General features: G+C 42.5%; 53 protein-coding genes and 1 pseudogene (1 of these 54 running past the window's edge). 46 read left to right on the top strand and 8 right to left on the bottom strand.

Annotation, left to right across the window (positions count from 1 at the left end; all coding sequences use genetic code 11):
* Positions 1-41 precede the first annotated feature (41 nt).
* The 8 genes and pseudogenes from NYR63_RS08835 to NYR63_RS08800 all read left to right on the top strand — a co-directional run bounded on the left by NYR63_RS08835 (position 42) and on the right by NYR63_RS08800 (position 10,770).
* Positions 42-1,376, top strand: a pseudogene (locus tag NYR63_RS08835) (IS3 family transposase).
* A 145-nt stretch (positions 1,377-1,521) separates the two neighbouring features.
* Complete coding sequence (locus tag NYR63_RS08830; protein ID WP_279457188.1) at positions 1,522-2,280, top strand: DeoR/GlpR family DNA-binding transcription regulator; 759 nt, start codon at positions 1,522-1,524, stop codon at positions 2,278-2,280.
* Between the two features lie 94 nt (positions 2,281-2,374).
* Positions 2,375-4,207: a glutamine--fructose-6-phosphate transaminase (isomerizing) gene (gene glmS, locus NYR63_RS08825; protein WP_279457187.1), complete on the top strand. Its 1,833-nt coding sequence runs from the start codon at positions 2,375-2,377 to the stop codon at positions 4,205-4,207.
* A gap of 305 nt (positions 4,208-4,512) precedes the next feature.
* Complete coding sequence (locus tag NYR63_RS08820) at positions 4,513-6,408, top strand: PTS mannitol transporter subunit IICBA (RefSeq protein ID WP_279457186.1); 1,896 nt, start codon at positions 4,513-4,515, stop codon at positions 6,406-6,408.
* Between the two features lie 85 nt (positions 6,409-6,493).
* Positions 6,494-7,633, top strand: a complete 1,140-nt coding sequence (locus NYR63_RS08815) for a mannitol-1-phosphate 5-dehydrogenase (RefSeq protein WP_279457185.1) — start codon at positions 6,494-6,496, stop codon at positions 7,631-7,633.
* Entirely contained in the window at positions 7,633-8,157 is a 525-nt protein-coding gene (locus tag NYR63_RS08810) for an MltR family transcriptional regulator (RefSeq protein ID WP_279457184.1), read from the top strand. Before NYR63_RS08815 ends, NYR63_RS08810 begins: the two co-directional genes overlap by 1 nt.
* Positions 8,158-8,218: 61 nt before the next feature.
* Positions 8,219-10,084, top strand: coding sequence for an SLC13 family permease (locus tag NYR63_RS08805; protein WP_279457183.1), 1,866 nt, complete (start codon positions 8,219-8,221; stop codon positions 10,082-10,084).
* Between the two features lie 227 nt (positions 10,085-10,311).
* Positions 10,312-10,770, top strand: coding sequence for a nuclear transport factor 2 family protein (locus NYR63_RS08800; protein ID WP_279457182.1), 459 nt, complete (start codon positions 10,312-10,314; stop codon positions 10,768-10,770).
* A 78-nt stretch (positions 10,771-10,848) separates the two neighbouring features.
* Here the strand turns inward: NYR63_RS08800 and NYR63_RS08795 are convergent, their stop codons facing one another.
* Entirely contained in the window at positions 10,849-11,748 is a 900-nt protein-coding gene (locus tag NYR63_RS08795; protein ID WP_279457181.1) for a LysR family transcriptional regulator, read from the bottom strand.
* 204 nt (positions 11,749-11,952) lie between these two features.
* On the opposite strand from NYR63_RS08795, the gene NYR63_RS08790 reads away from it, so the two are divergent.
* The 16 genes from NYR63_RS08790 to NYR63_RS08715 all read left to right on the top strand — a co-directional run bounded on the left by NYR63_RS08790 (position 11,953) and on the right by NYR63_RS08715 (position 23,409).
* The gene (locus tag NYR63_RS08790; protein ID WP_279457180.1) at positions 11,953-12,639 is read left to right on the top strand and encodes a DUF4198 domain-containing protein; all 687 of its coding nucleotides are present in this window, start codon (positions 11,953-11,955) and stop codon (positions 12,637-12,639) included.
* Positions 12,640-12,707: 68 nt separating this feature from the next.
* Positions 12,708-13,121: a carboxypeptidase regulatory-like domain-containing protein gene (locus tag NYR63_RS08785; protein ID WP_279458551.1), complete on the top strand. Its 414-nt coding sequence runs from the start codon at positions 12,708-12,710 to the stop codon at positions 13,119-13,121.
* Positions 13,122-13,730, top strand: a complete 609-nt coding sequence (gene cbiM, locus NYR63_RS08780; protein WP_237593368.1) for a cobalt transporter CbiM — start codon at positions 13,122-13,124, stop codon at positions 13,728-13,730.
* A gap of 9 nt (positions 13,731-13,739) precedes the next feature.
* The gene (locus NYR63_RS08775) at positions 13,740-14,357 is read left to right on the top strand and encodes an energy-coupling factor transporter transmembrane component T family protein (RefSeq protein ID WP_279457179.1); all 618 of its coding nucleotides are present in this window, start codon (positions 13,740-13,742) and stop codon (positions 14,355-14,357) included.
* A 24-nt stretch (positions 14,358-14,381) separates the two neighbouring features.
* Positions 14,382-15,011 carry an energy-coupling factor ABC transporter ATP-binding protein gene (locus NYR63_RS08770; protein WP_279457178.1) on the top strand — a complete coding sequence of 210 codons (630 nt, stop codon included), beginning with the start codon at positions 14,382-14,384 and terminating at the stop codon, positions 15,009-15,011.
* 36 nt (positions 15,012-15,047) lie between these two features.
* Positions 15,048-15,950, top strand: a complete 903-nt coding sequence (locus NYR63_RS08765) for an urea transporter (RefSeq protein WP_279457177.1) — start codon at positions 15,048-15,050, stop codon at positions 15,948-15,950.
* A gap of 72 nt (positions 15,951-16,022) precedes the next feature.
* Positions 16,023-16,325 carry an urease subunit gamma gene (ureA, locus tag NYR63_RS08760; RefSeq protein WP_005599005.1) on the top strand — a complete coding sequence of 101 codons (303 nt, stop codon included), beginning with the start codon at positions 16,023-16,025 and terminating at the stop codon, positions 16,323-16,325.
* A gap of 50 nt (positions 16,326-16,375) precedes the next feature.
* Positions 16,376-16,681 carry an urease subunit beta gene (gene ureB / locus NYR63_RS08755; protein WP_126375332.1) on the top strand — a complete coding sequence of 102 codons (306 nt, stop codon included), beginning with the start codon at positions 16,376-16,378 and terminating at the stop codon, positions 16,679-16,681.
* An 11-nt stretch (positions 16,682-16,692) separates the two neighbouring features.
* Positions 16,693-18,411 (top strand): urease subunit alpha, encoded by a 1,719-nt coding sequence (gene ureC / locus NYR63_RS08750; RefSeq protein ID WP_279457176.1) that lies wholly within the window; start codon positions 16,693-16,695, stop codon positions 18,409-18,411.
* 267 nt (positions 18,412-18,678) lie between these two features.
* A complete protein-coding gene (locus tag NYR63_RS08745) occupies positions 18,679-19,296 on the top strand; it encodes a glutathione S-transferase (protein WP_279457175.1) in 618 nt (205 codons plus the stop codon).
* Positions 19,297-19,418: 122 nt separating this feature from the next.
* Positions 19,419-19,982 (top strand): urease accessory protein UreE, encoded by a 564-nt coding sequence (ureE, locus tag NYR63_RS08740; protein WP_279457174.1) that lies wholly within the window; start codon positions 19,419-19,421, stop codon positions 19,980-19,982.
* Between the two features lie 11 nt (positions 19,983-19,993).
* Positions 19,994-20,677, top strand: coding sequence for an urease accessory protein UreF (locus NYR63_RS08735; protein ID WP_279458549.1), 684 nt, complete (start codon positions 19,994-19,996; stop codon positions 20,675-20,677).
* Positions 20,678-20,697: 20 nt separating this feature from the next.
* Positions 20,698-21,333 (top strand): urease accessory protein UreG, encoded by a 636-nt coding sequence (ureG, locus tag NYR63_RS08730; RefSeq protein WP_005613192.1) that lies wholly within the window; start codon positions 20,698-20,700, stop codon positions 21,331-21,333.
* A 184-nt stretch (positions 21,334-21,517) separates the two neighbouring features.
* On the top strand, positions 21,518-22,330 hold the full coding sequence (locus NYR63_RS08725; protein WP_279458548.1) for an urease accessory protein UreD: 813 nt from the start codon (positions 21,518-21,520) through the stop codon (positions 22,328-22,330).
* 21 nt (positions 22,331-22,351) lie between these two features.
* Entirely contained in the window at positions 22,352-22,636 is a 285-nt protein-coding gene (locus tag NYR63_RS08720) for a putative quinol monooxygenase (RefSeq protein WP_279457173.1), read from the top strand.
* Positions 22,637-22,776: 140 nt separating this feature from the next.
* Complete coding sequence (locus NYR63_RS08715) at positions 22,777-23,409, top strand: tellurite resistance TerB family protein (protein WP_279457172.1); 633 nt, start codon at positions 22,777-22,779, stop codon at positions 23,407-23,409.
* 46 nt (positions 23,410-23,455) lie between these two features.
* Here the strand turns inward: NYR63_RS08715 and NYR63_RS08710 are convergent, their stop codons facing one another.
* Genes NYR63_RS08710 through NYR63_RS08700 form a run of 3 tightly spaced genes read right to left on the bottom strand, consistent with a single transcriptional unit; the run spans position 23,456 to position 25,100 of the window.
* A complete protein-coding gene (locus NYR63_RS08710; protein WP_279457171.1) occupies positions 23,456-24,487 on the bottom strand; it encodes a type II toxin-antitoxin system HipA family toxin in 1,032 nt (343 codons plus the stop codon).
* The gene (locus NYR63_RS08705; RefSeq protein ID WP_279457170.1) at positions 24,487-24,804 is read right to left on the bottom strand and encodes a HipA N-terminal domain-containing protein; all 318 of its coding nucleotides are present in this window, start codon (positions 24,802-24,804) and stop codon (positions 24,487-24,489) included. The genes NYR63_RS08710 and NYR63_RS08705 overlap by 1 nt, the downstream gene beginning before the upstream one ends.
* Positions 24,792-25,100 (bottom strand): helix-turn-helix transcriptional regulator, encoded by a 309-nt coding sequence (locus tag NYR63_RS08700; RefSeq protein WP_279457169.1) that lies wholly within the window; start codon positions 25,098-25,100, stop codon positions 24,792-24,794. The genes NYR63_RS08705 and NYR63_RS08700 overlap by 13 nt, the downstream gene beginning before the upstream one ends.
* Positions 25,101-25,303: 203 nt before the next feature.
* Here NYR63_RS08700 and NYR63_RS08695 point away from each other — a divergent pair, with 203 nt between their 5' ends.
* From NYR63_RS08695 to NYR63_RS08665, 7 genes are all read left to right on the top strand, one after another.
* Positions 25,304-25,594: a YfcZ/YiiS family protein gene (locus NYR63_RS08695; RefSeq protein WP_279457168.1), complete on the top strand. Its 291-nt coding sequence runs from the start codon at positions 25,304-25,306 to the stop codon at positions 25,592-25,594.
* An 86-nt stretch (positions 25,595-25,680) separates the two neighbouring features.
* On the top strand, positions 25,681-26,010 hold the full coding sequence (locus tag NYR63_RS08690; RefSeq protein WP_279457167.1) for a DMT family transporter: 330 nt from the start codon (positions 25,681-25,683) through the stop codon (positions 26,008-26,010).
* Between the two features lie 272 nt (positions 26,011-26,282).
* Complete coding sequence (locus NYR63_RS08685; RefSeq protein WP_279457166.1) at positions 26,283-27,158, top strand: OmpA family protein; 876 nt, start codon at positions 26,283-26,285, stop codon at positions 27,156-27,158.
* A 178-nt stretch (positions 27,159-27,336) separates the two neighbouring features.
* Positions 27,337-35,493: a GA-like domain-containing protein gene (locus tag NYR63_RS08680; RefSeq protein ID WP_279457165.1), complete on the top strand. Its 8,157-nt coding sequence runs from the start codon at positions 27,337-27,339 to the stop codon at positions 35,491-35,493.
* 257 nt (positions 35,494-35,750) lie between these two features.
* Positions 35,751-36,998 (top strand): TolC family protein, encoded by a 1,248-nt coding sequence (locus NYR63_RS08675; RefSeq protein ID WP_279457164.1) that lies wholly within the window; start codon positions 35,751-35,753, stop codon positions 36,996-36,998.
* A gap of 9 nt (positions 36,999-37,007) precedes the next feature.
* Complete coding sequence (locus tag NYR63_RS08670; protein WP_279457163.1) at positions 37,008-39,137, top strand: type I secretion system permease/ATPase; 2,130 nt, start codon at positions 37,008-37,010, stop codon at positions 39,135-39,137.
* 31 nt (positions 39,138-39,168) lie between these two features.
* Entirely contained in the window at positions 39,169-40,398 is a 1,230-nt protein-coding gene (locus NYR63_RS08665) for an HlyD family type I secretion periplasmic adaptor subunit (RefSeq protein WP_279457162.1), read from the top strand.
* A 132-nt stretch (positions 40,399-40,530) separates the two neighbouring features.
* On the opposite strand, the gene NYR63_RS08660 is transcribed toward NYR63_RS08665, so the two are convergent.
* Positions 40,531-41,025 (bottom strand): hemerythrin domain-containing protein, encoded by a 495-nt coding sequence (locus tag NYR63_RS08660; protein ID WP_279457161.1) that lies wholly within the window; start codon positions 41,023-41,025, stop codon positions 40,531-40,533.
* Between the two features lie 282 nt (positions 41,026-41,307).
* Between NYR63_RS08660 and NYR63_RS08655 the strand changes: the two genes are divergently transcribed.
* The 15 genes from NYR63_RS08655 (at position 41,308) to lipA (ending at position 56,175) form a co-directional block, all read left to right on the top strand.
* Positions 41,308-42,606: a serine dehydratase subunit alpha family protein gene (locus tag NYR63_RS08655; RefSeq protein ID WP_279457158.1), complete on the top strand. Its 1,299-nt coding sequence runs from the start codon at positions 41,308-41,310 to the stop codon at positions 42,604-42,606.
* A 148-nt stretch (positions 42,607-42,754) separates the two neighbouring features.
* Complete coding sequence (locus NYR63_RS08650; RefSeq protein WP_005605560.1) at positions 42,755-43,471, top strand: amino acid ABC transporter permease; 717 nt, start codon at positions 42,755-42,757, stop codon at positions 43,469-43,471.
* 21 nt (positions 43,472-43,492) lie between these two features.
* Entirely contained in the window at positions 43,493-44,242 is a 750-nt protein-coding gene (locus NYR63_RS08645; RefSeq protein ID WP_279457157.1) for an amino acid ABC transporter ATP-binding protein, read from the top strand.
* A gap of 165 nt (positions 44,243-44,407) precedes the next feature.
* Positions 44,408-47,002, top strand: coding sequence for a DNA mismatch repair protein MutS (gene mutS / locus NYR63_RS08640; RefSeq protein WP_279457156.1), 2,595 nt, complete (start codon positions 44,408-44,410; stop codon positions 47,000-47,002).
* Positions 47,003-47,180: 178 nt separating this feature from the next.
* Complete coding sequence (locus NYR63_RS08635) at positions 47,181-47,543, top strand: type II toxin-antitoxin system RelE/ParE family toxin (protein WP_278226473.1); 363 nt, start codon at positions 47,181-47,183, stop codon at positions 47,541-47,543.
* On the top strand, positions 47,527-47,835 hold the full coding sequence (locus tag NYR63_RS08630) for a helix-turn-helix domain-containing protein (RefSeq protein WP_275218140.1): 309 nt from the start codon (positions 47,527-47,529) through the stop codon (positions 47,833-47,835). Before NYR63_RS08635 ends, NYR63_RS08630 begins: the two co-directional genes overlap by 17 nt.
* A 139-nt stretch (positions 47,836-47,974) precedes the next feature.
* Positions 47,975-48,289, top strand: coding sequence for a ribosome silencing factor (gene rsfS / locus NYR63_RS08625; RefSeq protein ID WP_005619625.1), 315 nt, complete (start codon positions 47,975-47,977; stop codon positions 48,287-48,289).
* A 22-nt stretch (positions 48,290-48,311) separates the two neighbouring features.
* Entirely contained in the window at positions 48,312-48,779 is a 468-nt protein-coding gene (gene rlmH, locus NYR63_RS08620; protein WP_005598965.1) for a 23S rRNA (pseudouridine(1915)-N(3))-methyltransferase RlmH, read from the top strand.
* A gap of 82 nt (positions 48,780-48,861) precedes the next feature.
* The gene (gene mrdA / locus NYR63_RS08615) at positions 48,862-50,826 is read left to right on the top strand and encodes a penicillin-binding protein 2 (protein WP_279457155.1); all 1,965 of its coding nucleotides are present in this window, start codon (positions 48,862-48,864) and stop codon (positions 50,824-50,826) included.
* The gene (rodA, locus tag NYR63_RS08610; protein ID WP_279457154.1) at positions 50,819-51,943 is read left to right on the top strand and encodes a rod shape-determining protein RodA; all 1,125 of its coding nucleotides are present in this window, start codon (positions 50,819-50,821) and stop codon (positions 51,941-51,943) included. Before mrdA ends, rodA begins: the two co-directional genes overlap by 8 nt.
* Before the next feature lie 174 nt (positions 51,944-52,117).
* A complete protein-coding gene (locus tag NYR63_RS08605) occupies positions 52,118-52,675 on the top strand; it encodes a septal ring lytic transglycosylase RlpA family protein (protein ID WP_279457153.1) in 558 nt (185 codons plus the stop codon).
* Between the two features lie 95 nt (positions 52,676-52,770).
* Positions 52,771-53,949, top strand: coding sequence for a serine hydrolase (locus NYR63_RS08600; protein ID WP_279457151.1), 1,179 nt, complete (start codon positions 52,771-52,773; stop codon positions 53,947-53,949).
* A 134-nt stretch (positions 53,950-54,083) separates the two neighbouring features.
* Positions 54,084-54,383, top strand: a complete 300-nt coding sequence (ybeD, locus tag NYR63_RS08595; protein ID WP_005598954.1) for a DUF493 family protein YbeD — start codon at positions 54,084-54,086, stop codon at positions 54,381-54,383.
* A 31-nt stretch (positions 54,384-54,414) separates the two neighbouring features.
* The gene (gene lipB, locus NYR63_RS08590) at positions 54,415-55,071 is read left to right on the top strand and encodes a lipoyl(octanoyl) transferase LipB (RefSeq protein WP_279457150.1); all 657 of its coding nucleotides are present in this window, start codon (positions 54,415-54,417) and stop codon (positions 55,069-55,071) included.
* A 111-nt stretch (positions 55,072-55,182) separates the two neighbouring features.
* A complete protein-coding gene (gene lipA / locus NYR63_RS08585) occupies positions 55,183-56,175 on the top strand; it encodes a lipoyl synthase (RefSeq protein WP_279457149.1) in 993 nt (330 codons plus the stop codon).
* Between the two features lie 131 nt (positions 56,176-56,306).
* Here the strand turns inward: lipA and mscL are convergent, their stop codons facing one another.
* From mscL to NYR63_RS08570, 3 genes are all read right to left on the bottom strand, one after another.
* Positions 56,307-56,696 (bottom strand): large-conductance mechanosensitive channel protein MscL, encoded by a 390-nt coding sequence (mscL, locus tag NYR63_RS08580; RefSeq protein ID WP_279457148.1) that lies wholly within the window; start codon positions 56,694-56,696, stop codon positions 56,307-56,309.
* Between the two features lie 104 nt (positions 56,697-56,800).
* Positions 56,801-57,328: a menaquinone-dependent protoporphyrinogen IX dehydrogenase gene (hemG, locus tag NYR63_RS08575; RefSeq protein ID WP_279457147.1), complete on the bottom strand. Its 528-nt coding sequence runs from the start codon at positions 57,326-57,328 to the stop codon at positions 56,801-56,803.
* Between the two features lie 15 nt (positions 57,329-57,343).
* A protein-coding gene (locus tag NYR63_RS08570) for a TrkH family potassium uptake protein (RefSeq protein ID WP_279457146.1) crosses the window boundary here: on the bottom strand, positions 57,344-57,671 show its 3' end. 1,151 nt of this gene lie beyond the right edge of the window; the window shows 328 of its 1,479 coding nt (coding positions 1,152-1,479); its start codon lies off the right edge, out of view — the gene reads right to left on this strand; its stop codon occupies positions 57,344-57,346.

Below are 57,671 nucleotides of genomic sequence, written 5' to 3'. Positions count from 1 at the left end.
AGTTGGACTAAACCTCCAACGGATTAAGGTGCAGATTTTTTATGACTAAATATAACCCACTATTCAAACAACAAGTCATCGAGTTTTATCTTCAAAATGACAAAAACTATTCATTCACTCAACGACATTTTCAATTATCCAAGAAAAACCTTAACTCGGTGGATTGCTCAATTTAATCATAACGGAATTAATGGGTTAGCGGTAATGGCTAAGAAGCAAAAATATTCCCCCGAATTCAAATTAACCGTCATACAAGCGGTCAAAAAAGGACAATTTTCTGCGGAAAGAGCCTCCCTTCATTTTGGCATTGCTAATTCAGGTTCGATTAGCCAATGGTTGCACACCTTTGAAGAACAAGGTATAAACGGTTTATTACCCAAACCTAAAGGTCGTCCGACAATGAAACCCAAATACCCGAAAATGCCTCCTCCACCTAAAACTGAAGAAGAACGTCTGCGTTATCGTATTTTAGAGCTGGAAGCGGAGGTAGCTTACCTAAAAAAGTTGCGGGAGTTCAACCAACAAAAAATGCGGCAAAAACAGCCATCGTGAAAACGTTGCGGGTGGATTTTCCCTTAGAAATCCTCCTCCCTTTGATAGGTTTAAAACGCAGTACTTTCTTTTATCACTTACCGCCTAAAATCGATAAAAATGCTGTGATGAGGCAGAAAGTGATTGAGATTTATCAGGATAATGATGGCAATTATGGCTATCGTCGTATTACATTAAAGTTACGTGATTTTTTGGGTGCGATTAACCATAAGCGTGTTCAAGCGATAATGCAACAGCTTGATTTAAAGGGAAAATGTAAGCAGAGGAAATATCGTTCTTACAAAGGTGAAGTGGGTAAAATTACCGAGAATGTATTGCAACAAGATTTTCACGCAACGGCGCCAAATGAAAAGCTCGTCACGGATATCACCGAGTTTAAATGTGCGGAAGGCAAGCTCTATTTATCGCCCATTAAGGACTTATTTAATGGTGAAATTATTGCCCATGATTTAGCAAGAAGCCCGAACTTTGAGCAAGTGATGCGGATGCTAAAGCAAGCGGTCGCAAAACTGCCTAAGGACGCTAAACCGATTTTACATTCCGACCAAGGTTGGCAATATCAGATGGCAGACTATCAAGACATGCTGAGAAAACATCATATTAAACAAAGTATGTCGAGAAAAGGAAATTGCTTGGATAATGGGGCAATGGAAAGTTTCTTTGGGCGATTGAAAACGGAATGTTACTTTGGTAAGCGATTTGACACTTTCGAACAACTTGAGAAAGTGATTCACGAGTACATTCATTATTATAACAATGAGCGTATTCAAGTGAAATTAAAAGGACTCAGCCCTGTACAATACAGAACTCAGTCTTTAAATTAAACAGTCTAACTTTTTGGGGTCAGATCAATATAAGTGGCTTTATTTTTTATTAAATTCATTGCATAAATAAATCAGACTAAATATAATTAAAATGTTTTGAAACGAAATTTTTTGAGTTTGATTTGAAACTTTTTCCGGGAATAGGATGTCAAAGAGAAACACACAACAACGTCGCCACCTAATTGTCAAAATGGTTCAGGAACAAGGTGAAGTTAGCGTAGATTCGTTAGCTCACTTTTTTGAAACCTCGGAAGTTACGATTCGTAAGGATTTAACCGCTTTGGAAGAAAGCGGTTTCTTATTGCGTCGTTATGGCGGTGCGGTAAGAATTCCGTCGGAAATGATTGAGGATTCGAACGAAACGCTTTCGAAACAAAAGTTAGCAATTGCCAATGAAGCGGTAAAACAAATTCGTGATCATAATCGAATCATTATCGATAGCGGTAGTACGACAGGAGCGATGGTAAAGGCTCTTTATCAAACCGGTTTAGTGGTGATGACCAATTCTCTTTCTTTGGCGACCGAACTTACTTTATTAGATAATGAACCGACCGTATTGATGACCGGCGGAACTTGGGATAGTCGTTCCGATTCGTTTCAAGGTAAGGTCGCCGAGCAAGTATTATACTCATATGATTTCGACCAATTATTTATCGGAGCGGATAGTTTGGATTTAGAGCGCGGAACGACGACATTTAATGAGTTGGTCGGCTTAAGTCAAGTGATGGCGAAAGTTTCTCGTGAAGTGATTGTGTTAATTGAATCACAAAAATTTGGAAGAAAAATGCCGAATTTGGAATTGGAGTGGTCTTCAATTCATAAGTTAATTACCGATTCGGAAATTACCGAAGAGGTAAAAGCGATCATTGAGCGACATGGTGTCGAAGTGATTATCGCTCAATGAGAAATAAGCGGTAAAAATTTTTGAAAAAATGACCGCTTGTATCAAGAATTTATAACGGTTTTTTTATTTAATCTTAATATAGGAACAAAAATATATGTGCGGAATTGTAGGTGCTGTAGCGCAACGTGATGTAGCAAAAATCTTAGTGGACGGTTTACATCGTTTAGAATATCGTGGTTATGACTCGGCCGGTGTTGCGGTATTAAATAACGAACACAATATGCAAATTGTACGCCGTGTCGGTAAAGTGAAAGAACTTGACGATGCGTTAGCGGTAAGACCTCTTTTAGGCGGTACAGGTATTGCGCATACACGTTGGGCGACTCACGGCGAGCCTTCCGAGACTAATGCTCACCCGCATCGCAGCGGTAAAATCGCAGTGGTACATAACGGTATCATTGAGAACTACGAAGAATTAAAAGTGGTTTTACAAGAGCGCGGTTATGTATTCCAATCACAAACGGATACCGAAGTTATCGCTCACTTAGTTGAATGGGAATTACGTTCGGCAAAATCTTTATTAGAAGCGGTACAAAAAACAGTGGTTCAATTACGCGGTGCATACGGCACGGTGGTAATGAATCAAGACGAACCGGAGCATTTAATTGTTGCACGTTCAGGTTCTCCGTTAGTGATCGGTTACGGTATCGGTGAGAACTTCTTAGCATCAGACCCGTTAGCATTATTAAGCGTTACTCGTCGTTTCGCTTACCTTGAAGAAGGTGATGTAGCGGAAATCACTCGTGAAACCGTGGATATTTATACGCGTGAAGGTCAAAAAGTTGAACGTGAAATTCACGAAGGTAACTTTGAAGCGGATGCGGCGGATAAAGGTCAGTATCGTCACTATATGCAGAAAGAAATTTTCGAACAACCGGTTGCGATTATGAACACCTTAGACGGTCGTATCGAAAACGGTAAAGTGAAAATCGATGCGATTGGTCCGAATGCGGCGGAAATCTTATCTAAAGTTGAACACGTGCAAATCGTTGCGTGCGGTACTTCTTATAATGCGGGTATGGTTGCTCGTTACTGGTTTGAAGCAATCGCAGGTGTGAGCTGTGACGTTGAAATTGCCTCTGAGTTCCGTTATCGTAAATTCGTAACACGTCCGAACAGCTTATTATTAACGCTTTCACAATCAGGTGAAACGGCGGATACTTTAGCGGCATTACGTTTAGCGAAAGAATCCGGTTATATGTCTGCGATGACGATTTGTAACGTAGCGAGTTCTTCACTTGTACGTGAGTCTGATTTTGCTTTTATGACCAAAGCTGGCGTAGAAATCGGTGTGGCATCGACAAAAGCATTTACAACGCAATTAACTTGTATGTTGTTATTAAATGTGGCGATCGGTCGCTTAAAAGGCACGGTATCCGAAGAGCAAGAACATCACATTATTCAATCGTTACAACGCTTACCGGCACAGATTGAAAGTGCGCTAGTATTCGATAAACAAATTGAAAAATTATCTGAAGATTTTGCGGATAAACACCATACATTGTTCTTAGGTCGTGGCGAATACTACCCGATTGCAATGGAATCGGCATTGAAATTAAAAGAAATTTCATATATCCATGCAGAAGCTTATGCAGCAGGTGAATTAAAACACGGTCCGTTAGCATTAATCGACAGCGAAATGCCGGTAGTGGTTGTTGCACCGGAAAATGATTTACTTGAGAAAGTAAAATCCAATATCGAAGAAGTGCGCGCGCGCGGCGGTCAGTTATATGTCTTCGCCGATCATGATGCCGGTTTTGCTGAAGCGGAAGGTTTCAAAACCATCTTAATGCCGAAAGTAGATGAGGTAACTGCACCGATTTTCTACACAGTGCCGTTACAATTACTTTCATATCATATCGCTTTAATTAAAGGTACCGATGTGGACCAACCTCGTAACTTAGCGAAAGCGGTTACTGTAGAATAATTGTTAATTTTGCTATTGAAAGCCTCCGAATCTTCGGAGGCTTTTTTGTTTATGGCTTTTGCTAAAAAATACAGAAATTTAACCGCTTGTAGAGAAAATGTGATCTATATCACAATTTTTAGATGGTTGTTTTTATAAATGTGATCTATATCACACTTATTAAGTGTCTATTAGAAAATTTAATGTGATCAATTTCACATTTCTTAAATAAATATTTTTGAGACTTTGCATTCCGGTGCTAATTTATGCGCCAGATTATCCAATCTTATTTATTTAACTCACACACTGTTGTTCTAGGAGCAGTTATGTCTAATTTAAAAGTGAAAGTCCAAAGTTTTGGGCGTTTCTTATCAAATATGGTGATGCCGAATATCGGGGCTTTCATCGCTTGGGGTTTTATTACCGCATTATTTATTCCGACCGGTTGGTTGCCGAATGAGAGCTTCGCAAAACTTGTCGGACCGATGATCAGTTATTTACTGCCGTTATTAATCGGTTATAGCGGCGGTCGTTTAGCAGGTGGTGACCGTGGTGCGGTGGTCGGTGCGATTACCACTATGGGTATCATTGTCGGTTCTGAAATTCCGATGTTCTTGGGTGCGATGATTGTCGGTCCTCTTGGCGGTTGGGCAATCAAAACATTCGATAAAGCAATCGAAGGTAAAGTGAAAAGCGGTTTTGAGATGTTAGTGAATAACTTCTCTGCCGGTATTATCGGTATGTTATTAGCGTTACTGTCATTCAGTGTTATCGGCGGTGTGGTAACTTCAATTTCAGATTTATTAGCGGCGGGCGTTAAAGCGTTAGTGGATGCAAATCTTTTAGCTTTAACTTCAATTATTGTTGAACCGGCGAAAATCTTATTCTTAAACAATGCGATTAACCACGGTATCTTCTCACCGCTTGGTATCCAAGAATCTTCAGAATTAGGTAAATCGATCTTCTTCTTAATTGAAGCGAATCCGGGTCCGGGTTTAGGTATCTTAATTGCCTATATGTTATTCGGTAAAGGTTCTGCGAAAACTACCGCAAGTTCTGCATCAATCATTCACTTCTTCGGTGGTATTCACGAAATCTACTTCCCGTATGTATTAATGAATCCTCGTTTAATTCTTGCGGTAATCGCAGGTGGTGCGACAGGCGTATTAACCAATACATTATTAGGCGGCGGTTTAGTTTCTCCGGCTTCTCCTGGTTCAATCATTGCGGTATTAGCAATGACACCGGCAGGTGCGCATTTAGCGGTAGTTGCTTCGGTAATTCTTTCATGTGCGGTAACCTTTGTGATTGCATCGGTATTACTCAAAATGCAAAAAGATGACGGTATTGAAGAAGATTCGTTAGAAAGTGCGCAAGCGGAAATGGCGGCGATGAAAGCACAAAGCAAAGGCGGTGCGGTAGCGGCGAATACTGCGGTTGCAGGCGATTTTAGTAATGTACGTAAAATTTATGTATCTTGCGATGCGGGCATGGGCTCAAGTGCAATGGGCGCAAGTATGTTACGTAAAAAAGTACAAGCGGCAGGCTTAAACGTTGAAGTGCAAAATATTGCTATCAACGATTTACCGCAAGATGCGCAATTAGTAGTAACTCACAAAGACTTAACCGCACGTGCGCAAAAACAAGTGCCGACCGCACAACATTTATCACTGAACAACTTCTTAGACGGCGTTTTCTATGACGGTTTAGTCGCAAAACTTACTGCAAACAGCACAGACAAAGCGATTCCGGCCGAAGTCGTGCCGCAAGTGGCAACCGAACGCGGCGGCTTAAATGTGACCGAAGATCAAATCTTCTTAAATTTAACTGCGCGTACTAAAGAAGAAGCGATTCAATTTGCTGGTGAGCAATTAGTCAAATTAGGTTTTGCGGAAGAAGATTATATTCCGGCAATGTTTGAACGTGAACAGCAAGTGTCCACTTACTTAGGTGAAGGTATTGCGGTACCGCACGGTACGATTGCGGCGAAAGATAAAGTATTAAAAACCGGTATCGTGTTCTGCCAATATCGTGAAGGCGTGCGTTTTACGGATGAAGAAGACGGCGTAGCGAAATTAGTTATCGGTATTGCGGCACGTAATAACGAACATATCCAAGTCGTAAGTGCGATCACTAATGCGTTAGATGATGAGAAAACCATGGAAATTCTTACGCTAACCGATGATCCGCAAAAAGTATTACGCTTATTAAAAGGCGAATAAGTTAGCTCCCCCACGTAAGTGGGGGATTTTCGCTTGCAAACGGTCAAATTTTTCAAATATTTTACAAATTAAAGAGGAACATAGAATGAACGCATTACATTTTGGTGCAGGTAATATCGGTCGTGGCTTTATCGGTAAATTATTGGCAGATTCCGGCGTATTCGTCACCTTTGCCGATATTAATCAAACTCAGATCGATCAGATTAACCAAAACAAACAATACGGCGTAAAAATCGTAGGTGATGCAAGCCGTGTTGAAGTGGTCAAAAATATTGCGGCGATTAACTCAAAAGATGAAGCGGCAGTGATTGAACAAGTGAAAAGCGTTGATCTGATTACTACTGCGGTCGGTCCGAATGTATTAGGCTTTATTGCGCCATTGTTTGCCAAAGCGTTAGCGGCACGTTTAGAAGCGGGTAATACCCAACCGTTAAATATTATTGCTTGTGAAAATATGGTGCGTGGAACAAGTTTCTTTAGAGCAAAAATTTTTGAAAATTTAACCGCTTCTCAACAATCGGAAATTGAAAAATTTGTCGGTTTTGTTGATTCTGCAGTCGATAGAATCGTACCTCCGGCAGAGTTAAACGAAGCGGATCCGTTAGAAGTGACAGTAGAAGAGTTTAGCGAATGGATTGTGGATAAAACCCAGTTCAAAGGTCAAATTCCGGATATTAAAGGTATGGAATTAACCGATAACTTAATGGCGTTTGTAGAGCGTAAACTATTTACGTTAAATACCGGCCATTTAATTTCTGCCTATTTAGGCAAACAAGCCGGTGTGAAATGGATTAAAGAAGCAATTGCCATCGACAGTGTGAAAGCGGCGGTAAAAGCGACCATGGAAGAGAGCGGTGCGGTATTAATTAAACGTTATAGTTTTGATCCGCAAGCGCACGCTGCTTATATCGAAAAAATCTTAAAACGTTTTGCTAATCCGTACTTAAATGATGATGTAAACCGTGTCGGTCGTGAGCCGATTCGTAAACTTAGCCCGAATGATCGTTTAATTAAACCGCTTTTAGGCACGTTAGAATATGGTTTACCGCATAAAAACCTCGTAAACGGTGTGGTAATGGCACTACAATATCGTAATGAAGAAGACCCGCAAGCGGTCGAATTAGCACAATTTATTGCAGATAACGGAGTAGCTGCAGCGGTTGAGAAATATACCGGTTTAACAAACCAAGAGGTCATTGCTCAAGTTGTTGCGTTATATAACTAATGCCGTATTCAGATAATTTTATCGAACAATTAAGTGAAGTACCCTCTTTAAGGGGGTTCTTCGCACTTTCAGTGAATCAGTTTGCACAAAATATTGAACGACTTATTCAAAGAGTATTTCGTAAAACCGACTTTGCCTTAAAGTCAGTGGTCGATTCTTTGTTTGAGCATCAAGGGCCGCTTGCTGAATTGACCGTTCGCCTAAAGTTATTATTGGGCCTCGGCGTGATTTCCGCGCCGGTGTTTGAAGATATTTCACTTTTTATTGAAGTGAAACAGCAATTAAGCGATGAAGTCGATGAATTACCTTTCTCTCATCCGGCTATCGTGCAATTTGCTCGAGATCTTCATCATATTGATCTCAGTCCGGTTTCGGAACTGCTGAAGTTTGCCTCTTCCGTAGAAAATAAAGATTCAATGCTATATCAAATGCAGCAAATTCGCTTGGAACGTGTGATGCGCTCCAGCTTGATTCTTGCCATTACTGAAATTAACGAGAAGTTAAATGTAGAAAGCCCTTTATAAAGGGCTTTTTTTATAATATAAAAGGTATAATAAGAAAGTCTATCCGGATAAGGAGAATTGTATGCAGACTCTTCTTAATTATTTACCTTCTTTTTTGCAGCACCCGTTATTTTGGGTGTTAGCCATTCTTATCATTGCCGTTGTGTTATTTATCCAAAACAAATTACGGATGGATATTATCGCATTACTGGTGATGCTCGCCTTTAGTGTTAGCGGAATCTTAACGACGCAAGAAATCTTTGCGGGCTTAAGCGATCCGAACATTGTGTTATTAGCCCTGTTATATGTGGTGGGAGAAGCACTTTCTCGAACCGGCGTAGCTTATCAAATCAGCGATTGGTTAATGAGAGCGGCAGGTTCAAGCGAAACCAAGGTCTTGGTTCTGATGATGTTGTCTATCGGACTATTGGGCGCATTTATGAGTTCGACCGGCATTGTGGCGATTTTTATTCCGGTGGCGTTGGCGATTTGTGCCGAAATGAATATTTCGCCGCGCCGTATGATGATGCCGCTCAGTATTGCCGGTTTGATTAGCGGTATGATGACCTTAATTGCTACCGCCCCTAATCTGGTCACGCATTCGGAACTGCTTAAAGCCGGTTATCAAGGATTCGGTTTCTTTAGCTTTACTCCTATCGGTATGATGGTGTTAGTGCTTGGTATTTTATATATGTTGATCGCTCGCCGTTGGTTGGATAACGGTGAAACGCCGGTACTTACCAAAGATGATAACAGTATGTCGCATCTTATTGAACAATACCAGCTGCAAGGACGAGCGAAAATGGTCATTTTGCAAGAGGGCTCGCCGTTTATCGGTAAAACCATGGATGAACTGAAATTACGTTCTTTGTATCGTATGAATGTGATTGCGATTCAGCGATATAAAAATTTCCGTTCGCAAATTATGGCGGCGTTCGGTAACGACCAATTGCAAGAAAAAGATATTTTATTGATGGATATCGGCATTGACGAAGATATTTTTTCGATGTTATGCGAAGAGTGTCACTTACAACCGATAGAGTTAAAAGGCGAATATTTCTCAACTCATGCCAAATCGGTCGGTATGGCGGAATTTGTCGTCATGCCGGAAACGGAAAGTATTGATAAAACGGTACAAGAACTGAATTTACGTTCTACTTACGGCTTAAGTGTAGTGGGGATTAAGAGAGAGAACCGAATTTTACAAGATAACTTATTAAAAGAACCGGTTAAGGCGGGTGATGTTCTGTTAGTCATGGGCGTATGGCAGAAAATTGTGACGCTTGAAAAATACAATAAAGACTTATTTCTGCTCGGTATGCCGAAAGAGGGCAAACAGATTGCACCCTCCACCAGCCAAGCGCCTTACGCACTTTTTTCGGTATTAGTGATGGTCGTGTTAATGATCTCGGGTATCGTGCCGAACGTGATCGCCGCATTGATTTGCTGTTTGTTACTCGGTAAATTTCGTTGTATTGATATGAAAGGTGCGTATGATTCGATTCATTTCCCTACGCTCTTATTAATTGTCGGTATGATGCCGTTTTCGACCGCAATGCAAAAAACGGGCGGGGTAACGCTGATGGTGGAAGAATTTATTCGGCTTACCGGCGGTGCGGAAACCTCTTATATCTTTATCTTATTAGGTTTGTTTGCTTTAACTGCGGTAGTCGGGCTGTTTATTTCCAATACGGCGACGGCGATTTTAATGGCGCCGATAGCGATTGAAGTGGCAAGACAGTTGGGTTATTCGCCGATTGCGTTGGTAATGGTGATTACTATCGCTTCTTCCGCCGCATTTATGACACCGATTTCTTCCCCGGTAAATACGATGGTGATTGCACCGGCGGGTTATCGTTTTATGGATTTCGTCAAAGTCGGGGTACCCTTTACGATTTTAGTGATGTTTGCTACGGTATTTATCGTGCCGCTGTTATTTCCGCTTTAATCCTCTTCTTTAAACTGCAAGCGGTTGTTTTTAGCGATTTTTTTGTAAAAAAGACCGCTTGCCGTTTTTTAGTTAAACAGTCTTTCGTCTTGCTTTGTACACAAAACTAACCAAAAGATTATTTCTTTTTTGTTAATAGTTAATTAATGAAATATGCTATTATCATTAATAATGATTACTTTATAATATCACTCCAGAAATGAGAAGAGAGATATTCGAGGAATCAAATGAAATTAACTTTTAAACAAATTTTTTTATCGTTATTTTTGGGCATTGCCCTTAGCTTTACGGCGAGCTTGCCGGTGATTACTAATGCGGAAGCAAAGCAGGAACAACAAGAGAAAGTGATTCATGTGTATGAAGAACTGAACAACGCATTAGTAAATCCGAATTTTGAAACATTGCAAAGTCTGTTATCCGATGATTTTCAGTTAGTGACGAAACAAGATACATTAACCAAACAAGAATGGATTAAGAACATTCAAGAAGGCGGTTTAAAATATTGTGCGATTACCGAGTCGAAAATCAAATCGAAAGGCTACAACGAATTGCTGGTTACCGCACGTATTTTAGGTGATATGTGGGATAACAAGGGAAGTTGGAATGTTAAGTTTGATATTGATACCAAACAAAACGGTACTAAATTACAAATCACTAAAATTGTGATTAAACCGGCAACAGTTTAATCAATCTCCTAATAAGAACAGTGTTCACCTTGGCGGTCAGAAATTGCAAATTTTTGCAAAATTTGACCGCTTTTCTTTTTAGCTATAACGACGTTGCATTATTTCGGTAAGCACATCGAATACTTTAAGCACTCTAGGTGAAGTGACGGCTTGATACGGACGATATAAATACAGTTGCCATAACTCGGACTGTTCTTCCGGAAAAAGTTGAATCAACTGACCGCTTTCTAGATAAGGTTTACATACCGTATTCCCGATATGAGTAATGGTTCTGCCGGCTAATGCCGCTTGCAGTTCACAGTACAAATCCGTAGTAATAAAGCCGACTTTTTGTGGGATAAGTACCTTATTTTCATTTAAGTAAATTTCCCAAGGTTGTCCGGTATTGGCATTTAATAAGCTGCTGATAGGAAAGTTTCGTTGCATATCGTCCAGATTTTTCGGCATTCCCCAACGTTGAATAAAATCGGGTGAGGCAACAAAAACTTCGTGCATTTTAGTGAGCGGACGGATAATAAAATTAGGATCAGGATCGTGTCCGGCTCGAATACCTATATCAATCCGATGCTTAACATTATCTAAACGAGCGGCATCCACCCGCCAATCAATCACGAGTTCCGGGTAAGGTTCAAGAGCCTTTAATAACTCAAATAAAATTTCTTCTTGATCCCGTAATTTAGGGAGCGTGATACGGACGATGCCTGCCATCTCATCCTGTTTTTTCTTGCCTAAGCCGAACAATTTTTCGCTGTCTCTAAGTAATTGTTCCGCCTGTAATAAAAATTCTTCGCCGAAGCTGGTGAGTGTGATGTTACGCGTTGTACGTTTAAATAATTGCTCGCCCAACTCCAATTCAAGCTCATTGATCACGCGCGTGATAACCGGCGGCGAGATGGCTAATTGATTGGCTGCTTCTCTAAAATTGAGTGTTTGAGCGGCGGTACAGAAGTATTTGAGTGCGTCCAGTTTGTTTAACATATTGTCCGAATTCCATTGATTTTTTCGTTATTATTCATGTTCTCGACCAGGATGCAACCGGCAAGTAACCGCTTAATATCCCGAAAAAATGTAACCTGAAAGCATTATGGCTATTTATTTGAACGCTCAGTAAAATTGTTATAGACTGAATAAGGCAAGAATAATGCCGATATTTTAAAAAATTTTTAAAAGGAGTATTGTGTAATGAGATTTGCAAAAATGACAATCTTATTAAGCGGTTTTTTTATTACATCATTAGTTCAAGCACATAATGTATGGTTAGAGCCGACAAAGAATAAAGATGAATATGTGGTAAAATTCGGACATGAAACCACGGAAAGTTATCCGGAACATAAATTAAAATCCATTCAGTTACTTAAAAGCGACGGTTCTCTCGAAGCTGCAACCTACCAATTCCAAAACGGCGAAGCTTATTTTAAAGCGGATGTTTATCCTATCGTTTTCCTCCAATTTGATAACGGCGTATGGTCAAAATTACCTAGCGGTAAATATGTCGAAAAAACTAAAAAAGAAGCGCCTACCGCCGTATTAAGTCTTAATCCGGTCAAACTCGGTAAGGCGATCTTAACTTGGAATGAACAAGCGGCTAAATCACATAATCTTGATTATGAATTGGTTCCGCAAGCTAAGCCGGAAGCGGGCAAACCGTTGCCTATTTTAGTATTACATAAAGGAAAACCGGTTGCCGGCATTAAGGTGGGAATGGGTGAAGATAAGCCGTTCGAGCTGACTAATGCACAAGGAATCGCTCAATTTATTCCTGTCGCAGGTACTAATAAAGTATGGGCGGAATTTGAAGAGAAAGGTGTTGAACATCCGGATTATACGGAACGTTCAATTGAATATATGCTAACGTTTGATGTGAAATAATGAAAATATCTCGATATTTATTGGCAATCGTTATCTCCTTGTTTTCACTTCAGGCGGTAGCGCATAATCTGTACTTATTTGCGCAATACGACGGTGATGAAATCACGGGAAGAGCGTATTATTCCGATCAATCTCCCGCTGCGGAAACTTACGTGGAAGCTTATCAACTTGGTATGGAGGGTAATCAAGAGCAACCTGTCGTTTCGGGTAAAACCGATGCGTCCGGGCATTTTGTGCTTCCGGTAACCAGTAACGGTCCGTTTAAGGTGGTGATTGACGGTCCGGAAGGTCATCGAGCGGAGAGAGTTGCGGATAATATCGCGAAACGTGCGATGGGGAGATCCGAATTCGAGTTATTACGTGAAGACATACATAAGCTAAAAGATAAAATCTACTTACATGATATTTTAGGCGGAATCGGTTATATCTTCGGTTTATTCGGTCTTTTTACGTTATTGAAAGTGAAAAAGGAAAAGCGTTAAGTGCATTTATCAGAAGGCGTTTTGCATTCAACCACTTTGCTTACCGGCGCAGTCATTGCGCTGGTAGGCGTTTCGATCGGGTTAAAGAAGTTGGATTACCGCCGTTTATCATTAACCGCATTATTTGCCTCCGCATTTTTTGTGGCAGGAACTATTCATGTACCTGTCGGCATCGGTAGCGTTCATCTTATTCTCAACGGTATGGCGGGATTGTTTCTCGGGTGGACGGTATTTCCTGCTTTTTTGATCGCGCTTTTATTGCAGGTTTTGTTGTTTTCATTCGGCGGCTTCTCCGTATTAGGCGTCAATCTTTGCATTATGGCGTTGCCGGCATTACTTGCTCATTATCTTTTTCGTAACTCGCTTAAACGGAACGTATCGCGTCGTTATTTGATATTCGTCGGTATTTGCGTCGGTTCTATCGGAGTCGGCGGTGCGGCATTTTTAGCTTCATTAGTATTGGCTTTGGACGGCGGTAAGGATTATACTGATCTCATCGGCTTACTTATCGTTTCTCATTTACCTATTTTTGTCGTTGATAGTATCGTAAGCGTGGGGATTGTATTAACGCTCACCAAAATGATGCCTTCCGTCTTAAATTTCGATTAATTAGTAGTCATGACGGTATTACTGCAACCTCACTGGCGTTTAATTTATATATTTATCGCCGGTTTAGCGATTAGCGCGCTTCATTCCGTAAATATTTTATTAATTTTGACCGCTTGTGTAGCGGTGTCGCTTATCGGGTTACAACTTTACTACCGACATTCGTTGAAAGTATTATTTACACGTTGGCTAAAGTTTAATGTTTTTAGCGTACTGATATTACTTACATTGAGTTGGCGCATCGGTTCGGGCGGTGTCGAATGGAATCCCAAAGGGCTCGAATTGGCTTTGATCATCAGCTTACGTATGAATTTAATTGTGTTGGTTATGTGGTTGGGACTGTTTAACGTAACCGATACCGTTTTAGTGCAAGCCATCGGCAAATTACCTTTACCGAGTAAATTTATTCATCTTTTTGTGCTGACGATTCGTTATATCGCATTATTGTCGGAATTGAATCGAAAAATGGAGATGGCGATGCGAGCCCGAGGTTATCAACCGAGGTGTAATATGAGAACGCTAATGATTACCGCTCAAAAAGTGTCTTTATTGCTGATTCATGCAATGGTCAAAGCGGAAAAAGCCGAAATCGCGTTAAAAGCTCGCGGATTTAAATTTGGTAAGAGATAGCTCGGTGCTAATAAGAAGAGATAAATGAATATACTGGCAGTTCGTAACCTTACTCTTTGTCGTAATCAACAGGTCGTTATAGATAATCTGAATTTTACTCTCGAAGAACAGCAATGTTTATTTTTACAAGGTGAAATCGGTACGGGTAAATCGACATTACTGCTTTCTTTATTGGGATTTGTGCCGATTCAATCGGGTGAAGTTTATTTATTCGGACAAGCATGTAAAACGGAAAAAGATTTTGCGCCGTTTAGAGGAACGGTCGGGTTATGTTTCCAAAATGCGGAAGATCAATTGTTCGGCCCAACGGTACTGGATGACGTGGCATTCGGTGTATTAAACCAAGGTTATACGAGAGAGAAAGCCTATAAAATAGCACTAGCGCAGTTGGAACAAATCGGTATTGCGCATCTTAAAGATCGTCCGGTCAATTTACTCTCCGGCGGAGAACAAAACTTCACTGCATTAGCCGGCGTATTGGCAATGCAGCCTAAAATATTATTACTTGATGAGCCGACAAACGGGCTTGATGCAAAAAATTGTGAAAAATTAACCGCTTTACTCAAACAATTAAAATTGCCGATGTTAATTGCCTCACATGATCAAACCTTTTGTCGAACACTCGCAACAGATACGCTTTATTTAACAAAATAAACCACAAAATAGTGGTGCAAACACACAGGAATGAAAATGAAGCTGCTTAAATCCACCCTTACCGGGGTAGGGCAAATCTTTCTGCAAGAAAACGGTTTGTCCGGTTTGGTGATCGTGATCGCCATGTTTTTTAGCGATTGGACGCTTGGTATCGGTTGTTTTCTCGGTGCGTTAATCGGGACTTATACGGCAACCTTGCTTAAATATCCGCAACAACAAATTGAGCAAGGATTATACGGTTTTAACGCCAGCCTCGCTTTTATGTGCGTCATGTTTACCTTCGGTTTAATTGATGCAAGTAACCCGCTCATTTGGCTAAATGCCGTGGTTGCTTCCATCGTGGCGACCCTTATTATGCGGGAATTTACCAAACGGAATAAAATTGCGTTTACCTTTCCGTTTGTGTTCACTTGTTGGATTTTTTGTTGGGCTATCGCAAAATATCATCTCTTTGACCTCACTCAAACTACTCCCGCATTGGCGGATCACACTAATACGCTGCAGGCAATGAGCGAACCTTTTTACGCTTGGGCGGAAGTCAATTTCGGCTCCAGTATTATTACCGGAATTCTGCTTTTTCTCGCTATTTCAATTAATTCCCCGATGGCAGCGATGTACGGTTTAGCGGCGGCAACAATCGGTACTTCATTTGCCAATCTGTTATTAACCGTTCAACCGAATCAACTGGCAAACGGTATTTACGGTTTCTCCCCTATCTTAGTCGCCTGTGCGTTTGCCAGCGATCGTTTCCGCAATTTTGTTTATATTATTTTAGGCTCGTTATTAGCGGTCTTAATCCAATTTACTATCTCAAATTTTGGCATACCAAGCTATACCATCGGTTTTATTGTCGCAAGTTGGCTGTTGTTAGTTATTAAATCTAAGCTGGATAAAGCGGCGTTCGATAAAAACAAATTAGTTAGGTTGCTTAATCCCTAAGACAACGGGAATAAGCGGTCTATTTTTAGCAAAATCTTACAAATTCCATGTAGAAAATAAAGAAGGTACAAAATGCATTTAACTTCAAGAGAACAAGAAAAACTGATGTTATTTCTTGCGGGGGAGCTTGCGGCAAAACGCAAGGCTCGTGGTGTGAAATTAAATTATCCGGAGGCAATCGCTTATATTGCCAGCCATTTGCAAGAAGCGGCACGTGACGGAATGTCGGTGGCGGAAGTGATGCAATACGGCGCAACGTTACTGACGGTGGATGATGTGATGGAAGGTATTGCGGAAATGGTACACGAAGTTCAAATTGAAGCAACGTTTCCGGACGGCACGAAATTAGTGACCGTACATAACCCGATTAGATAACGATACCCTCTCCCTCAAGAGGGAGAGAGTAAACAAACAAGGAATAAAAAATGATCCCCGGAGAATATCAATTAGCAGACGGTGATGTACAAGCGAATGTGGGTCGCAAAACCGTCAAATTAGAAGTAGTTAATACAGGTGACCGCCCGATTCAAGTCGGTTCGCATTACCATTTTTTTGAAACCAATCACGCCCTAAAATTCGACCGCTTACAGGCTCGCGGTATGCGTTTAAATGTGCCGTCCGGCAATGCGGTACGTTTTGAACCCGGTGAAGCGAAAGAAGTGGAACTGGTTGAGTTTGGTGGTAATAAAGTGATTTACGGTTTCCATAATGAAATCGACGGCAAATTATAGGGAGTAAGAAAATGGCATTAACAATCCCACGCAGTCAGTATGTAGCGACTTACGGCCCGACAGTCGGTGATAAAGTCCGTTTAGGCGACACCGATTTATGGGCGACAATTGAACAGGATTTTTTAACCAAAGGCGATGAGTGTAAATTCGGCGGAGGTAAATCGGTGCGTGACGGTATGGCACAATCCAGTACGGTTACCCGAGATAATCCGAACGTATTAGATTTTGCCCTCACTAACGTGATGATTATTGACGCAAAATTAGGCATTATCAAAGCGGATATCGGGATTCGTGACGGACGTATTGTAGGCATTGGTCAGGCGGGTAATCCGGATACGATGGATAACGTCACGCCAAATATGATTATCGGCGCAAGTACCGAAGTGCATAACGGTGCGCATTTAATTGCGACCGCAGGCGGTATCGATACTCACATTCACTGGATTTGTCCGCAACAAGCACAACATGCTATCGAAAACGGTATTACTACTATGATCGGTGGCGGTTCTGGTCCGGCGGATGGTACGCACGCTACCACATGTACACCGGGTAAATTCAACATTGAAAGAATGTTCCAAGCCTGTGAATCATTACCGGTCAATATCGGCTTTTTTGGCAAAGGTAACTGTTCAACACTTGAACCGCTTAAAGAACAAGTGGTTGCCGGTGCGTTAGGCTTAAAAATCCACGAAGACTGGGGTGCAACACCGGCGGTAATTGATGCAGCGTTAAAAGTGGCGGACGAGATGGACGTGCAAGTGGCAATTCACACCGATACGCTCAACGAAAGCGGCTTCTTAGAAGACACGATGAAAGCGATTAACGGGCGTGTGATTCATACTTTCCACACTGAAGGTGCCGGTGGCGGTCACGCACCGGATATTATTAAAGCGGCGATGTATCCGAACGTATTGCCGGCTTCAACCAACCCGACTCGTCCATTTACCGTGAACACGATTGACGAGCATTTAGATATGCTGATGGTTTGCCACCATTTAGATAAACGTGTTCCGGAAGATGTCGCATTTGCAGATAGCCGTATCCGTCCTGAAACGATTGCAGCGGAAGATATTCTGCACGATATGGGCGTGTTCTCGATTATGAGTTCAGACAGTCAGGCAATGGGACGTGTCGGCGAAGTGGTCACTCGTACGTGGCAAACAGCGGATAAAATGAAAGCACAGCGTGGTGCATTGGGCGATGAGGGTAACGACAACTTCCGTATTAAACGCTATATTGCGAAATATACGATCAACCCGGCAATCGCTCACGGTATCAGCCAACACGTTGGCTCGCTTGAAGTGGGTAAACTTGCGGATATCGTATTGTGGAAGCCGCAATTCTTCGGTGTAAAACCGGAATTTGTGATGAAAAAAGGCTTTATCAGCTTTGCGAAAATGGGCGACCCGAACGCCTCAATCCCAACGCCACAACCAGTATTCTACCGCCCAATGTTTGGCGCAAATGCGAAAGCGAATACCGAAAGTGCGGTTTACTTTGTTTCACAAGCCAGCGTAGATGCGGATATCAAAACGCAATACGGCATTCAGAAAGAAACCCTAGCGGTGAAAGGCTGTCGTGATGTAGGCAAAAAAGACCTCGTTCATAACAATGCAACACCTGAAATTACCGTTGATCCGGAACGCTATGAAGTACGTGTGGACGGCGAACATATTACTTGTGAACCAGCGACCAAAGTGCCGCTTGCACAGCGTTATTTCTTGTTCTAGTGTTCACCCTCTCCCCTTGTGGGAGAGGGACAGATTTTTCTTTGTTAAGAAGAAAAATCAGGGAGAGGGGGAACGGTTTTTTCCTCTCTGTTTGTTTCGCTAAACATTCCAACAAGCGGTTAAATTTGCATAAAATGTTGCAATACCACGCACTGACGTGCGTGGTTAAGTATAGGGTCGTCGTTCTGCGACAATTTACTAAGTTGGTTGCAGAGCAACCATACAATGTTTAACCTCATGCGTGAGTATGAGGAAAAAGGAGAATCTATGAAACTCTGGTATTCCACCACTAGCCCTTTCGTGCGTAAAGTGTTAGTCACATTAAAACACCAACAATTAGAAGCTAAAACCGAGCTGTTAAAAATTAACTCATCGTTTGACCCAAATTCACCACACAACCAAGACAATCCGCTTGGACGTGTACCGGCTTTACAACGTAATTGCGGAAATTGGTTATTCGGTAGCCAACTGATTTGTGAATATCTCGATCAAAAAGGCGACCAACCGAAATTATTCCCGGAAAGCGGTAAACCACGCTGGGCAGCGTTAGCGTTACATAACCTTGCGGACGGCATTTTAGAAAACACCGTCCCGATTATGGCGGAACGTCTACTTCGCCCCGAAAGCGAATGGTGGACAAGCCGTCAAGAACGGTTAATGGATCGTAATATCCGCTCATTCCCACAGCTTGAAAAAGCAATTGAACCGTTCGGTACAGAGCTAAATATCGGCACAATTACTGCAGTTTGTTTAATTGATTGGTGGCAATTCCGTGCCGAAAAACTCGGCTACGATCTTACAAAAAATCACCCGAATTTGACCGCTTGGGCGGAGCAGATGAATGAGAAGTATGCGGTGTTGGCGGAAACGAAACCACACGCGTAACCATGCACTGACGTACATGGTTAAGTATAGGGTTGTCGCTTTGCGACAAATTACAAAATAGGTTGCAGCGCAACCGTACAATGCGTAACCCCATACGTAGTATGGGGAATGGAAGAAAGATAATGCAAATACTTAACCCAATCCTTCCGGTAATGGAAGAAATTTTAGGTAATTTGGCGGCACTTAAAGCAAGCGGGCAAATTACTACACAACAAATTGATTATGTACCGCTTGAATGGTTTGAGAGCGAGCGCAATATTTTACGTAAAAAAAGTCGGTCGGGGCGTGAAGTGGCATTTCGTCTGTTAAAAGAAGGACAACGCTTAAAGCACGATGATGTGGTGTTTGTGAGCGAGAGTCTGGTGATTGCGATTGAAATTTTACCGTCTGAGGTCATTGTACTTTCGCCGAAAACTTTGCCGGAAATGGCGCGTGCTTGCTATGAAATCGGTAACAAACATTCGCCGTTATTTTTAGATGGTGATGAAGTCACGCTGCCGTACGACAAACCGATGTTTGAATGGCTACAAGCGGCAGGATTTGAACCGAAAAAAGCAGAACGTCGTTTAAGCCAAGCATTGCGAGCAAACTCGGCACAAGGGCACGGACATTCTCACGGTCATAGCCATTCGCACGATCATCACGGCTATCATCACCACGGAGACGGAAATTGGCACAAGCACTAGATTTCGCCCGTATGGGGCAGTTAGGGGCGTTGTTACACTTAGTCGATCCTACGTTGCCAATCGGCGGCTTTAACCATTCAAACGGCTTAGAAACCTTTGTGCAACAAGGCAAAGTGAACAGTCGAGCAAGTCTTGAAGAGTATGTCCAAACCCAGCTGATGCAGAACTGGATTTACAATGACGGTGCGTATTTATCACTGGCATTTGATGCAATGGCAAACCACGATTTAGGCCGATTGTTGCAACTAGATCAAGAACTTGCTGCCAGTAAAATCGCTCGTGAGAGTCGTGAGGGCAGTTATAAATTAGGTGTACGATTGCTGAAGATTTTTATTCGTTATGAAAATCATCCGTTATTGAGTGAGTTTCAGCAAGCGATCAGCGAAAAACGTTGTCAGGGTTATTTTCCCATCGTGTTTGCGATGGTGGCTCAAGCGATGAATCTAGATAAAGCCGAAACGCTCTATGCGTTCTACTACAATGCGGCAGTCGGAGCGATAACCAATGGCGTGAAACTGGTGCCGTTAAGCCAAATGGACGGGCAAGATATTTTATTCGCTTTGCGAAATCCTCTCGCACAAGCGGTCGAAAATAGCCTAAATCCTGATCCTGAATGGCTCGGTGCAGCAACACTAGCAAGCGATATTCGCTCAATGCAACATGAACAGCTTTATACAAGACTTTATATGTCTTAATTTGAATAATAGGAAAACCAATGCGTAAATATATCAAAATCGGGGTGGCAGGCCCTGTGGGGGCGGGGAAAACCGCATTAATCGAACGTTTAACTCGTGAAATTGCAAGCCGTTATAGCGTGGCAGTAATCACCAATGACATCTATACGCAAGAAGATGCGGAATTTTTAACTAAAAACAGTTTGCTTCCACCTGAACGCATTATGGGGGTGGAAACCGGTGGTTGCCCGCATACGGCGATTCGTGAAGACGCTTCAATGAACCTTGAAGCGGTGGACGAAATGGTCGCGCGTTTTCCGGAAGTGGAATTAATTTTCATTGAATCGGGTGGCGATAACCTTTCGGCAACCTTCAGCCCGGATTTGGCAGACGTGACGATTTTCGTGATTGACGTGGCACAAGGCGAGAAAATTCCACGTAAAGGCGGACCGGGTATCACTCGTTCGGATTTATTAGTGATTAATAAAACTGACTTAGCACCTTTTGTGGGAGCGGATTTAAGCGTGATGGAGCGAGATGCTCGCCGTATGCGTAACGGTCAGCCGTTTATTTTCACTAACTTGATGAAGAACGAAAACCTTGATGGCGTGATCGGTTGGATCGAAAAATACGCATTGTTAAAAAATATTGAAGATCCGGCGTCTTTAGTTCGTTAAATACTATAACCCTCGCCCCTTGCGGGAGAGGGACGGATTTTTCTTCGTACAGAAGAAAAATCAGGGAGAGGGTAAGCGGTGAGAATATCGTAACATTTTGCAAATTTCCCCTCTCTCTGCAAAAAATTGCCTAACGCAATTTTTCGCTGTCTCTCTCCCACGAGGAGCGAGAGTGAGCAATAAAATGCAAAGCAAACTTTTACTTTCAACAAAACTTACCTCACAAGGCAAAACGCAGCTTGATCAATACTTTGTGTCGCCACCGTTTAAGGTGATGACCTTGCCGAATTTGGATTCGCATTGGCGCAATGCTTTGAATGCGATGCAAATGTCGTCCTCGCCCGGTTTGTTGGCAGGTGATCTGCTTGATATTGAGATTTCACTGGCAGACGATACCGCACTTTCGTTGAATACGCAGGCGTTTACTCGTGTGCAATCAATGAATGAGGGCGATTATGCCACGCAAAAAACTTGCATAAAATTGGGCAAAAATAGCCGCTTGTTTTATCTTCCGCACCCATTGGTGCTACATAAAGACAGCGGATTTAAGCAAACCACCGAAATTGAGATGAGCGAGCAGTCCGAGCTGATTTACGGCGAGATTGTGGCGATTGGGCGAGTGCTAAACGGCGAACGATTCGCCTTCCGTCATTTTGCGTCCTATTTGCGAATTTCTTACCAAAATCGACCGCTTGTTACCGACCGTATTCAGTGGCTACCGGCAAAAATGGCATTGACGTCATTGAGCCAAATGGAAGATTTTTCACATCAAGGCTCGCTCACTTATGTTAATTTGACAAAAAATGCTGTCGAAATTAAGGCAATGGTAAGCGAATTACAAGCTTTAGCCGCCGAGCAAAAAAATATGCTGATTGGCGTTTCGCAGTTGAATGAAGGCGGATTGATGGTTCGAGTGCTTGCACATCGAGCGGATGTCATTCAACATTTATTTGAGCGGATTGGGCAAGTTTTAAAAGCCCAGTCCAATATTGTTTAATTTTAGTTTAGGAGAGCAATTATGATCGCAGTTTATGCAGTATGTCATGTAAAAGCGGATAAAATCGCAGAATTTGAAGCATTGGCAAAAAACTTAATTCGTGCTTCGCTTAACGACCAAGGTTGTATTGCTTACGGCTGCGGTGCGGTGCAAGGTCAGCCGAATGTTTATACTTTTGTGGAACAATGGCAATCGCAACAAGATTTGGCGTTGCATACTCAGCAAGCGTATTTTATTGATGCAGGTGCTAAATTTGCCGAGTTATTAAGTCAGCCGATAGAGATTAATATCGTGGATTTACTTTAATTTGAAACAAGCGGTCGTATTTTCACAAGAATTTACGACCGCTTGTTTTTTGATGTAGGTGGAACTTCTGAGCCATTTAATGTACAAATAGGCACTTAGTTGGCTAAGATATTTATCTTTACTCTTATTGGAGAAACTCTATGGATTTCAGCAAAATTTTAAATCAAGTGCTAAGCGTTGCACAAGAATCAGCAAAAAATGCAATGAACGGCAATACCACCACCGATAAAGTCGCCAAAATCGGTGGCGGTGCGGCGGCAATCGGCATTCTTTCGATGATCTTCGGTCGTAACGGCGGTTCTAGCTTAGCGAAATTAGGGTCATTGGCGGCAATCGGTAGCCTTGCTTATCAGGCTTATCAAAAATATCAGCAAAATCAAACGCAAGCCGCTCCAGTGAGTGAAGAAAGTTTTGCGGTGACCGAACAAAATGCCCAAGCAAGCAGCCAAGTCATTTTACAAGCGATGATTGCGGCGGCTGCTTCTGACGGCGCAATTTCCGAGCAAGAAAAACAAGCGATTTTAGGCGAAGCGGGACAAGATCCGGAACTTCATCAATGGATTGAGCAAGAGATGTATCAGCCGGCAAGCGTGCAACAAATTGCCACACAAGTCGGGAATAATCCCGCATTAGCGGCACAAGTCTATTTAGCCGCTCGCGTGGTATGTGCCGATTTAGCCCGTAAAGAAATCGTCTTCCTCGCTGATCTTGCCGAAGCTCTCGGTTTAGACGATGCGTTAGTGGAACAGTTAGAACAACAAGCCGGGTTTTAATTAAGTGAGAAAAAGCCTTTAAGTAATATGCTTAAAGGCTTTTTTGTTACAAACTCGGCTCATCAATGATTTGCAGTAACTGTAAACGTCGATGATAATTTTTTAAGACGAGTTCTTGGTGTGCCAACGACATAAAGGAATGTTGATAAACACTTTCGACTATCGTCTTTTCTTTTAGTATTTGGGGCAGTAATTTTTTTAATATTACATTTCGATTTAGGCCAATGTTTTCGCCAAATTCAATAAAATCTTGTCCAATATATTCGCCGTATTGAGTAGTAAAGCCGTGGGCGAGTTCTTTGTTTCCTTCCTCTTTAGCAAGCAAGGGTAAAGCTAAAATTGTTCCTTCAAATATCGCTTTATATGGTACAACGGAAACATAGTCGTAAATCGGAGCGAGCTTTGCTTCCCCCGTTTTGGAGTAAATCAGAGAGAAGTTACGTAGGTGTAAATCATTATTGCCTAGTAAATAGGCATAAACAATCCGTCTAAATAACTCCTGTTGTTGAGCGAGATTATTTTCGGTATGCTGCAAGATAAATTTAACCGCTTGTTCATAGCTAATATATTGCTCGTTATCGCTTCCTGTCTTACCGTATTTTTCCGTAATGCTCATTGCGCCATCTAACTGTTCTTGATGAATAGGCTTATTATCATTTGTGCGATCAAAACGTTTAATGACAAAGGCATATTCCGTTTGTTCCGAAGTTGCTTGGAACGGAATTAAACCATTCTCTGGCACAATAAATCCTAATTTAGCCATAAGTTGCATCGTCGCGTGTTCATTCTCCGCTAAAAATGGATAATCTTCGGGAGAAGGTTTTAAGATATAAGTGCCTTGTTGAGCAATACTTTGAAATTGTTTTTCGTGAATTACTAATTGAATTTTAGGTTGATAACCGGAAATACTCATTCCTTGCTGTTTACGAGGCTCTAACGTACTGAAACCTTGACGATTGAATGGTAAAACCGGAATAAAGTCAGCTTGTCCGGTTAAATAGAGCAATCCCTTTTGACTGTATCCTGATTTTTGTTCTGTATCAGTAAGTGGTGTGAGCAGCACTTTGCAATTTTGCATTATTCCTCCCGCTTAATCGTGATTGCACCAAGCATATTTTCCCCATTATTGAGTAATAACCCGAATTGATCCTGTTCATCGATTTTTTGTAAGACGTTATATTTTGCTTTGAGCCAACCCTCAGGAATTAATGAGGCAAAATAAGGAAACAATTGTTCTGAATGAAAGTGTTGTTGCGTGACCGGCAAACTAAGTGATAGCGGAATACCGACATAATCTTTGAAATAAGAAAAATGAAATCCCATATCATCTTGGTAAAGATACCCGACCGGTTCATCATATAAAAAGACTTTTGCCGAACGTTTTATACGGCGCATAGTGAAACTCCTAATGTTTTGGCAACAAGTAACACGGTAGAAAATCTCACTTGGCTTGGATCTTGAAACAATCGTTTTAATGTTGATGATGAAATATTAGTTTGTAATTCCAATGTATATAAATCAATATTTAATGCTTTACGTTTTTGGTTAAGTTGTTGCCCGAAAGCGGTCAAATCTTCGATTTTTCCTTCAATTAACTGCTGCTTTTTAGCCTGTTCGTACACTAATAGTTGTTTTTGCAACGTTTTTAATGCATCAATTTGTTCTTCTAATAGTAAATTTATATCTGTCATAGCTTATATGTAAACCATTTTTGTTTAATTTAATGTTAAAAAGTATCATATTTGAGTTTTTTAATAAAATAAAGATCTTTTTTAATCCATAACGAATCATATTATACATTTATAGTTCATATATGATGATTTAAGTATGTTGCTTAACAATGTGTTTAGTATTAAAGTATTGATGTGATTAACTAAAATTTATAGGGGTTTTTATGAAATCAGATAAACCGGTTGAATGTGTGGGTTGTAACACTTTTGATGTCGGCTCAATCATTGATAACAGTGAACGAGATGCGAAATTTGCAAAAGTATATGAAACACAAGCGGAAGCGGAACAAGCGCTTGTTAAATTAACTCAAAAAGCGCGTGATACGGAAAGTGAACCGTGTGAAATCAGCAGCGAAATCAAAGCGGTAGAGGGCGGTTTTTTACTGGATGCGAATTTCCGTTTTAGTTGCCAAGCGGAAGTGGTGATTTTCCAATTAGGTACACGAGCGATCTAATTTTATTAATGTGAAAAGCGGTTGGATTTTGCTGAAAATTTGCAAAAATAAGCAAAATCCAACCGCTTTTGTTTTCGGAGAAATTGATGAATCCTTGGGTTTTATTGGGCTTTGCGATTGTGATTGAAGTAATCGGCAGTAACTGCATTAAGGCAAGCGAAGGTTTTAGTAAGCCGTTACCGACAGCGGTGGCAATCGGCGCTTTTGTGATCGCGTTATATTTATTATCGGTGATTACCAAAACATTACCGATCGGTATTGTTTATGCGGTATGGTCGGGTGTCGGTATCGTACTGACCGCCATTGTGGCGTATTTTGCTTTCGGGCAAAAACCGGATTTGGCGGGCTTTATCGGTATGGGAATGATTATTGCCGGCGTATTGGTGATTAACCTGTTTTCAAACTATTCTATCTGATTTTTCAATCTAATTAATTTACGGTAATTAAATATAGACAATTTGTTAAGAAATTAGTTTCTAAGTTTTATAAATTTATTTTATATTTTTTTGTTTGTGTGTATATATTACAGTTTATTTTCATTTATTTACAATATGGGCTTAAAAAGTCTATATAATAGACTATGGTATATTTTTAAATTTTTGTTTGTATGTAAATTGTCATACAAATAATAAAAATATATTGCATAAATGTAATAAGTGTTTTTTTCATCTTTTAAGAGGAAGTTTTCATGAAAAAAATATTAACTGTACCTATTGTCTCTATGATTTTGGTGGCTTGTTCATCAAATAGTTTAGAAAAACAAAGTGTTCATGAAAATGTGAATGCTTCAATGGAGAATCTTAAACAAGAGCAAGCATTACTCTTGTTTTATAGACCTATTGATTCAGTTAATGGTGCTATCAATATTTATATTGATGGAAATTATCATAGTTCATTATTAGAAAAGTCATTTTCTTCTATTCCTGTTTGCGCATCTAAACCGTTATTAAGTGCATCTCAATCTTCGGATTATCAATTTGGTAATCGTGTTAATGGGGTTCATTATCCTTTGGATAAAAATAATGTTGCATATGTTCGAGTTACTCAAAATATGGGAAATATACTTCTGACTCAAGTAACTAAAGATGTAGCAGAGAAAGAGACCTTAGGTCTAAGGAAAATGAATCATACGCTTTCTCGTGTCCCTGAAGCAAGAAATTGTTCGAAAAATATTATTGTGACAAAAGATCTTTCTACAGGAGCATTGTTTGCTTTTGATAAGTCCGATTACCAAGATATCCTTCCGAAAGGTAAACAGGAAATTTCAAAATTTGCAGAGCATATTAAGAAATTAGGCGTAGATTCAAAAAATCCTATTGTAGTAAGTGGATACACTGATCCGGACGGTAGTGAAAGCTATAACAAAGATTTAGCTCAACGTCGTGCGGAAACGGTAGCAAGTGTGTTACAAAAAGCAGGTGTTTCTAGAAAAGTTGAAGCGATGGGATACGGAGAAACTAATATATCCAAAAATAATTGTGCTGCATTAAAAGATAAGAACGCGCGTATTGAATGTAATCAACCGAACCGTCGAGTTGAAATTTCAGTATTTGGTAATGAATAATTTTCTAAGTCAAAGGGAAACTTAAATTATGACAACTACAATTAAGATTCTGAGTGCAAAAAAAGAAGTTGACAGCCATAAGGTATCGAAAGGTGACTTACTAGTACTTCAAGCATAAAAGAATGTAAATTATCAATTAATTGATGATAAAACAGGAGTAGCTCCGCAAAATATCATCGTGAAAAGGGATAATAAATCTTTAGTTATCACTTTAGAAGATGGTGATCTAGCTCCGGATATCATCATCGAAAATTATTATAGTGATGACAAAGCAACGAATTTGATCATTGGGCAGCATGAGAACGGTCAGTTATATGCGTATGTGCCTGAGTCAGGTGTAACCAGTGATGCAATTAATGTCTTAGCAGAAGAAGTAATTGCGCCGCAAGCACTGGGAGGTTCTGAGTTAAACAGCGCATTTTGGTCATTTAACCCTTGGTGGTTATTAGGCGCTGCCGCATTAGTCGGCGGTATTGCAGCAGCAGCTGGCGGTGGCGGTAGTGGCGGTGGTAGTGGAAACGGCAACACTAAGAATGATTCTGACAAAGATGCCGACGGCAAACTTGACAGCGACGAAGTAAAAGCGGCGGAAGACGCGGTTAAGGCAGCGGAAGACGCAGAAAAAGCGGCGGAAAAAGCGTTAGCGGATGCGAATAAAGACGGTGTAGTAACACCGGCGGAAGCGGAAGCGGTAGAAAAAGCGAACGAAGAGATTGCTAAAGCGAAAAATGATGCGCAGAAAGCGATTGATGAAGTAAAAGCGGCAGATCCGGCGAAAGGCGAAGAACTTCAAAACCGTTTAGATGACGTAAATCCGGTAACACCACCAACAGTTACGGATAAAGATGCCGACGGCAAACTTGACAGCGACGAAGTAAAAGCGGCGGAAGACGCGGTTAAGGCAGCGGAAGACGCAGAAAAAGCGGCGGAAAAAGCGTTAGCGGATGCGAACAAAGACGGTGTAGTAACACCGGCGGAAGCGGAAGCGGTAGAAAAAGCGAACGAAGAGATTGCTAAAGCTAAACTTGACGCACAAAAAGCGATCGACGACGTAAAAGCGGCAGATCCGGCGAAAGGCGAAGAACTTCAAAACCGTTTAGATGACGTAAATCCGGTAACACCTCCTGCGGTAACGGACAAAGATGCCGACGGCAAACTTGACAGCGACGAAGTAAAAGCGGCGGAAGACGCGGTTAAGGCAGCGGAAGACGCAGAAAAAGCGGCGGAAAAAGCGTTAGCGGATGCGAATAAAGACGGTGTAGTAACACCGGCGGAAGCGGAAGCGGTAGAAAAAGCGAACGAAGAGATTGCTAAAGCGAAAAATGATGCGCAGAAAGCGATTGATGAAGTAAAAGCGGCAGATCCGGCGAAAGGCGAAGAACTTCAAAACCGTTTAGATGACGTAAATCCGGTAACACCACCAACAGTTACGGATAAAGATGCCGACGGCAAACTTGACAGCGACGAAGTAAAAGCGGCGGAAGACGCGGTTAAGGCAGCGGAAGACGCAGAAAAAGCGGCGGAAAAAGCGTTAGCGGATGCGAATAAAGACGGTGTAGTAACACCGGCGGAAGCGGAAGCGGTAGAAAAAGCGAACGAAGAGATTGCTAAAGCGAAAAATGATGCGCAGAAAGCGATTGATGAAGTAAAAGCGGCAGATCCGGCGAAAGGCGAAGAACTTCAAAACCGTTTAGATGACGTAAATCCGGTAACACCACCAACAGTTACGGATAAAGATGCCGACGGCAAACTTGATAGCGACGAAGTGAAAGCGGCGGAAGACGCGGTTAAGGCAGCGGAAGACGCAGAAAAAGCGGCGGAAGATAAGCTTAACGAAATCAACAAAGACGGCGTAGTGAGCCAAGACGAAGTTGATGAGTTAAAAGGCTTAAACGACAAAGTGACTGAAGCGAAAAACGCAGCGCAAGCGGCGGTGGACAGCTTACCGGCGAGCGACGCGAAAGACGGCTTGGTAGAACGCTTGAACAACGTGAACCCAGTAGCCGTACCAGCGGTAACGGATACGGATAACGATGACGTAGCGGATGACGCGGAGTTAGCGAAAGCGACAGACTTGGTAGCGAAAGCGGAAGCGGCGGAAAAAGCGGCGGAAGATAAGCTTAACGAAATCAACAAAGACGGCGTAGTGAGCCAAGACGAAGTTGATGAGTTAAAAGGCTTAAACGACAAAGTGACTGAAGCGAAAAACGCAGCGCAAGCGGCGGTGGACAGCTTACCGGCGAGCGACGCGAAAGACGGCTTGGTAGAACGCTTGAACAACGTGAACCCAGTAGCCGTACCAGCGGTAACGGATACGGATAACGATGACGTAGCGGATGACGCGGAGTTAGCGAAAGCGACAGACTTGGTAGCGAAAGCGGAAGCGGCGGAAAAAGCGGCGGAAGATAAGCTTAACGAAATCAACAAAGACGGCGTAGTGAGCCAAGACGAAGTTGATGAGTTAAAAGGCTTAAACGACAAAGTGACTGAAGCGAAAAACGCAGCGCAAGCGGCGGTGGACAGCTTACCGGCGAGCGACGCGAAAGACGGCTTGGTAGAACGCTTGAACAACGTGAACCCAGTAGCCGTACCAGCGGTAACGGATACGGATAACGATGACGTAGCGGATGACGCGGAGTTAGCGAAAGCGACAGACTTGGTAGCGAAAGCGGAAGCGGCGGAAAAAGCGGCGGAAGATAAGCTTAACGAAATCAACAAAGACGGCGTAGTGAGCCAAGACGAAGTTGATGAGTTAAAAGGCTTAAACGACAAAGTGACTGAAGCGAAAAACGCAGCGCAAGCGGCGGTGGACAGCTTACCGGCGAGCGACGCGAAAGACGGCTTGGTAGAACGCTTGAACAACGTGAACCCAGTAGCCGTACCAGCGGTAACGGATACGGATAACGATGACGTAGCGGATGACGCGGAGTTAGCGAAAGCGACAGACTTGGTAGCGAAAGCGGAAGCGGCGGAAAAAGCGGCGGAAGATAAGCTTAACGAAATCAACAAAGACGGCGTAGTGAGCCAAGACGAAGTTGATGAGTTAAAAGGCTTAAACGACAAAGTGACTGAAGCGAAAAACGCAGCGCAAGCGGCGGTGGACAGCTTACCGGCGAGCGACGCGAAAGACGGCTTGGTAGAACGCTTGAACAACGTGAACCCAGTAGCCGTACCAGCGGTAACGGATACGGATAACGATGACGTAGCGGATGACGCGGAGTTAGCGAAAGCGACAGACTTGGTAGCGAAAGCGGAAGCGGCGGAAAAAGCGGCGGAAGATAAGCTTAACGAAATCAACAAAGACGGCGTAGTGAGCCAAGACGAAGTTGATGAGTTAAAAGGCTTAAACGACAAAGTGACTGAAGCGAAAAACGCAGCGCAAGCGGCGGTGGACAGCTTACCGGCGAGCGACGCGAAAGACGGCTTGGTAGAACGCTTGAACAACGTGAACCCAGTAGCCGTACCAGCGGTAACGGATACGGATAACGATGACGTAGCGGATGACGCGGAGTTAGCGAAAGCGACAGACTTGGTAGCGAAAGCGGAAGCGGCGGAAAAAGCGGCGGAAGATAAGCTTAACGAAATCAACAAAGACGGCGTAGTGAGCCAAGACGAAGTTGATGAGTTAAAAGGCTTAAACGACAAAGTGACTGAAGCGAAAAACGCAGCGCAAGCGGCGGTGGACAGCTTACCGGCGAGCGACGCGAAAGACGGCTTGGTAGAACGCTTGAACAACGTGAACCCAGTAGCCGTACCAGCGGTAACGGATACGGATAACGATGACGTAGCGGATGACGCGGAGTTAGCGAAAGCGACAGACTTGGTAGCGAAAGCGGAAGCGGCGGAAAAAGCGGCGGAAGATAAGCTTAACGAAATCAACAAAGACGGCGTAGTGAGCCAAGACGAAGTTGATGAGTTAAAAGGCTTAAACGACAAAGTGACTGAAGCGAAAAACGCAGCGCAAGCGGCGGTGGACAGCTTACCGGCGAGCGACGCGAAAGACGGCTTGGTAGAACGCTTGAACAACGTGAACCCAGTAGCCGTACCAGCGGTAACGGATACGGATAACGATGACGTAGCGGATGACGCGGAGTTAGCGAAAGCGACAGACTTGGTAGCGAAAGCGGAAGCGGCGGAAAAAGCGGCGGAAGATAAGCTTAACGAAATCAACAAAGACGGCGTAGTGAGCCAAGACGAAGTTGATGAGTTAAAAGGCTTAAACGACAAAGTGACTGAAGCGAAAAACGCAGCGCAAGCGGCGGTGGACAGCTTACCGGCGAGCGACGCGAAAGACGGCTTGGTAGAACGCTTGAACAACGTGAACCCAGTAGCCGTACCAGCGGTAACGGATACGGATAACGATGACGTAGCGGATGACGCGGAGTTAGCGAAAGCGACAGACTTGGTAGCGAAAGCGGAAGCGGCGGAAAAAGCGGCGGAAGATAAGCTTAACGAAATCAACAAAGACGGCGTAGTGAGCCAAGACGAAGTTGATGAGTTAAAAGGCTTAAACGACAAAGTGACTGAAGCGAAAAACGCAGCGCAAGCGGCGGTGGACAGCTTACCGGCGAGCGACGCGAAAGACGGCTTGGTAGAACGCTTGAACAACGTGAACCCAGTAGCCGTACCAGCGGTAACGGATACGGATAACGATGACGTAGCGGATGACGCGGAGTTAGCGAAAGCGACAGACTTGGTAGCGAAAGCGGAAGCGGCGGAAAAAGCGGCGGAAGATAAGCTTAACGAAATCAACAAAGACGGCGTAGTGAGCCAAGACGAAGTTGATGAGTTAAAAGGCTTAAACGACAAAGTGACTGAAGCGAAAAACGCAGCGCAAGCGGCGGTGGACAGCTTACCGGCGAGCGACGCGAAAGACGGCTTGGTAGAACGCTTGAACAACGTGAACCCAGTAGCCGTACCAGCGGTAACGGATACGGATAACGATGACGTAGCGGATGACGCGGAGTTAGCGAAAGCGACAGACTTGGTAGCGAAAGCGGAAGCGGCGGAAAAAGCGGCGGAAGATAAGCTTAACGAAATCAACAAAGACGGCGTAGTGAGCCAAGACGAAGTTGATGAGTTAAAAGGCTTAAACGACAAAGTGACTGAAGCGAAAAACGCAGCGCAAGCGGCGGTGGACAGCTTACCGGCGAGCGACGCGAAAGACGGCTTGGTAGAACGCTTGAACAACGTGAACCCAGTAGCCGTACCAGCGGTAACGGATACGGATAACGATGACGTAGCGGATGACGCGGAGTTAGCGAAAGCGACAGACTTGGTAGCGAAAGCGGAAGCGGCGGAAAAAGCGGCGGAAGATAAGCTTAACGAAATCAACAAAGACGGCGTAGTGAGCCAAGACGAAGTTGATGAGTTAAAAGGCTTAAACGACAAAGTGACTGAAGCGAAAAACGCAGCGCAAGCGGCGGTGGACAGCTTACCGGCGAGCGACGCGAAAGACGGCTTGGTAGAACGCTTGAACAACGTGAACCCAGTAGCCGTACCAGCGGTAACGGATACGGATAACGATGACGTAGCGGATGACGCGGAGTTAGCGAAAGCGACAGACTTGGTAGCGAAAGCGGAAGCGGCGGAAAAAGCGGCGGAAGATAAGCTTAACGAAATCAACAAAGACGGCGTAGTGAGCCAAGACGAAGTTGATGAGTTAAAAGGCTTAAACGACAAAGTGACTGAAGCGAAAAACGCAGCGCAAGCGGCGGTGGACAGCTTACCGGCGAGCGACGCGAAAGACGGCTTGGTAGAACGCTTGAACAACGTGAACCCAGTAGCCGTACCAGCGGTAACGGATACGGATAACGATGACGTAGCGGATGACGCGGAGTTAGCGAAAGCGACAGACTTGGTAGCGAAAGCGGAAGCGGCGGAAAAAGCGGCGGAAGATAAGCTTAACGAAATCAACAAAGACGGCGTAGTGAGCCAAGACGAAGTTGATGAGTTAAAAGGCTTAAACGACAAAGTGACTGAAGCGAAAAACGCAGCGCAAGCGGCGGTGGACAGCTTACCGGCGAGCGACGCGAAAGACGGCTTGGTAGAACGCTTGAACAACGTGAACCCAGTAGCCGTACCAGCGGTAACGGATACGGATAACGATGACGTAGCGGATGACGCGGAGTTAGCGAAAGCGACAGACTTGGTAGCGAAAGCGGAAGCGGCGGAAAAAGCGGCGGAAGATAAGCTTAACGAAATCAACAAAGACGGCGTAGTGAGCCAAGACGAAGTTGATGAGTTAAAAGGCTTAAACGACAAAGTGACTGAAGCGAAAAACGCAGCGCAAGCGGCGGTGGACAGCTTACCGGCGAGCGACGCGAAAGACGGCTTGGTAGAACGCTTGAACAACGTGAACCCAGTAGCCGTACCAGCGGTAACGGATACGGATAACGATGACGTAGCGGATGACGCGGAGTTAGCGAAAGCGACAGACTTGGTAGCGAAAGCGGAAGCGGCGGAAAAAGCGGCGGAAGATAAGCTTAACGAAATCAACAAAGACGGCGTAGTGAGCCAAGACGAAGTTGATGAGTTAAAAGGCTTAAACGACAAAGTGACTGAAGCGAAAAACGCAGCGCAAGCGGCGGTGGACAGCTTACCGGCGAGCGACGCGAAAGACGGCTTGGTAGAACGCTTGAACAACGTGAACCCAGTAGCCGTACCAGCGGTAAATGATGTAGATGAAGACGGTAAAGCTGATGAGCTTGAATTCGCTGAAGCTGTAGTGGCAATTACTGCTGCTAAAGAGGCTGCGACTAAGGCGCAAGATGCTTTAACTAATGTTGATGCGAATAGAGACGGTAGTATTACTCCTGTTGAGCAACGAGCTGTTATCGATGCAAATACAGAGGTAGATACAGCTAAAGCTACAGCACAAAGATTAGTTACTGGTCTTCCAAGCGGAGTACAGGACAAACACGGCAACACTAAAGAGTCTTTACAAAAAGACTTGAATACGGTGAAAGGTGTGGATGTACCGGATACAACGGAGCCGACAGAACCGACAATAACGCTTGTGAACGATACCGGTGCGAGCAACTCAGACTTTATTACTAACGATGGTCGAGTATCTATTAATGGTATGAGAAGCGGAACTATAGAATATAGCCTAGATGGTGGTGAGAACTGGATGGAGGGTAATGAATTTACTCTAACAGATAAGAGAGAATCCACTTTAGGTACAGTATATACCGTTCAGGCACGCCAAAAAATCGGTGATAAGGTATCAAACATTGTTACTCAAACAATTACAGTTGATACAACTGCCGAGATTAGTGATATTAAATTATCTAAATCTAAAGATACTGAGGGCCATACCGTCTTTAATATTCAAGGCAATGCTGGGGTAGGTTCTAAAGTAATATTCGGTCGTAATGATCCTAAAGAGGCTGAAGTAAATGCTCAAGGAGTATTTAAACATACAAGTAAAACTGTAGCAGTGTCAGAGGGCGGTAATTCTGAAGGCATACGTATTCAAATTACCGATGTAGCCGGCAATACTATAGAGAAGAACGTTACAGCTGTGAGTGAGAACTATTTCCAACAAAATAGTATGGTAGGTGTATATCAAGATAGTTCTAAAGATGACTGGCTTTTCATTACGCAGTCTATGACTTCTTCAAGTCAAAGAGATGGAAATATAGATCTTAGAACCGACGACGGTAATGATTTAATTACTACTGGCGAGCGAGTAGCTGCTCATGACGGAAGAACACTTAAGGTCAATATGGGTAACGGTGATGATACATTTACTATCGGACTTCATGTATCTGCTTCTAATAGAAGTACCCTTGAAATTGATATGGGAGCGGGCAGTGATACTGTGAAAATAAACTCATTTGAGGGTAAGAGTATCGCCGGTCCTGCAAAAATCAATTTAGGTGATGGTGATGACTATATTAGCTTAACCGGTATTGTTGATGTTAAAGCTTCCTTAAACGGAGGCAGTGGCGTAGATAGATTGTCGTTCCCTAAATCAGCTTCGAAGATTGATCAAGATCTTCTTGATGTAATTAAGGGAGTGGAGATTATCGATCTCGGTGCGGGTTCTAGTGCAAAACATGAGCTTAATATTACTTCGGCAGCGGTTAGACAAAACGCTGATACTGCGGTTGAGATAAATGGAAAATCTTATAATGGACTATTTATTGAAGGCGGTAGAAATAATGTTGTGGATTTAGGAGATAATGATAGAGGTGGAGTCTTTGGAAGAGAGCCTTTAGGTGACTTCAAAGCATACAAAGGAAATGTTCCAGCAGGTTATAGAGCTTATTGGAACGGTTCTGACACTGAAACTATTGTATATATCCAAAACGGTATCGAAGTAATCTAATCCGTATATTTAACTTAGTTAATAATGTCATGATTTACAAAGACATTTTAAGTTAATTAATCAAAGAGTTAGTGGTAGTTATGTAAATAATTACGGCTAACTCTTTTTTTATCGGTCGGATTTATGGATTTACTATATTTAAGTTGGTTGGGAATGTGCGAATAATTTATTAGAGATAAAGTGAAATAGATTAGAATGTATATAAATATATGTTAGAATAAATAGTTTTATTTATAGAAAATAAAAAGGATATTTTTATGAAAAAGTTATGGTATTCGTTATTAACTTGCTTGTGTTTTTCTTCAGTAAGTTATGCGGAAAAGTTAGATGTAATTTTACGTCATGCTTTGGTTTCCGACCCGAGTTTAGACGAAGCGCGTGCTAATCTTGCGGCAGCGCACAGCCAAACCAAGATTTCGGAAGCTGGGCATTATCCTGTGGTTTCGTTGAGTAATACCAGTATGATTTCTCAACAACATAAATATAACAGTGAACGTCGTTCCGGTCCGGTCGTAAACGGTAAATTAAATTTATACGCTTGGGGGGCGATTGAAGCGGAAATTGAACGTGATGAGCATAAGGCGGGTTTTTATCATCATAAATTAATGGAAACAAGAGAAGTTGTCGGGCAAAAAATCGCACAATTATATTTAGCCGCCTTACGTGCAAAAGAAAATATCGTTATTTATAAAGAGAGTTTGGCGCGTCATAATCAATTAGTAAAAGATTTACAGGTTATCGTCTCTTATGATGAAGGGCGTGAATTTGAAGTTAATGAGGCAATGTCGCGTAAGAATCAAGTCGAATCGACCATTGCGGAGCAAGAACGTATTTTATATACCAGTTTAAGTCAATTAACACGCTATTTTCCACGCGGAATGACGGAACAAAGCTTAACGGATCCGTTTCCGGAGAAAAATGTGGAAGCTTTTTTGAAAAAATATTTAAGTAAAGATATCAGTACGAATCCTACTTTCTTAGCCCAGCAAAAGGAGTTTGAAAGTTCGAAAGCAGCCTTAAAAGCGTCGGAGGCCCGTCGATTACCGGCAATTAATTTGGAAGGTTCCGCCAGTCGCCACGAACGTGAAATTTATGTCGGCGTAGTGTGGGATATTTATAATCCGGCGGCTAAATATACGGTAGAGCAAAATTATCATTCACAAGCGGCGGCGGATGCGAAGTTACGAGAAATCGAGTTGGATGTGGTTGAAAAAGGGCGTACGGCGGAAGTCGAGATGTTGCGTAATAAGAGCTTATTAACATTAGCCGCAAAACAGATAGCCGCACAAAGAAAAGTGGTTAAGGATACGGAGTTACAGTTTGAGATTGCAACGAAAAGTTTATTAAATTTATTAGATGCTTATCAAGAATTAACTCAGGTACAAGCAACGGAAGTTGCGGCACGTAACAATTATCGTGACGCAGCATTATTGTATTTAGTCTCTCAAGCTAAAGTTGCGCAATGGGCGGGTATTCCGGTATTGAATTTAACGGATAAAAAATAACACATTATTATGAAAGCAATTATCGAGCATGTCGCTTTAGCGACGCAATTTTATGGTACGCCGGTATCTAAAGAGGCTTTAACCGCTCAGGTCGTTAGAGATCAGAATTTAAATGTAAATTTCCAATCATTGGTTGAGGTATTACGATCACACGGTTTTGAAAATAGTATTTCCAAGCGTAGTTTGCAGGATATTCCTAGTTTATCGGTGCCTGTAGTGATTATCTTACGCAATGAAGAAGCGGCGCTTGTGACGAAGATTGAGGGAAGTGGTAAAGATCGTCGTTATCATTTGACGCAGTCCGGGGTTACGCAAGTTGTAGATGAAAGTGCGTTATCCGAGATTTATTTACAGTATTGTTGGTTTATTAAGCCTAAAGTAGCTGTTGATGAACGTTCCGAATTACCTGAATATCATTTGCCGAAGTCATGGTATTGGAAGGTGATTGCTCGGTTCCGTCCGTATTATTACCAAGTGATTTTAGCAACGTTTATCATTAACTTTTTGGCACTCGTCAGCTCGCTTTATGTGATGAATGTTTATGATAGGGTAATTCCGAATAAAACGTATGAAACTTTATGGGCATTAAGTATCGGGGTTATTTTAGCGATTTTATTTGAATTAGCGGCAAAATTGATTCGGGGGCATTTAACCGATATTGCCGGTAAAAAAGCGGATTTAATTATTAGTTCGGCATTGTTCCGTCGTGTAATGAGTATTCGATTAATCGATAAACCGGTATCGGCGGGTTCTTATGCGAATAATTTACGTGAATTTGAAGCCGTTCGAGAATTTATGACGAGTGCAAGTTTGCTTGTATTAGTCGATTTGCCGTTTATCTTTTTATTTATTTTTGTGATTTATTTGGTGGGCGGTTATCTTGCTCTCGTACCGCTTACGGTTATTCCTATCGTCGTTATCGTCGGTTTTGCGGTGCAGCCGAAATTAGCTAAAAAAATTAATGAAACGATGAGAGAGAGTTCTCAGCGTCAGGGGTTGATTGTTGAAGCGGTAGACGGTATCGAAACGCTAAAAGCGAATAATGCGACCAATTGGGCGCAACAACGCTGGGATATGTTTACGGCGAAAACGGCGGCTACTCAAATTAAAGTACGTGATTTAAGCAATTTTGTGACGAATTTTACGGCGATGATGCAACAGCTCAATACCGTTTTCTTGGTGTTGGTCGGTGCTTATTTGATTCATGCCGAAAATGAAGCGAGCCGTATTACGATGGGGGCTTTGATTGCTTCGGTGATTTTATCCGGTCGAGCATTAGCTCCATTAGGTCAAGTAGCGAATTTAGCGACACGTTTTCAGCAGGCGCGTATGGCGTTAGAGGGGATTAATAGCATTGTCGAGCGTCCGATCGAACGTAAGCCTGATCAGAAATATATTACGCTGGATAATGTAAGAGGTGCGCTTCAATTTAAGCATGCGGCTTTCCAATATAATAAAGATAGCGGCGATATTGTGACGGATTTGGATTTGAAAATTCAACCGGGAGAAAAGGTTGCTATTTTAGGGCGTATCGGTAGCGGTAAGAGTACGTTGCTGAAGTTAATGGCAGGTCTTTATGAGCCATCTAAAGGGAATGTTATGTTGGATAATGTGGATATTCGTCAGATTGATCCTAATTTCTTACGTAACCAAGTAACGTTATTTGAACAAGCACCGCGTTTATTTTTAGGTTCGTTACGTGAGAATTTAGATTTAGCCAGAACGGATCATTTTTCTCGAGATCAAGACTTATTAACGGCACTTAGTCGTTTCGGTTTAGACTCTTTGATACAGCGTCATCCTAGAGGGTTGGATATGCCGTTAGGTGAAAACGGTTTGGGGTTATCCGGCGGTCAAAAGCAGATGGTAGCGTTAGCCCGTTTAACGCTTAAAGATCCTAGAGTGGTGTTATTGGATGAACCGACCAGTGATTTGGATCAGACTTCGGAAGTAAAAGCATTACAAGCGTTAGCTCATTGGGGACAAAACCGTACAATGGTATTCGTTACCCATCGTACCTTAGTTTTACAGTTGGTTACGCGTATTATTGTGATGGATCAGGGAAAAATTATTATGGACGGCCCTAAGGAAGAGGTGTTGGAACGTTTACGTAATAATGAAATGAAGTCGTCAGAATAGTGGGTAAAAAGTTAAGTGATAGGATTAATCCATGAAAGATAAGCAATCGGAAGAAATTAAGCAGTCTGATCTTGCCCTTATTAACGATCTTAATGCGGCAATGCAAACGGAAAAACATAAGGGTATTTTTTCCGTTATTATGTTGTTCTTTGTTTTTTTAATTGTATTTGTTATTTGGGCATACAATAGCCCGTTAGAGGAAGTAACTAGAGGGCAAGGAAGTATTATCCCGAGTAGCCGAGATCAGATTGTACAAAGTTTAGACCCCGGTATTATTCGTGAAATGAAAGTAAAAGAAGGGGATATTGTTGAAAAAGGGCAAATTCTTCTTACTTTGGATGATACGAGAAGTTCCGCTATTTTACGTGAAAGTGAAGCGAAAGTACTTAATTTACAGGCAATAGCGATTCGTTTACGTGCGGAAGCCTATGATACTCCTCTTGATTTTCCAGAAGAAATTCCTACAGAGATTCGCCAGCGTGAGCTTGCGGTTTATACCGCTCGTCGTAAAGCGATGGAAGAGGCGGTTAGCGGGCTAACCAGAAGTAAGGCATTACTTGATAGAGAAATTTCAATTACCTCTCCGATGGTAGCGAGAGGGGTAATGTCTGAGGTTGAACTATTGCGTTCCAGACGCCAATCGGCGGATCTTGCGCAACAAATTGCGGAAAGAAAAAACCGTTATTCGGCGGAGTCAAGTAGTGAATTGGTTCAAACGGAATCGGAATTGGCTCAAGCTCGAGAAAATATGGCAATGAGAGCTGATCCGGTAGAGCGTTCTCAGCTTAAAGCACCGTTACGAGGAGTGGTAAAGAATATTAAAATTAATACGGTCGGTGGTGTCGTGCAAGCCGGACAGGATATTTTAGAGATTGTGCCGATTGATGAAAAACTATTGGTACAAGCCTATATCAGTCCTAAAGATGTGGCATTTATTCGTCCGGGTCAAGAGGCTTTGGTTAAAATTAGTGCCTATGATTATTCACTTTATGGCGGGCTTGAAGGAAAAGTGGTGCTATTAAGCCCAGATACGTTACAGGATGAACGCCGTCCAAGCAATCTCAAGTTGAATCCTGACCAATCGTATTACCGCATTTTAATTGAAACGAATGACAGTAAATTAATGGATAAAAACGGTAAGGAGTTAGATATTACGCCGGGTATGACGGCAACCGTCGATATTCGAACCGGAGAAAAAACGGTCTTCCAGTATCTGATTAAGCCGATTACTCGTATGAAACAAGCTATGCAGGAGAGATAAATATAAGGCGCGTTGCTGAGGTTTAGATGAAGCAGCGCTTTTTTACGCACATTAAAAAAGATCTTTATACAAGCGGTTGATTTTCACAAGAATTTTGCAAATTTTTCTTTAAAATCAACCGCTTGTTTTTGCTTAAGGCTGATCACCGGCTAACGCACGAGGGAAAAGCGTATTATTTTCCAAATCCACGTGCGCATCTAAATCAGCGGCAAATTCTCGTAAGCCTTGATATAAATGACGCCAAGACGTGCAAGCACCCTCCGGCGGGTTGAAATTATTCGTCAGTTTTTGCATTGCTTCAACATCGTTACCGGCTTCATCGTGTTCGGCTTCCATCACAGAAATCGGTGCCGCCGCCATTTTTCCTCTGCCGGCTTTAATCAACGGGAACAAAATTTGTTCTTCCTTCATCATATGATTCACTAAATCCGTATAAATTTTACGAATAATCGCCGCTAAACCTTTCGGGCAATCAGCACTATCTGTATGAACGGATTCCACTTTTTCCGCCAATTCAATTAGGGGTGGTAATTGGTTGCGATGTTTATCGTGAAAACGGGGGATAATAAAATCAATGATTTCGCTAAGCGGGGCTGTATGCCAATCTTTATCAGTTAAAACGGACATCGTAAACTCCTAATAATATAGTTGATTAAATTAGTAGGAATTATAAATTTGGAAATGAAGCGGCTCTATAATCAAGACGGGGTAGCGATTAGACTTAAATCAAAAAGCGGTCATTTTTCGCGGATTTTTAGCTAAAACTTAAAACGGATAACGATGAATGAAAATCATCTTATGAAACGGTGGAATATGTTGCGGCTTTTTTAGTAAAATTTTATCTCGGTCGTATTTTTTAAAATTTATAATAACAACATAACTGATGAATAATTAAGGATAGAAAATTAAATGAAATTTAAATCGGAATTAGAACAAGCGATTCTTGCCACCGTACAACAAGAAGTCGTGCCGGCGTTAGGTTGTACCGAACCTGTTTCTTTGGCGTTAGCAGCGGCTGTGGCTCGTCAGTATTTAGGGGCGTTACCTGATCGTATCGAAGCTAAAGTTTCGCCGAATTTGATGAAAAACGGTATGGGGGTAACCGTTCCCGGGACGGGTACGGTCGGCTTAACCATGGCGGCGGCAATCGGGGCAATCGGCGGCGATCCAAACGGCGGTTTAGAAGTATTAAAACAGATTACCTCCGAACAAGTGGCACTGGCGAAACAAATGATCAACGATCATAAAATCGAAGTGAGTATTTCCGATACCGAACATATTCTCTATTCCGAAGCCACACTGTTTAATACCGATCAACAAGTCAAAGTGCGTATTGCCGCACATCATACCAATGTGATTTATATTGAGAAAAACGGCGAATTACTATTTTCCAAACCTTGTGTAGTGGAAAGTGAAAATGCGGAAAATGTTTTTGCTGACTTAAATGCGAAAGATATTTATGATTTTTCTTTAAATGTGGAATTAGAGAAGATTCGCTTTATTCAACAAGCGGCGATTTTAAATAGTGCGCTTTCACAAGAAGGTTTGAATCAAGATTACGGTTTACATATCGGGCGAACGCTACAAAAACAAATCGGCAAAGGATTAATTAGTGACGATTTATTGAATCGAATTGTGATTGAAACTACCGCTGCCAGTGATGCACGCATGGGTGGCGCAAATTTACCGGCAATGAGTAATTCGGGTTCCGGCAACCAAGGGATTACGGCGACAATGCCGGTGGTTGTGGTCGCGCGTCATTTAGCTGCGAGTGAAGAACAGTTGATTCGAGCCTTATTCCTATCGCATTTAATGGCGATTTATATTCATAGTAAATTACCGAAACTCTCTGCGTTATGTGCGGTCACTACGGCGGCTATGGGCAGTTGCGCCGGCGTAGCGTGGTTGCTAACCGGCAAATTTGAAGCGATTAGTATGGCAATCAGCAGTATGATCGGCGACATCAGCGGCATTATCTGTGACGGTGCGGCAAATAGCTGCGCGATGAAGGTTTCAACCAGTGTGAGTTCCAGTTATAAATCGATTTTAATGGCATTGGACGATACCCAAGTGACCGGCAACGAAGGGATTGTCGAACACCAAATCGACCGTTCAATCAATAACCTTTGTGCGATTGCTTCCCGCAGTATGCAATATACTGATCGCCAAGTGATTGAGATTATGGTGAGCAAACCGAAAAACGTATAATCGGTAAATATTGAAAGGTAACAAGCGGTAGAATTTGTCCAAATTTTAACAAATTTTACCGCTTATTTTTTATTTAGCCGTCTAGACGTGTACATTTCTATTTATATCCCTTAAAATTCAATTTATTACATTTCAATTAGGAAAACTTGTGTTAGAAAATTTATTACTGCAAATTCCATTTATGGATGAAGCACGTGTGAAACTGGTGATGGATGCCTTCTTCCCAATGGTTGAAGCGGCGGTCTTAGTTTCCATTCCGTTAGCAATCGCTTCTTTTATTATCGGTATGGCGATTGCGGTCGGCGTCGCCTTGATCCGAGTGACTCCGGTAAACGGTATGTTGCATCGCATCGCACTTGCGATTGTGAAAGTGTATATCTCGATTATTCGAGGCACACCGATGTTGGTGCAAATCTCGGTGGTATTTTACGGCTTGCCGGCGATCGGTGTGTATATTGATCCGATTCCGGCGGCGATTATCGGTTTCTCTCTGAATATCGGTGCATACGGTTCGGAAACCGTGCGTGCGGCGATTTCTTCCGTGCCGAAAGGGCAATGGGAAGCCGGTTATACCATCGGTATGACTTATATGCAAACCTTCCGCCGGATTATTGCACCGCAAGCGATTCGAGTCGCAGTGCCGCCGTTAAGCAACACTTTTATCGGTTTGTTTAAAGACACCTCGTTGGCCTCTGTGGTAACAGTAACGGAAATGTTCCGTGTCGCACAACAAATGGCGAATATGTCTTACGACTTCTTGCCGGTATATATTGAGGCGGGTTTAATTTATTGGTGTTTCTGTTGGGTACTTTTCTTGATTCAAGCAAAACTCGAACGCCGCTTTAACCGCTTTGTAGCGAAATAATGGCTAACCACGGAAAACAAAATGATCAAAATTAGCAATATTCATAAAACCTTTGGCAACAACACGATTTTACGTGGCATCGATCTAGAAATTAAAAAAGGTCAGGTGGTGGTAATTCTTGGGCCGTCCGGTTCCGGTAAAACCACGTTTTTACGTTGTTTAAATGCGCTGGAAATGCCGGAGCAAGGCACAATCACATTTGACGGCTCAGAGCCGTTAAGCGTAGATTTTTCAGCAAAAAATATCAAAAAACAGATTCTTTCCTTACGCCGTAAATCGGGTATGGTGTTCCAAAATTACAACTTATTTCCACACAAAACCGCATTAGAAAATGTGATGGAAGGCCCGGTATTTGTGCAAGGCAAAAAGCCGGAACAAGCCAAAGCGGAAGCCGAGAAATTGTTGGCAAAAGTCGGTTTATCCGATAAAGCGCAGCTTTACCCGTTCCAACTCTCCGGTGGTCAGCAACAGCGGGTTGGTATTGCACGTGCATTAGCGATTCAACCGGAATTGATGTTATTTGATGAACCGACTTCGGCACTTGATCCGGAATTGGTGCAAGATGTACTCAATACCATGAAAGAACTTGCCTTGGAAGGCTGGACAATGGTGGTGGTTACGCACGAAATCAAATTCGCATTAGATGTGGCGGATGTGGTGGTCGTGATGGACGGCGGTGAAATTGTTGAACAAGGCTCGCCGGCACAACTTTTCCAGAATCCGCAACACGAACGCACTAAACGCTTCTTACATCAAATTCGTGCGGATTAAACTTTCTGATAAGCGGTTTAAATTAGCAAAAATTTTGCAAATTTAGCCCGCTTGTTTCATTCCTTTTATTATTCTCCGAATTATTCCTTTTATGCCTCGCAGTTTTTTCCACTTCCTCAATCTGTTACACTAACCGCCAATTTTGACTAACTTAACTGCGAAGCTATGACTCAAGATCTTTCTAAGCACACGCCGATGATGGTGCAATATTTGCAACTTAAAGCGCAAAATCCTGATATTTTGTTGTTTTATCGTATGGGCGATTTTTACGAATTGTTTTATGACGATGCCAAAAAAGCGGCGGCGTTGTTAGATATTTCTTTGACCAAGCGAGGCGCATCGGCGGGTGAGCCGATTCCGATGGCTGGCGTGCCTTATCATGCGGTAGAAGGCTATTTAGCTAAATTGGTCGCATTGGGCGAATCGGTGGCGATTTGTGAGCAGATTGGTGATCCAGCAACCAGTAAAGGCCCGGTTGAACGTAAAGTTGTGCGCATTGTTACCCCCGGTACCGTAAGTGATGAAGCGTTATTGCCGGAACGACAGGATAATTTAGTTGCAGCGATTTACGAAGAAAAGGGCGTGTTTGCGATTGCAACTTTGGATATGACTTCCGGACGTTTTTTAATTACCGAATTACCAAATAAAGAAGCGCTCGCTGCCGAATTACAACGCTTACAACCGGCAGAAATTCTATATGCGGAAGATTTTTCTGCCGCTGAGATTTTAAATAATTATAAAGGCTTACGTCGCCGTCCGGTGTGGGAATTTGAGTTAGTCACGGCGATTAATTTATTAAATCGCCAATTCGGTACACAAAGTTTAGCCGGTTTTGGGGTGGAAAAAGCCGTGGTGGCATTATGTGCGGCGGGTTGTGTTTTACACTATGCACAAGAAACGCAACGTACAGCCTTACCGCATATCAACAGTATTCATTTGGCACAAAATAGCGATACCGTTTTGCTGGATGCGGCAACTCGCCGTAACTTAGAACTTACCCAAAACTTAGCCGGCGGAACGGAAAACACGTTAGCAGCGGTTTTAGATAAATGCGTTACGCCAATGGGTAGCCGTTTGCTGAAACGCTGGATTCATCAACCGATTCGTGACCTAGAAAAGTTGAAAAAGCGTCAAGATATAATTGACACTTTACAAAAAGAACAACGTATCGAACTGCTTCAGCCGTTACTACAAAATGTCGGTGATATGGAGCGAATCCTTGCTCGTGTTGCATTGCGCTCGGCTCGCCCACGTGATTTAACCCGTTTGCGTACCGCCTTGGCACAATTGCCTGATATTGCAAAAAATGCGAAAAATTTGACCGCTTCGCTTGATGCACTTGTGGCACAAATAGGCGATTTCAGTGAATTACACGCACTGCTTGAACGTGCGATTATTGAAACGCCTCCACAATTAATTCGTGACGGCGGTGTAATTGCCGCAGGTTACAATGCGGAGTTGGACGAATGGCGAGAGCTTTCTGCCGGTGCAACGCAATATTTGGAAAATCTCGAAATTCGAGAAAGAGAAGCAACCGGTATTGATACGCTTAAAATCGGCTTTAATGCAGTACACGGCTACTATATTCAAATTAGCCAAGGACAAGCGCATAAAGCCCCGATGCACTACGTACGCCGCCAAACCTTGAAAAATGCCGAGCGTTATATTATTCCCGAGCTGAAAACCTATGAAGATAAGGTGCTGAAAGCAAAAGGTGCGTCATTAGCATTGGAGAAACAACTTTATGATGAGTTGTTCGATTTACTTATGCCGCGTTTGGGCGAATTGCAGTTGGCGGCGATGGCATTATCCGAATTAGACGTACTGACCAATCTTGCCGAGCGAGCGGAAAGTTTGAACTATGTGCGTCCGACGTTCAGCTTACAACGAGGCGTGAATATCAAAGGAGGTCGCCATCCGGTGGTGGAGCAAGTGTTAAAAGATCCGTTTATTGCCAATCCGGTATTCTTAAACGCACAACGTCATTTATTGGTGGTAACCGGCCCGAATATGGGCGGTAAAAGTACCTATATGCGTCAAATCGCATTGATCAGCTTAATGGCATATATCGGTAGCTTTGTGCCGGCGGACAGTGCGGAAATCGGTGCGTTAGACCGTATTTTTACTCGTATCGGTGCAAGTGATGATTTAGCCTCGGGGCGTTCAACTTTTATGGTGGAAATGACCGAAATGGCGAATATCTTGCATCAGGCAACCGAAAACAGCTTAGTGCTGATCGATGAAATCGGGCGTGGAACTTCAACTTATGACGGTTTATCGCTTGCGTGGGCGTGTGCCGAATGGCTAGCCAAGAAAACCCAATCGCTTACCTTATTTGCGACTCATTATTTTGAGCTGACCAGTTTGCCAAGTCAGTTAAAAGGTGTAGCGAACGTGCATTTAGATGCGCGAGAACATCAGGATTCCATCGTGTTTATGCACAGCGTACAAGAAGGTGCGGCAAGTAAAAGCTACGGTTTAGCGGTAGCGGCGCTTGCCGGTGTGCCGAAACAGGTTATTCAACTGGCGAAACAGCGTTTAGCGCATTTGGAAGAGATCTCATTACAAACCAAAGAAGCGCACGATAACCCGCAAGGTAATTTATTATTCGCTGCGGATTTGCAAGAAACACCGCAAATTCAACCGCTTGTTGTACAACAAAGTGACGTGGAAAAAGCATTAATGAGCATCGACCCAGATGAACTTACCCCTCGCCAAGCGTTGGATGAGTTGTATCGCTTAAAAAAATTAATGGCTTAAGAAGATCAAAAAGGCTAGTGATCACTAGCCTTATTTTTTGTTGAGTGATTATTAATACGTTGATTTTTCGATCTTGATCGCAAAAAAAGAATAATCAAGTTGTATGTTACTTAAACACTTATAAGCTATCTTTCATTGGTTGAAAAGCATACGCTTTAAGCGTATAGTGAGGGAAACAGTGAAGTTAGTTTTTGTAGAATTACCACCTTTTGAGCGATATAGACAAAAGCACCTTAGTGATGAAGAATATAGACATTTTCAGAATGAGCTATTAGAAAATCCTAATAAAGGAGATTTAATCCAAGGTACGAACGGCTTACGCAAAATTAGAATTGCAGATATGCAACGAAATAAAGGTAAGAGAGGTGGAGCAAGGGTAATTTATTATCATATTGTGAATTATTCAAAAATTTTGTTGGTTACCGCATATGGTAAAGATGAACAATCAGATTTATCTAATACGGAACGCAATATGTTAGCGAATAAAGTGAAGCGTATTGTTGAATTAGAGATAAGGAGTTGTAATGGGAAAACTTTTTGATGATTTAATGGAAGGGCTTGATGCTTATGAAAAACATATCCAAGGCAAAATCACCCTGCGAACCACGGTATTAGAAAAGCCTGAACCAGTAGAACTTAGCCCGTCTGAAGTTAAATCGATTCGAGAAAAATTAAATCTGTCGCAAGCGGTTTTTGCGCATAAATTGCATACTTCCGTGCGGACTTATCAAGGGTGGGAGCAAGGCAAAACTAAACCGAATCCACAAGCTACTTTGTTATTACGAATGGTGGACAAATCTCCGCAATTATTAGAACAAATGGCACAGCTCTAAGCCGGTTAAATACAAGCGGTCGTATTGGTAAAAAAATTTGCAAATACGACCGCTTTACTTTTGTCTATTTGTTATATTGCAACGAATTTGTGTTAAAATTTAACGTTTGTATTTTAGTAAATTTGAAAGAGAACTGAACGTGGAACAAAATTTAGTCGAATTTTTAACAAAAACTTTAGATGATTTAAAAGCGCAAGATATTTTAGCGATTGACGTGCGCGGTAAATCGAGCATTACCGATACCATGATTATCGCAACCGGTACTTCGGTGCGTCACGTAGCTTCAACCGCAGATCGTTTAAGCGCAGAAGCAAAACAAGCGGGCTTTGAAGTATTTGGTGAAGAAGGTAAAGCGGTAGCGGATTGGATCGTGGTCGATTTTGGTCAAGCAATTGTGCATTTATTACAAGCGGATGCCCGTGAAATGTATCAATTAGAAAAACTGTGGGCATAATCGTCATTTTCGTGGTGGCACAATGAAAATACAATTAATTGCGGTCGGGCAAAAAATGCCGGATTGGGTAAAGGTCGGTTTTGAAGAATACCAACGCCGTTTCCCGAAAGATATGCCGTTTGAACTGATTGAGATTCCCGCCGGTAAACGCGGCAAAAATGCGGATATTAAACGCATTTTAGAGCAAGAAGGCAAAGCGATGTTAGCCGCCGCCGGTAAAGGCAAAGTTGTGACCTTGGATATTCCGGGCAAGCCGTGGACAACCGAACAATTGGCGAGCCAATTGGAGGCGTGGAAAAATGACGGGCGAGACGTATGCTTGCTGATCGGCGGGCCGGAAGGACTTTCGCCGGAATGTAAAGCCGCCGCAGAACAAAGCTGGTCTCTTTCGCCGCTAACCTTACCGCATCCGATGGTGCGCGTAATTGTTGCTGAAAGTTTATATCGTGCGTGGTCACTGACTACAAATCACCCTTATCATCGAGAATAGCTTGATCTCGAACGGACATGGTAAAAAATGCCAAAATTTTGACCGCTTGTTCCGTTCGCTCGAGCACAAAATGAGATAAACAATGTTTGGTAAACTCGGAAAATTAACTAATCCAAAGCCTCGTGAAAAAGTGCGAGATGGGCAAGCGGAGAGCAATCTGTTTGCTCGTCGTGCGTTGATTGCATTTATCGGGGTATTGGCACTTACGGGTGTGCTATTAACCAATCTGTATCATTTGCAGGTGGTGAATTATGAGGATTATCAAACACGTTCCAACGGTAACCGTATCAAATTATTACCTGTTCCGCCTACTCGCGGTTTAATTTACGACCGCAACGGTAAAGTATTAGCTGAAAATATTACCTATTTCGGGCTTTATATCATTCCTGAAAAAACCGAAAACCTAGAAGAAACGTTAGTTGAACTACGTGATGTAGTCGGCTTAACCGATGAAGATGTGGAAGAGTTCCGTAAAGAGAAAAAACGCACCTCTCGTTATACGCCGATTTTATTAAAGGGTAATTTAAACGAAGAACAAATGGCGCGTTTTGCGGTAAACCAATATCGTTTTCCAAGTCTAGACGTACAAGCGTATTACAAACGTAATTATCCTTACGGCGAAACCTTAACCCATATTCTCGGTTATGTGGCGAAAATTAACGAAAAAGATAAGAAAAAACTCGAAGAAGATGGGAAGTTCGGTAATTACGCCGGTTCGCACGATATGGGTAAATTAGGTATCGAGAAATATTACGAAGATCAATTACACGGACAAACCGGCTTTGAAGAGGTGGAAATCAATAACCGAGGCAAAGTGATTCGTAAATTGCGTGATCAGCCTGGGGTGGCGGGTAGCAGCATTCGTTTAACCATTGATGTGGAATTACAACAATATATTCAGAATTTGCTCGGCGATCAAAAAGGTTCGGTAGTGGTGCTAGATCCTCGTGACAGTAGCGTATTGGCGATGGTTACCAACCCGAGCTACGACAATAACTTATTTGTCGGCGGCGTATCAGGGGCGGATTACAAACGCTTATTGGAAGACCCAGCTCGTCCGTTATATAGCCGTGCAACGCAAGGGACTTATCCGCCGGCTTCCACGGTGAAACCGTTTTACGCGGTGATGGGATTGGCGGAAGGAAAAATTACACCGCAAAATGCGATTTATGACCCGGGTTTTTGGATCTTACCGGGCACGACACAACGTTATCGAGATTGGAAAAAAGGCGGTCACGGATCAACGAACGTAAATAAAGCGATTACCGAGTCTTCCGATACTTTCTTCTATCAGCTTGCCTATGATACCGGCATCGAAAAAATGTCGGAATGGATGCGTAAATTCGGTTTCGGACAGAAAACGGGCATTGATATTTTTGAAGAGTCAGCCGGCGTATATCCGAATCGTGAATGGAAGCAACGTCGTCATAAAAAATCTTGGGTACAGGGTGATACGATTCCGGTCGGTATCGGACAAGGTTACTGGATTGCAACCCCGTTACAAGTGGCGAAAGCGCAAGCAATCTTGATTAATAACGGGCGTGTCAATACTCCGCACTTGATGATGGAAGTGATCGGCAGCGATAAAACTGAACCGTATAAAGACCCGCTATTGTTCGAAGATATTCAAGGCGTGCCGGAGCGTTTTTGGCAAGTGGCGAAGTTCGGTATGTATAACGTGATTAATGCCGCAAACGGTACCGGACGTAAAGCAGGCGGTTCGTTTTACCGTGCCGCCGGTAAAAGCGGTACGGCGCAGGTGTTTAACTTAAACGGCGGTAAATACAATAAGAATGCGTTGAAAAAAGAGCTACACGACCATGCGTGGTTTATCAGCTATGCGCCGTATGAAGAACCTAAAGTTTCCGTTGCGATTATTTTAGAAAATGCGGGCGGCGGCGGTTCTAATGCCGCACCGGTGGCTCGCCAAGTGATGGATTTCGCTTTACGAAATACCTTAAAAGAACCGGTGGGAACTACGGAACCATTGCAAAATATTGAGCAAATTCAACCGCTTGAACAAGAAGGACAAACAAATAATGAGTAGCGGAATAAGAAAATTTTTTTGGAAGATTTTTTCCCTCGATATATGGTTGTTACTCGGATTGTTGGCAATTACCGGTTACGGTTTAATTGTGCTGTATAGTGCCAGCGGTGCCAGTGAAAAGATGTTTACCAACCGTATTATTCAAGTTTCGCTCGGTCTGGGTTTAATGCTTTTTATGGCAATGATTCCGCCTCGTTTTTACGAGCGAGTTTCGCCTTATCTCTACCTTGTTTGTATCGTGATGTTAATCTTAGTGGATTTAATCGGCGAAACCAGTAAAGGGGCGCAACGTTGGTTGAATTTAGGCTTTGTGCGTTTCCAGCCGTCGGAAATTGCCAAATTGTCGGTACCGTTGATGGTGGCGACTTATTTAGCGAAACGAGCTTTACCGCCGAGTTTAAAAGATACTTTTATTGCGCTGGGGATTATTATCTTGCCAACCTTATTGGTTGCGATACAGCCGGACTTAGGTACATCGATTTTAGTGTGTGCCGCCGGTATTTTCGTATTATTTTTGGCGGGTTTAAGCTGGAAGTTAATTAGTGCCGGTGTAGTTTTTCTCGCCGGTTTTATTCCGATTATGTGGTTTTTCTTGATGCATGATTATCAAAAAACCCGTGTGATGACCTTGATTGATCCGGAAAAAGACCCGCTGGGAGCCGGTTATCATATTATTCAATCGAAAATTGCCATCGGTTCGGGCGGCATTAACGGTAAAGGCTGGATGGAAGGCACACAGTCGCAACTTGAGTTTTTACCCGAACCGCATACCGATTTTATTTTTGCCGTACTCAGTGAAGAACACGGTATGGTCGGTATTTTAATCTTATTGGCGATTTATTTGTTCATAATTGCCAGAGGTTTAGTCATGGGAGCCAAGAGTGATTCTGCCTTCGGACGACTTATTTCGGGCGGTACCGCATTGCTTTTCTTTGTTTATGTTTTTGTAAACATTGGTATGGTGAGTGGTATTTTACCTGTAGTTGGTGTACCCTTACCGCTGTTTAGCTATGGGGGAACCTCTTATGTGACGCTCATGGCGGCATTCGGGTTGATGATGTCCGCTTATGTTCATCGTAAGCGTATCAGCGGTAACAACCCGTATAGTAAACTTTAATTTGAACCCTACAGGCTGAATATAGGGTTTGAACTTTTGCTTTTTTGCGGTATCAAAAAGCACATACAAGAGCAGTTATCTATCAAAAGAAAGATTAACAGCCACCACAAGATAATCCTGTTTTGTGGGCAAAACACATCGTTACACAGTACGATATCTAAATGAGGAAAACTTATGCGATTAAGTAAAATGGTAACCCTGTTGTTAGCTGGATTCTTAACATTAGGATCATTGAATTCTGTTGCAGCAACCAAACACGCAAAAACAGCAGTCATAAAGAAGCACATCGTTTCTAAAACTGCAAAAAAAGCGGTAAAACAAACCGCTCTTAAAGCGAAAAAATCAGTCAAAACTGTTAAAAAGTCGCTTAAAGAACAACATAAACATACTGCTCGTAACCACTATCAGTCTGGTGTTGCAAGTTACTATGCAGATAAATTTAACGGACGCCGTACCGCAAACGGCGAAAGATTTAGCAATTCGGAAATGACCGCAGCGCACAAAACATTACCTTTCGGTACTTTAGTGGAAGTAACCAATACTCGTAATGGTCGTTCGGTTGTTGTTCGTGTGAATGATCGCGGGCCGTATGCTCATACTCGTGTGGTGGATTTATCTAAAGCAGCCGCGCGCCAATTGGGAATACATGGAGCCGGCACCGCACACGTTAAGTTAGCCGTGCTAAATAAAAATAAAAAAGCTACTTCTGTAGCGAGCGAAGAAGATATTTAGAATATTTTATATCTCGCATCAGGGTTTGTTGAGTTTCAACAAGCCCTTGTTTGCTTTATACCACCTGTTGTTTCCCCAAAGAATTGGATGCTTTTATGAAAAGAACGTTATTAAAATCCGTAAGCCTTTGTGCTTTAGCCGTTTCTCCGTTTGTTCATGCAGACGCAAATGTGGACTTCGGTATTTCGGCACCGCAATTAAATGCACAGACCTATATTTTAATGGATTATAACTCGGGTAATGTGTTAGCGAGTTTAAATCCGGACCAACGTCAATATCCCGCCTCATTAACTAAAATGATGACCAGTTACGTGGTAGGTGATGCGCTTAAACAAGGCAAAGTGAAAAACAGCGATATGGTAACCGTAACGGAAAATTCTTGGGCACAGAAGTTTCCGGGATCTTCGTTAATGTTCTTGGATTTAAATACGCAAGTATCGGTTGCCGATTTAATGCGAGGTTTAATTATCGTTTCAGGTAACGATGCGGCGGTGGCTTTGGCAGAGCATACTTCAGGTTCTCAACAAGCTTTTATTGACCAAATGAATAAATTCGGTCAGCAATTCGGTTTAAAAAATACTAACTTTACGACCGTGCACGGTTTGGACGACCCGGATCAATACTCATCGGCACGTGATATGGCGATTATCGGTGCGCATGTGATTCGAGATCAGCCGGAAGAATATAAAATTTACGCAGAAAAAGAATTTAAGTACAACATTAAAAAACCGCAACCGAACCGTAACGGATTACTTTGGGATAAAACGATTAATGTGGACGGTATGAAAACCGGGCATACTAATCAAGCCGGCTATAATTTAGTCGCATCGGCAACGAATAGTAATACCCGTTTAATTTCGGTGGTAATGGGTGTGCCGACTTATAAAGGCCGTGAAGTTGAAAGTAAAAAATTGCTTCAATGGGGTTTTGCTAATTTCGAAACGGTAAAATCATTACAAGCGGGTCAGGCGGTTTCCGAGCAAAGCGTTTATTACGGCGAGGCGAGCAAAGTTCAACTTGGTTCGGTGCAAGATAACTTCGTGACTGTACCGAAAGGTAAAGCATCGGAATTAAAAGCGCGTTATGAACTTGAACGTAAAAATCTTGAAGCACCTTTAGCAAAAGGTCAGGTAATCGGTAAAGTGATTTATCAATTAGACGGTAAAGACGTAGCGAGTAACGATTTGCAAGTTTTACAGGATGTACCGGAAGCGGGTATTTTCGGTAAAGCGTGGGATTGGGTGGTCTTAACCGTTAAGAGTTTATTTGACTAAACGTAACTCACTTGTAATGTTCAAAATCATCCCCATATTTGGATGACCAATCTATAAGCGGTATGATTTCGCAAAATTCTTGCAAAATCATACCGCTTAGTCTTAATAGTATAAGAGAGAAAAAGGATATAAATATGACACAATCAAGAACAGTAAACCTACAAGACTTACCACAGGCAAAATTAAAAGATTTATTAGAATTTCCGTGTTCGTTCACCTTTAAAGTGGTGGGTACCCATCGTGAAGATTTAGTGGACGATGTGGTGGCAATCACGCAAATTCACGCCAAAGGCGACTATAATCCTCGCCAACAACGCAGTTCAAAAGGCACCTATAATTCCGTTTCAATCGATATTATTGCCGAGCATATTGATCAAGTTGAAACGCTTTACGTAGAGCTTGCTAAAATTTCAGGCGTAAGAATGGTCTTATAATAAGATGTTAATTCCGGACGGAGATAATCTGATGAATCAACTTATTATTCGCCAACTTGGTGTTCAACCGTATGAAGAAATCTGGCATCAAATGCAAGATTTTACCGATAAGCGTGACGAAAATACTGCCGATGAAATTTGGCTAGTGCAGCATCCGGCGGTGTTTACCCAAGGTTCTGCCGGTAAACCGGAACATTTACTGAATCCGACCAATATTCCGGTGGTACAAACCGATCGCGGCGGACAAATTACCTACCACGGCGAAGGTCAGCAGGTTATGTATGTGTTGATTGACATCAAGCGTTTAAAAGCGCAGGGGAAAGATGTTTCGGTTAGAGATTTAGTAACCTCTTTAGAGCAGTGTGTGGTAAAAACTTTAGCGGATTACGGCATTGAAGGTTATCCGAAACCGGATGCACCGGGTGTGTATATTAACGGTAAGAAAATTTGTTCGTTAGGATTACGAATTCGTCAAGGTCGTTCATTTCACGGTTTAGCATTTAATGTGAATATGGATCTTACGCCGTTCAGAAATATTAATCCGTGCGGTTATGCTGGACTGGAAATGACGCAACTGAAAGATTATATTGCCGAATCGGCGGCACAATGCGATTTAGTTTCGCCAAAATTAGTTGCGCACTTTTGCAACATTTTGGGGTATAATGAACAACAAATTATTAACATATAATGTTGAGTAAATATTTGCCCGTTAAGAGCAAATCATCAGAATTATAATATCTGTGTGTCGGGGCGGGGTTATCTCCGCCCTTTAACATTGCATAGAAAAGGATAGAACTTAATGACAATTGCGACAGGTACTAAGCCTAAAAAAATGGAAGCGTTCAAGATGGAACGCGGCGTGAAATATCGCGATGCAGCCAAAACCTCGGTAATTCAAGTACGTAATATCGACCCTGATCAAGAATTATTACCGAAACCAAGTTGGATGAAAATTAAATTACCGGCGGCTTCGGCGAAAATCGACAGTATCAAACACGGTATGCGTCGCCACGGCTTACACTCGGTATGTGAAGAAGCGTCTTGCCCGAACTTACACGAATGTTTTAACCACGGTACGGCAACTTTCATGATTATGGGCGCAATTTGTACTCGTCGTTGTCCGTTCTGTGACGTGGCACACGGTAAACCTCTACCCTTAGATCCGGAAGAACCGCGTAAAGTAGCGGAAACCGTACAGGATATGAAGTTAAAATATGTAGTAATTACTTCGGTCGATCGTGACGACTTGGCTGACCGTGGTGCGGCGCACTTTGCTGCAACAGTACGTGAAATCAAAGCGTTAAATCCGGAATGTAAAGTGGAAATTTTAGTGCCGGATTTCCGAGGTCGTGTAGAACAAGCGGTTGAAATTTTAAAACAAAATCCGCCGGATGTGTTTAACCATAACCTCGAGAATGTGCCGCGTTTATACCGTGAAGTACGTCCGGGAGCTGACTATAAATGGTCGCTTGAGCTACTAAAAATCTTCAAACAAGAATTCCCGAATATTCCGACCAAATCGGGTTTAATGGTAGGGCTTGGCGAAACGAACGAAGAAATTTTAGAAGTGATGCAAGACTTACGTGATCACGGTGTTACTATGCTGACGATCGGTCAATATTTACAGCCAAGCCGTCATCACTTAAAAGTAGAACGTTATGTGCCGCCGGAAGAATTTGATATGTTCCGTAGTGAAGCGGAAAGAATGGGCTTTGAACACGCTGCTTGTGGACCGTTCGTTCGTTCTTCCTATCATGCCGATTTACAGGCGAAAGGCGAGTTAGTCAAATAATTTGCGAAAATAAAGAGAAAGCAGACCGCTTTCTCTTTTTTATCTACGTAGATAGCAAAATGGCGAGCATAAGCTCGCCATTTATTTTCCTTAGGTAAGGTGAGCTTTCGCTCCCTCTTTTTTATCCTTGATTATTTTTTCAATAAATCACGGATTTCTGTTAATAATTTTTCTTCTGCTGTCGGTTCAGCCGGTGCAGCTTCCGCCGGTTTTTTAAGTTTGTTGATCACTTTAACCATACCGAATACCGCAATAGCGATGATTAAGAAATCGAATACGTTTTGAATGAATGCGCCGTATTTTAACATTACCGCTTCAGCACCTTCTTTTGCCGGTGCGATTTCGATTGCGAGATCTTTAAAATCTACGCCGCCGATTAACCAACCGATAGGTGGCATTACTACATCGCTAACTAATGAAGATACGATTTTACCGAAGGCACCACCGATGATCACACCGACAGCCATATCTACTACATTGCCTTTTACCGCAAATTCACGGAACTCTTTTAAAATGCTCATTGCTTTTCCTTTTTCATTGAAATTCATACCCACTATTGGGCATTAAGTGGGCGATTATAAAACAAACGGTAATATCCTATTAACACTTTTAACTAAATTTACACTTACTCTATTTTGTTTAATCTTTGACCAAATCGGCTAACTTGTTGCCAGTCGGTGTATTCATATTCTTTACTCGCATCCGTTTCACCTTTGGTCAGTTTCATAATAAGTTGAATACAAAGACGATCCAATAAGGTGTAACGAGGGTAAAGCAGTGCGCCGGCAATTACTTCCACCTGAGTCGGTCGCCATTTGATTTTAGCGAGAAACTTACGGGTATAAACATTGGTTTCCGGTGTTTTGCGATTCGCTTTGCGAGCGGTTAAATTTACGCTAAAAAATGCGGAAGGTTTTTGATTTAAAACTTGATGATGTTGTTCAATAAATTGATAGACCAAGTCATTGAAATGGCCGTAACGAATTGAGGCGCCGAGGACAATTTGATCGGCATTGGCAAGTTTTTCGGAAAAATCGACCTCTTGTGCTTGTAGTGAAATCAGTTCGACTTCGTGGCTAATTTCCTGTGCCAATTTGTCCGCAATACGTTTAGTTTGACCGTCGGTCGTAAAATAGAGGATTAGGGTTTTCATTTATTTATTCCATTTTTAATCTTTCCAGAATACCGGACTTAAAATTACTAAGAGCGTAAATACTTCTAAACGTCCGCATACCATAGCTATCGTTAATATCCATTTTGCACCGTCCGGCACTTGAGTGAAGTTACTGCTGACGTTACCTAATGCAGGACCGAGATTGTTCAGTGAAGCAACCACCGCATTAAAGGCGTCAAACGTTTCCATACCGAAGGCAATAGTGCCGAACCAACACATTACGAATACAAAAATATAAGCGGAAAAGAAAGCCCAAATACCTTCTTCGATACGCTCCGAGAAAATATGCGCACCGAGTTTGATCGGTTTAACCGAATTAGGG

Origin of the sequence: Actinobacillus genomosp. 1 (assembly GCF_029774175.1) — a bacterium.
Lineage (GTDB): Bacteria > Pseudomonadota > Gammaproteobacteria > Enterobacterales > Pasteurellaceae > Actinobacillus.
The sequence above is the reverse complement of the archived record's forward strand: the minus strand, read 5'-3'. Positions and strand labels throughout refer to the sequence as shown.

What these genes read in the sequence shown, in the direction of transcription:
- NYR63_RS08655 (WP_279457158.1), top strand. Translation starts at nt 41,308, where the DNA reads ATGAAATTTAAATCGGAATTAGAACAAGCGATTCTTGCCACCGTACAA.
- NYR63_RS08705 (WP_279457170.1), bottom strand. Translation starts at nt 24,804, where the DNA reads ATGCGCCGTATAAAACGTTCGGCAAAAGTCTTTTTATATGATGAACCG.
- NYR63_RS08605 (WP_279457153.1), top strand. Translation starts at nt 52,118, where the DNA reads ATGCGATTAAGTAAAATGGTAACCCTGTTGTTAGCTGGATTCTTAACA.
- ureC (WP_279457176.1), top strand. Translation starts at nt 16,693, where the DNA reads ATGGCATTAACAATCCCACGCAGTCAGTATGTAGCGACTTACGGCCCG.
- lipA (WP_279457149.1), top strand. Translation starts at nt 55,183, where the DNA reads ATGACAATTGCGACAGGTACTAAGCCTAAAAAAATGGAAGCGTTCAAG.
- NYR63_RS08660 (WP_279457161.1), bottom strand. Translation starts at nt 41,025, where the DNA reads ATGTCCGTTTTAACTGATAAAGATTGGCATACAGCCCCGCTTAGCGAA.
- lipB (WP_279457150.1), top strand. Translation starts at nt 54,415, where the DNA reads ATGAATCAACTTATTATTCGCCAACTTGGTGTTCAACCGTATGAAGAA.
- NYR63_RS08805 (WP_279457183.1), top strand. Translation starts at nt 8,219, where the DNA reads ATGCAGACTCTTCTTAATTATTTACCTTCTTTTTTGCAGCACCCGTTA.
- glmS (WP_279457187.1), top strand. Translation starts at nt 2,375, where the DNA reads ATGTGCGGAATTGTAGGTGCTGTAGCGCAACGTGATGTAGCAAAAATC.
- NYR63_RS08630 (WP_275218140.1), top strand. Translation starts at nt 47,527, where the DNA reads ATGGGAAAACTTTTTGATGATTTAATGGAAGGGCTTGATGCTTATGAA.
- mscL (WP_279457148.1), bottom strand. Translation starts at nt 56,696, where the DNA reads ATGAGCATTTTAAAAGAGTTCCGTGAATTTGCGGTAAAAGGCAATGTA.
- NYR63_RS08670 (WP_279457163.1), top strand. Translation starts at nt 37,008, where the DNA reads ATGAAAGCAATTATCGAGCATGTCGCTTTAGCGACGCAATTTTATGGT.
- NYR63_RS08770 (WP_279457178.1), top strand. Translation starts at nt 14,382, where the DNA reads ATGAATATACTGGCAGTTCGTAACCTTACTCTTTGTCGTAATCAACAG.
- ybeD (WP_005598954.1), top strand. Translation starts at nt 54,084, where the DNA reads ATGACACAATCAAGAACAGTAAACCTACAAGACTTACCACAGGCAAAA.
- NYR63_RS08735 (WP_279458549.1), top strand. Translation starts at nt 19,994, where the DNA reads ATGGGGCAGTTAGGGGCGTTGTTACACTTAGTCGATCCTACGTTGCCA.
- rlmH (WP_005598965.1), top strand. Translation starts at nt 48,312, where the DNA reads ATGAAAATACAATTAATTGCGGTCGGGCAAAAAATGCCGGATTGGGTA.
- NYR63_RS08800 (WP_279457182.1), top strand. Translation starts at nt 10,312, where the DNA reads ATGAAATTAACTTTTAAACAAATTTTTTTATCGTTATTTTTGGGCATT.
- ureE (WP_279457174.1), top strand. Translation starts at nt 19,419, where the DNA reads ATGCAAATACTTAACCCAATCCTTCCGGTAATGGAAGAAATTTTAGGT.
- mrdA (WP_279457155.1), top strand. Translation starts at nt 48,862, where the DNA reads ATGTTTGGTAAACTCGGAAAATTAACTAATCCAAAGCCTCGTGAAAAA.
- mutS (WP_279457156.1), top strand. Translation starts at nt 44,408, where the DNA reads ATGACTCAAGATCTTTCTAAGCACACGCCGATGATGGTGCAATATTTG.
- NYR63_RS08600 (WP_279457151.1), top strand. Translation starts at nt 52,771, where the DNA reads ATGAAAAGAACGTTATTAAAATCCGTAAGCCTTTGTGCTTTAGCCGTT.
- NYR63_RS08685 (WP_279457166.1), top strand. Translation starts at nt 26,283, where the DNA reads ATGAAAAAAATATTAACTGTACCTATTGTCTCTATGATTTTGGTGGCT.
- NYR63_RS08665 (WP_279457162.1), top strand. Translation starts at nt 39,169, where the DNA reads ATGAAAGATAAGCAATCGGAAGAAATTAAGCAGTCTGATCTTGCCCTT.
- NYR63_RS08815 (WP_279457185.1), top strand. Translation starts at nt 6,494, where the DNA reads ATGAACGCATTACATTTTGGTGCAGGTAATATCGGTCGTGGCTTTATC.
- NYR63_RS08810 (WP_279457184.1), top strand. Translation starts at nt 7,633, where the DNA reads ATGCCGTATTCAGATAATTTTATCGAACAATTAAGTGAAGTACCCTCT.
- NYR63_RS08725 (WP_279458548.1), top strand. Translation starts at nt 21,518, where the DNA reads ATGCAAAGCAAACTTTTACTTTCAACAAAACTTACCTCACAAGGCAAA.
- NYR63_RS08690 (WP_279457167.1), top strand. Translation starts at nt 25,681, where the DNA reads ATGAATCCTTGGGTTTTATTGGGCTTTGCGATTGTGATTGAAGTAATC.
- NYR63_RS08675 (WP_279457164.1), top strand. Translation starts at nt 35,751, where the DNA reads ATGAAAAAGTTATGGTATTCGTTATTAACTTGCTTGTGTTTTTCTTCA.
- NYR63_RS08645 (WP_279457157.1), top strand. Translation starts at nt 43,493, where the DNA reads ATGATCAAAATTAGCAATATTCATAAAACCTTTGGCAACAACACGATT.
- NYR63_RS08790 (WP_279457180.1), top strand. Translation starts at nt 11,953, where the DNA reads ATGAGATTTGCAAAAATGACAATCTTATTAAGCGGTTTTTTTATTACA.
- rodA (WP_279457154.1), top strand. Translation starts at nt 50,819, where the DNA reads ATGAGTAGCGGAATAAGAAAATTTTTTTGGAAGATTTTTTCCCTCGAT.
- NYR63_RS08795 (WP_279457181.1), bottom strand. Translation starts at nt 11,748, where the DNA reads ATGTTAAACAAACTGGACGCACTCAAATACTTCTGTACCGCCGCTCAA.
- ureG (WP_005613192.1), top strand. Translation starts at nt 20,698, where the DNA reads ATGCGTAAATATATCAAAATCGGGGTGGCAGGCCCTGTGGGGGCGGGG.
- NYR63_RS08710 (WP_279457171.1), bottom strand. Translation starts at nt 24,487, where the DNA reads ATGCAAAATTGCAAAGTGCTGCTCACACCACTTACTGATACAGAACAA.
- NYR63_RS08695 (WP_279457168.1), top strand. Translation starts at nt 25,304, where the DNA reads ATGAAATCAGATAAACCGGTTGAATGTGTGGGTTGTAACACTTTTGAT.
- ureB (WP_126375332.1), top strand. Translation starts at nt 16,376, where the DNA reads ATGATCCCCGGAGAATATCAATTAGCAGACGGTGATGTACAAGCGAAT.
- NYR63_RS08775 (WP_279457179.1), top strand. Translation starts at nt 13,740, where the DNA reads ATGACGGTATTACTGCAACCTCACTGGCGTTTAATTTATATATTTATC.
- hemG (WP_279457147.1), bottom strand. Translation starts at nt 57,328, where the DNA reads ATGAAAACCCTAATCCTCTATTTTACGACCGACGGTCAAACTAAACGT.
- NYR63_RS08720 (WP_279457173.1), top strand. Translation starts at nt 22,352, where the DNA reads ATGATCGCAGTTTATGCAGTATGTCATGTAAAAGCGGATAAAATCGCA.
- ureA (WP_005599005.1), top strand. Translation starts at nt 16,023, where the DNA reads ATGCATTTAACTTCAAGAGAACAAGAAAAACTGATGTTATTTCTTGCG.
- NYR63_RS08745 (WP_279457175.1), top strand. Translation starts at nt 18,679, where the DNA reads ATGAAACTCTGGTATTCCACCACTAGCCCTTTCGTGCGTAAAGTGTTA.
- NYR63_RS08820 (WP_279457186.1), top strand. Translation starts at nt 4,513, where the DNA reads ATGTCTAATTTAAAAGTGAAAGTCCAAAGTTTTGGGCGTTTCTTATCA.
- NYR63_RS08700 (WP_279457169.1), bottom strand. Translation starts at nt 25,100, where the DNA reads ATGACAGATATAAATTTACTATTAGAAGAACAAATTGATGCATTAAAA.
- NYR63_RS08765 (WP_279457177.1), top strand. Translation starts at nt 15,048, where the DNA reads ATGAAGCTGCTTAAATCCACCCTTACCGGGGTAGGGCAAATCTTTCTG.
- NYR63_RS08830 (WP_279457188.1), top strand. Translation starts at nt 1,522, where the DNA reads ATGTCAAAGAGAAACACACAACAACGTCGCCACCTAATTGTCAAAATG.
- NYR63_RS08715 (WP_279457172.1), top strand. Translation starts at nt 22,777, where the DNA reads ATGGATTTCAGCAAAATTTTAAATCAAGTGCTAAGCGTTGCACAAGAA.